This is a genomic window from Chryseobacterium turcicum, from assembly GCF_021010565.1.
GTDB lineage: Bacteria > Bacteroidota > Bacteroidia > Flavobacteriales > Weeksellaceae > Chryseobacterium > Chryseobacterium turcicum.
Window position 1 is genome coordinate 967672 of sequence record NZ_JAJNAY010000001.1, and the last position, 57671, is coordinate 1025342.

Annotated in this window: 50 protein-coding genes and 1 tRNA gene (2 of these 51 only partly in view); 13 read left to right on the forward strand and 38 right to left on the reverse strand. The window is 33.7% G+C overall.

All coding sequences use genetic code 11. From position 1 onward, the window contains the following. Window positions 1-1189, forward strand: partial view of an autotransporter outer membrane beta-barrel domain-containing protein gene (locus tag LO744_RS04505; protein ID WP_230667385.1) — the 3' portion only. 590 nt of this gene lie to the left of the window's left edge; 1189 of the gene's 1779 nt are visible here — the last part of the coding sequence; the start codon falls outside the window, past its left edge; it ends in the stop codon at window positions 1187-1189. 301 nt (window positions 1190-1490) lie between these two features. Here LO744_RS04505 and LO744_RS04510 read toward each other — a convergent pair whose 3' ends face one another. Further along, entirely contained in the window at window positions 1491-4706 is a 3216-nt protein-coding gene (locus LO744_RS04510; RefSeq protein WP_230667386.1) for a hypothetical protein, read from the reverse strand. Between the two features lie 198 nt (window positions 4707-4904). On the opposite strand from LO744_RS04510, the gene LO744_RS04515 reads away from it, so the two are divergent. Continuing rightward, the gene (locus tag LO744_RS04515; protein WP_230667387.1) at window positions 4905-5774 is read left to right on the forward strand and encodes a lamin tail domain-containing protein; all 870 of its coding nucleotides are present in this window, start codon (window positions 4905-4907) and stop codon (window positions 5772-5774) included. 170 nt (window positions 5775-5944) lie between these two features. Further along, the gene (locus LO744_RS04520; RefSeq protein ID WP_230667388.1) at window positions 5945-6808 is read left to right on the forward strand and encodes a lamin tail domain-containing protein; all 864 of its coding nucleotides are present in this window, start codon (window positions 5945-5947) and stop codon (window positions 6806-6808) included. Window positions 6809-6861: 53 nt separating this feature from the next. Here LO744_RS04520 and LO744_RS04525 read toward each other — a convergent pair whose 3' ends face one another. The 12 genes from LO744_RS04525 to folB all read right to left on the reverse strand — a co-directional run bounded on the left by LO744_RS04525 (window position 6862) and on the right by folB (window position 19289). Then, window positions 6862-9681: a gluzincin family metallopeptidase gene (locus LO744_RS04525; RefSeq protein ID WP_230667389.1), complete on the reverse strand. Its 2820-nt coding sequence runs from the start codon at window positions 9679-9681 to the stop codon at window positions 6862-6864. A gap of 148 nt (window positions 9682-9829) precedes the next feature. Next, a complete protein-coding gene (gene pyrF / locus LO744_RS04530) occupies window positions 9830-11188 on the reverse strand; it encodes an orotidine-5'-phosphate decarboxylase (protein ID WP_230667390.1) in 1359 nt (452 codons plus the stop codon). A 285-nt stretch (window positions 11189-11473) separates the two neighbouring features. Continuing rightward, entirely contained in the window at window positions 11474-11815 is a 342-nt protein-coding gene (locus LO744_RS04535) for a DUF1232 domain-containing protein (RefSeq protein ID WP_230667391.1), read from the reverse strand. A gap of 82 nt (window positions 11816-11897) precedes the next feature. After that, window positions 11898-12437 carry a TlpA family protein disulfide reductase gene (locus LO744_RS04540; protein ID WP_230667392.1) on the reverse strand — a complete coding sequence of 180 codons (540 nt, stop codon included), beginning with the start codon at window positions 12435-12437 and terminating at the stop codon, window positions 11898-11900. Window positions 12438-12447: 10 nt separating this feature from the next. After that, window positions 12448-13011 carry a thioredoxin family protein gene (locus LO744_RS04545; protein ID WP_230667393.1) on the reverse strand — a complete coding sequence of 188 codons (564 nt, stop codon included), beginning with the start codon at window positions 13009-13011 and terminating at the stop codon, window positions 12448-12450. An 18-nt stretch (window positions 13012-13029) separates the two neighbouring features. After that, window positions 13030-14100, reverse strand: a complete 1071-nt coding sequence (gene aroC, locus LO744_RS04550) for a chorismate synthase (RefSeq protein ID WP_230667394.1) — start codon at window positions 14098-14100, stop codon at window positions 13030-13032. Window positions 14101-14151: 51 nt separating this feature from the next. After that, the gene (locus LO744_RS04555; protein ID WP_230667395.1) at window positions 14152-15786 is read right to left on the reverse strand and encodes an LIC_10190 family membrane protein; all 1635 of its coding nucleotides are present in this window, start codon (window positions 15784-15786) and stop codon (window positions 14152-14154) included. A gap of 53 nt (window positions 15787-15839) precedes the next feature. Then, window positions 15840-16376 (reverse strand): glycine zipper family protein, encoded by a 537-nt coding sequence (locus LO744_RS04560; RefSeq protein WP_230667396.1) that lies wholly within the window; start codon window positions 16374-16376, stop codon window positions 15840-15842. A 489-nt stretch (window positions 16377-16865) separates the two neighbouring features. Further along, a tRNA-Cys gene (locus tag LO744_RS04565) sits at window positions 16866-16939 on the reverse strand. Window positions 16940-16988: 49 nt separating this feature from the next. Beyond that, a complete protein-coding gene (locus tag LO744_RS04570; protein ID WP_230667397.1) occupies window positions 16989-17498 on the reverse strand; it encodes an RDD family protein in 510 nt (169 codons plus the stop codon). Between the two features lie 17 nt (window positions 17499-17515). Continuing rightward, complete coding sequence (locus LO744_RS04575; RefSeq protein WP_230667398.1) at window positions 17516-18877, reverse strand: DUF4403 family protein; 1362 nt, start codon at window positions 18875-18877, stop codon at window positions 17516-17518. A gap of 25 nt (window positions 18878-18902) precedes the next feature. Next, complete coding sequence (gene folB, locus LO744_RS04580; RefSeq protein ID WP_230670486.1) at window positions 18903-19289, reverse strand: dihydroneopterin aldolase; 387 nt, start codon at window positions 19287-19289, stop codon at window positions 18903-18905. Window positions 19290-19344: 55 nt separating this feature from the next. Here folB and LO744_RS04585 point away from each other — a divergent pair, with 55 nt between their 5' ends. After that, window positions 19345-19545 carry a bacteriocin-like protein gene (locus LO744_RS04585; RefSeq protein ID WP_230667399.1) on the forward strand — a complete coding sequence of 67 codons (201 nt, stop codon included), beginning with the start codon at window positions 19345-19347 and terminating at the stop codon, window positions 19543-19545. A 64-nt stretch (window positions 19546-19609) separates the two neighbouring features. Here the strand turns inward: LO744_RS04585 and nadA are convergent, their stop codons facing one another. From nadA to LO744_RS04600, 3 genes are all read right to left on the reverse strand, one after another. Next, on the reverse strand, window positions 19610-20629 hold the full coding sequence (nadA, locus tag LO744_RS04590) for a quinolinate synthase NadA (protein WP_230667400.1): 1020 nt from the start codon (window positions 20627-20629) through the stop codon (window positions 19610-19612). A 97-nt stretch (window positions 20630-20726) separates the two neighbouring features. Then, window positions 20727-21299: a guanylate kinase gene (gmk, locus tag LO744_RS04595; protein ID WP_230667401.1), complete on the reverse strand. Its 573-nt coding sequence runs from the start codon at window positions 21297-21299 to the stop codon at window positions 20727-20729. Window positions 21300-21389: 90 nt separating this feature from the next. Then, a complete protein-coding gene (locus tag LO744_RS04600) occupies window positions 21390-22247 on the reverse strand; it encodes a YicC family protein (RefSeq protein WP_230667402.1) in 858 nt (285 codons plus the stop codon). A 309-nt stretch (window positions 22248-22556) separates the two neighbouring features. Here LO744_RS04600 and miaA point away from each other — a divergent pair, with 309 nt between their 5' ends. Further along, on the forward strand, window positions 22557-23477 hold the full coding sequence (gene miaA, locus LO744_RS04605) for a tRNA (adenosine(37)-N6)-dimethylallyltransferase MiaA (protein ID WP_230667403.1): 921 nt from the start codon (window positions 22557-22559) through the stop codon (window positions 23475-23477). A gap of 368 nt (window positions 23478-23845) precedes the next feature. Here miaA and LO744_RS04610 read toward each other — a convergent pair whose 3' ends face one another. From LO744_RS04610 to LO744_RS04625, 4 genes are all read right to left on the reverse strand, one after another. Next, a complete protein-coding gene (locus LO744_RS04610; protein ID WP_230667404.1) occupies window positions 23846-25258 on the reverse strand; it encodes an efflux transporter outer membrane subunit in 1413 nt (470 codons plus the stop codon). Between the two features lie 285 nt (window positions 25259-25543). Next, window positions 25544-28726, reverse strand: coding sequence for an efflux RND transporter permease subunit (locus LO744_RS04615; RefSeq protein WP_230667405.1), 3183 nt, complete (start codon window positions 28724-28726; stop codon window positions 25544-25546). A gap of 213 nt (window positions 28727-28939) precedes the next feature. Beyond that, window positions 28940-30100 carry an efflux RND transporter periplasmic adaptor subunit gene (locus tag LO744_RS04620; protein WP_230667406.1) on the reverse strand — a complete coding sequence of 387 codons (1161 nt, stop codon included), beginning with the start codon at window positions 30098-30100 and terminating at the stop codon, window positions 28940-28942. A gap of 346 nt (window positions 30101-30446) precedes the next feature. Next, a complete protein-coding gene (locus tag LO744_RS04625) occupies window positions 30447-31043 on the reverse strand; it encodes a TetR/AcrR family transcriptional regulator (RefSeq protein WP_230667407.1) in 597 nt (198 codons plus the stop codon). A gap of 266 nt (window positions 31044-31309) precedes the next feature. On the opposite strand from LO744_RS04625, the gene LO744_RS04630 reads away from it, so the two are divergent. Further along, on the forward strand, window positions 31310-31864 hold the full coding sequence (locus tag LO744_RS04630) for a thioredoxin family protein (protein WP_230667408.1): 555 nt from the start codon (window positions 31310-31312) through the stop codon (window positions 31862-31864). 998 nt (window positions 31865-32862) lie between these two features. Here the strand turns inward: LO744_RS04630 and LO744_RS04635 are convergent. Further along, complete coding sequence (locus LO744_RS04635; RefSeq protein WP_230667409.1) at window positions 32863-33501, reverse strand: MBL fold metallo-hydrolase; 639 nt, start codon at window positions 33499-33501, stop codon at window positions 32863-32865. A 62-nt stretch (window positions 33502-33563) separates the two neighbouring features. On the opposite strand from LO744_RS04635, the gene LO744_RS04640 reads away from it, so the two are divergent. Further along, a complete protein-coding gene (locus LO744_RS04640; RefSeq protein ID WP_230667410.1) occupies window positions 33564-34775 on the forward strand; it encodes a type IX secretion system plug protein in 1212 nt (403 codons plus the stop codon). 173 nt (window positions 34776-34948) lie between these two features. Here the strand turns inward: LO744_RS04640 and LO744_RS04645 are convergent, their stop codons facing one another. The 4 genes from LO744_RS04645 to LO744_RS04660 form a co-directional block, all read right to left on the reverse strand. Then, the gene (locus LO744_RS04645; protein WP_230667411.1) at window positions 34949-35215 is read right to left on the reverse strand and encodes a hypothetical protein; all 267 of its coding nucleotides are present in this window, start codon (window positions 35213-35215) and stop codon (window positions 34949-34951) included. Then, window positions 35215-35442, reverse strand: a complete 228-nt coding sequence (locus LO744_RS04650; protein ID WP_230667412.1) for a hypothetical protein — start codon at window positions 35440-35442, stop codon at window positions 35215-35217. The genes LO744_RS04645 and LO744_RS04650 overlap by 1 nt, the downstream gene beginning before the upstream one ends. 213 nt (window positions 35443-35655) lie before the next feature. Beyond that, window positions 35656-36678 carry a ferrochelatase gene (gene hemH / locus LO744_RS04655; protein ID WP_262908602.1) on the reverse strand — a complete coding sequence of 341 codons (1023 nt, stop codon included), beginning with the start codon at window positions 36676-36678 and terminating at the stop codon, window positions 35656-35658. A 70-nt stretch (window positions 36679-36748) separates the two neighbouring features. Beyond that, window positions 36749-37627: a NifU family protein gene (locus tag LO744_RS04660; protein WP_230667413.1), complete on the reverse strand. Its 879-nt coding sequence runs from the start codon at window positions 37625-37627 to the stop codon at window positions 36749-36751. Window positions 37628-37783: 156 nt separating this feature from the next. On the opposite strand from LO744_RS04660, the gene LO744_RS04665 reads away from it, so the two are divergent. Beyond that, complete coding sequence (locus tag LO744_RS04665; protein ID WP_230667414.1) at window positions 37784-38299, forward strand: gamma carbonic anhydrase family protein; 516 nt, start codon at window positions 37784-37786, stop codon at window positions 38297-38299. Between the two features lie 266 nt (window positions 38300-38565). Here the strand turns inward: LO744_RS04665 and LO744_RS04670 are convergent, their stop codons facing one another. Continuing rightward, window positions 38566-39009, reverse strand: coding sequence for a hypothetical protein (locus LO744_RS04670; protein ID WP_230667415.1), 444 nt, complete (start codon window positions 39007-39009; stop codon window positions 38566-38568). 64 nt (window positions 39010-39073) lie between these two features. On the opposite strand from LO744_RS04670, the gene LO744_RS04675 reads away from it, so the two are divergent. Then, complete coding sequence (locus LO744_RS04675; RefSeq protein ID WP_230667416.1) at window positions 39074-41203, forward strand: helix-turn-helix domain-containing protein; 2130 nt, start codon at window positions 39074-39076, stop codon at window positions 41201-41203. Window positions 41204-41354: 151 nt separating this feature from the next. On the opposite strand, the gene LO744_RS04680 is transcribed toward LO744_RS04675, so the two are convergent. Next, the gene (locus LO744_RS04680) at window positions 41355-41843 is read right to left on the reverse strand and encodes a DUF1877 family protein (protein WP_230667417.1); all 489 of its coding nucleotides are present in this window, start codon (window positions 41841-41843) and stop codon (window positions 41355-41357) included. Between the two features lie 240 nt (window positions 41844-42083). On the opposite strand from LO744_RS04680, the gene LO744_RS04685 reads away from it, so the two are divergent. Continuing rightward, window positions 42084-43085 (forward strand): LLM class flavin-dependent oxidoreductase, encoded by a 1002-nt coding sequence (locus LO744_RS04685; protein WP_230667418.1) that lies wholly within the window; start codon window positions 42084-42086, stop codon window positions 43083-43085. Window positions 43086-43431: 346 nt separating this feature from the next. Beyond that, window positions 43432-44553 carry a 3,4-dihydroxy-2-butanone-4-phosphate synthase gene (ribB, locus tag LO744_RS04690; RefSeq protein ID WP_230667419.1) on the forward strand — a complete coding sequence of 374 codons (1122 nt, stop codon included), beginning with the start codon at window positions 43432-43434 and terminating at the stop codon, window positions 44551-44553. A gap of 131 nt (window positions 44554-44684) precedes the next feature. Here ribB and fmt read toward each other — a convergent pair whose 3' ends face one another. The 5 genes from fmt to folK all read right to left on the reverse strand — a co-directional run bounded on the left by fmt (window position 44685) and on the right by folK (window position 50754). Continuing rightward, the gene (gene fmt, locus LO744_RS04695; RefSeq protein WP_230667420.1) at window positions 44685-45632 is read right to left on the reverse strand and encodes a methionyl-tRNA formyltransferase; all 948 of its coding nucleotides are present in this window, start codon (window positions 45630-45632) and stop codon (window positions 44685-44687) included. A gap of 90 nt (window positions 45633-45722) precedes the next feature. Beyond that, the gene (locus LO744_RS04700) at window positions 45723-47624 is read right to left on the reverse strand and encodes a RecQ family ATP-dependent DNA helicase (RefSeq protein ID WP_230667421.1); all 1902 of its coding nucleotides are present in this window, start codon (window positions 47622-47624) and stop codon (window positions 45723-45725) included. A 78-nt stretch (window positions 47625-47702) separates the two neighbouring features. Further along, window positions 47703-49151: an OmpA family protein gene (locus LO744_RS04705; protein WP_230667422.1), complete on the reverse strand. Its 1449-nt coding sequence runs from the start codon at window positions 49149-49151 to the stop codon at window positions 47703-47705. Window positions 49152-49202: 51 nt separating this feature from the next. Further along, entirely contained in the window at window positions 49203-50312 is a 1110-nt protein-coding gene (locus LO744_RS04710) for an outer membrane beta-barrel protein (RefSeq protein WP_230667423.1), read from the reverse strand. 28 nt (window positions 50313-50340) lie between these two features. Then, window positions 50341-50754: a 2-amino-4-hydroxy-6-hydroxymethyldihydropteridine diphosphokinase gene (gene folK / locus LO744_RS04715; protein WP_230667424.1), complete on the reverse strand. Its 414-nt coding sequence runs from the start codon at window positions 50752-50754 to the stop codon at window positions 50341-50343. 18 nt (window positions 50755-50772) lie between these two features. Here folK and sppA point away from each other — a divergent pair, with 18 nt between their 5' ends. Further along, window positions 50773-52527, forward strand: coding sequence for a signal peptide peptidase SppA (sppA, locus tag LO744_RS04720; protein ID WP_230667425.1), 1755 nt, complete (start codon window positions 50773-50775; stop codon window positions 52525-52527). A 73-nt stretch (window positions 52528-52600) separates the two neighbouring features. Here the strand turns inward: sppA and LO744_RS04725 are convergent, their stop codons facing one another. From LO744_RS04725 to rpmB, 5 genes are all read right to left on the reverse strand, one after another. Further along, complete coding sequence (locus LO744_RS04725; protein ID WP_230667426.1) at window positions 52601-52852, reverse strand: GlsB/YeaQ/YmgE family stress response membrane protein; 252 nt, start codon at window positions 52850-52852, stop codon at window positions 52601-52603. A gap of 55 nt (window positions 52853-52907) precedes the next feature. After that, window positions 52908-53861, reverse strand: a complete 954-nt coding sequence (gene ftsY, locus LO744_RS04730; RefSeq protein WP_230667427.1) for a signal recognition particle-docking protein FtsY — start codon at window positions 53859-53861, stop codon at window positions 52908-52910. Between the two features lie 185 nt (window positions 53862-54046). Continuing rightward, window positions 54047-54199 carry a DUF4295 domain-containing protein gene (locus tag LO744_RS04735; protein WP_089853914.1) on the reverse strand — a complete coding sequence of 51 codons (153 nt, stop codon included), beginning with the start codon at window positions 54197-54199 and terminating at the stop codon, window positions 54047-54049. 19 nt (window positions 54200-54218) lie between these two features. After that, entirely contained in the window at window positions 54219-54401 is a 183-nt protein-coding gene (rpmG, locus tag LO744_RS04740; protein ID WP_027373683.1) for a 50S ribosomal protein L33, read from the reverse strand. A 4-nt stretch (window positions 54402-54405) separates the two neighbouring features. Further along, the gene (gene rpmB / locus LO744_RS04745) at window positions 54406-54648 is read right to left on the reverse strand and encodes a 50S ribosomal protein L28 (protein ID WP_034760742.1); all 243 of its coding nucleotides are present in this window, start codon (window positions 54646-54648) and stop codon (window positions 54406-54408) included. 239 nt (window positions 54649-54887) lie between these two features. Between rpmB and LO744_RS04750 the strand changes: the two genes are divergently transcribed. Next, window positions 54888-56600, forward strand: coding sequence for a T9SS type A sorting domain-containing protein (locus LO744_RS04750; RefSeq protein WP_230667428.1), 1713 nt, complete (start codon window positions 54888-54890; stop codon window positions 56598-56600). A 301-nt stretch (window positions 56601-56901) separates the two neighbouring features. Here the strand turns inward: LO744_RS04750 and lnt are convergent, their stop codons facing one another. Beyond that, window positions 56902-57671 carry the end of an apolipoprotein N-acyltransferase gene (lnt, locus tag LO744_RS04755; protein ID WP_230667429.1) on the reverse strand. It continues 874 nt past the right edge of the window, so the window shows 770 of its 1644 coding nt (coding positions 875-1644); its start codon lies beyond the right edge, outside the window — the gene reads right to left on this strand; the stop codon is at window positions 56902-56904.

Below are 57671 nucleotides of genomic sequence, written 5' to 3' on the forward strand. Positions count from 1 at the left end.
GGTTAATTGTACACCGCCGGTGAGAGTAAATGTTCAGACTGATATTGCGACCTATACGTTGATTTGTTCTTCTGTTTCTGTACACGGTACCTATTTGAAAGGGGTGGCATTGGCATCAAGTAATAATATCACATTGAATGTAAATGTGAGCAATCCGGGATCATATATAATCACCACAACAATGTTAAATGGTGTGATTTTTACTGCAACAGGTGTATTTTCTTCTACAGGTACAAATACGGTGACATTAATGGGAAGTGGAGCGCCTACTGTAAATGCAAATTTTGATGTAACCATCACATCCAATACTTTTGCAGGTAATGCAACGTGTAATGCGCAAATACCAATCACTTTGCCTGCTATGACTTATGCTGTGATTGGTGCTGATAACGTGTATTCGTGGCATCCAAATAATATCAGAGCCAAGGCTTTTAATAGTTCGAGTTTTGGACCTTCTGGTAAAGTTAAAATGGTTTCTTTTAATAATTTATGGAACACCAATAATCCTGCTACAGCGATAACTAATTTAAATGGTACAGTAAAACCTGATGTTGTATTGTACTACTCATTTGGTTTGGCTCCTACTGCTGGATTGGCCACTGCACTGAATAATTATGTAAATGCCGGAGGGGTTTTAATCTATGGTACAGCAGATAATGATGCCAATGGAACGAATACGATACTGAACGGGATTTTTGGAGAAAGTAATGCGCAACAACAAATTGCGGGTACTGGTTCTGTGGATGATAATGTTTACCCAATCAATAGTTTGCAAAACGACCCTATTATTAATGGGCCATTTGGGAATACTGCAGGAAAATACTGGGGCGAAGATAATAGCTCTACAGGAACTATTATCGTTAAAAAGCTTCCTGCTAATTCGGTACAGGTTGCAGCTGCTAATAATCAATTTTCAAAATACACCGTAGACCCTTCCTATTCTACAGTTTGGTATAACGACACCAAGAATTTTGTGTATTTTGGTGATTCGGTAGGAGCTTCTGAAACCTCAACGAGTGAATTAGAGTATCCGAGTTTATATAATAACGGAGTTCCTTTGACTAAAAGATACGGGCAGTATCCGAATCAAGGAACTCAGGCTCAATTTGTCTATAACTCTATTCTGGAGCTGAATGCTGTAGCATTGGCAATCAGAAAAGCCGCGACAATGGGGATTAATCCTCATTAGTGAAAAATCTTACCATTTAAATTTTGAAAGAGTAATACATCATCAGTTACTCAGCTCAATATTTGTTTGCTATCAATTACGAAAAGCCTTGTTAATCAATCGATTTTCAAGGCTTTTTTATGTTTGATAAGTGAAATTGAGATTGGCAGCCTTATTTTAAATTTCATTATTTTACAACTAGCCCAGATTGCAACGGCATCCTTTTTTGTTGAAAGGAATAGGGGATGGGACAAAAAAGATAGAGTGGAAAGCTGGAAAAAGCTTCTAAAAAAAAATAGGCTTCGATGGACTTAAATAGTTTCTAAAAACTTGCTTTCACCTGCATACTCCCAATGTGGATGGTTCTTTCGCCAGAATTTCTTCCTTCGTAATTTAAATTTAACTGCAGAAAAGAGTTGATGGCTTGCTGAATAAAAACACTCCAGACCTGATTTTTTCCTGGTTTTAAACCATCAAGCATTTGGTTTCCTACAATACTGAAGCTATTTCCAGTAAAATCATTGTTGATAAATGAGAAATTTCCTCTAATTGATGTTTTCTTGCGCTCCCATTGGATGGTTCCGGTAATATCAAATGCTTTTAAGAGTTCTTCACCGTCTTTTCTCTGTTTTTCACGGTAAGCCGATGAAAATTCTGCCTGAATAGCGTCGGTGAATTTATAGGTCGCTTTTGGCTTGGTTTCAAAATTATTAAGCCTGTAATCTCTTGTTGCAAAGAGTTGTGATGAGTTTTTTAAATCGTGAATAGAGTTCTCCCAATCGATTCTGAATTCTTTATTAAACCAATATCCTACATTCACAAAATTGGAAGTCTGATTTCTTTCTTCATTACTGAAATTGGCATTCAGGAGGTTGTCATTTTGTATAAAACGGTAATTTCCGTTCCAGCCAGATTTTTCGGTAGGATTAAACTGCATCGACATCAAAATGTTCTGATTTTTTAGAATCTGATTTTCACCTTTTTCAAAAGGATTTATCACCAAAACTTTATCTTTTTTGTAGAATGAATTCTGAGAATTTAATGAAATATTAAAATTCCAGCGTTTTAAAAATTTATTTTCTGAACTGAAAACAACCGCCGGATTAACAAATAAAGCGAGCTGTAATTTATTTTTATTAGAAGGAATATACCGCACCGAATTGGTGTAAATTCTGATATATTGAGCCAAGTCAGAATATTCTGCAATCTCAAATTCGTCGAGTTGTTGCACGCCATCACCGTTGTAGTCGGTCCATTTGTAAATACCTTGTCCGTCGGTAACTTTAATGTATTGAAATTCTCTCTGCGCTTCCTGTCCGTTTCCTAATTCATAAAACGCCTGAAGACGCATTCCGTTTTTGAATAATTGCTGGTTATACAAAATATTACCCACCACAAAATCTTTATTTTGGTCTGTATCTACAATATCATCTTTATAGAAGAATTTTCTGTAGTGTAGTAAAGCGTTTAAGGTTGTTTTTTCAGTTTTAATGATTTGACTTTCTGCCATGAAACCTAAAATTCTGTTGGTGTTCTGAAGTCTGTTGTCGCGTACCGAGTCATTTTCTCTCACGTACATTTTCGCTAAAAGCTTCGTTCTTGTGCTGTCGCCTATTTTTTTCTGTACGAAAAGTTCTTTCCAACTAAAACTTGTGACATCCATCAACTGAGTGTCGTTGTATTTTTTTTCATTGTGCTCCATGCTTCCGCCTACTGCCCAGCTTCCTTTTTTGCCGGTATACTCGGTTCCTGCTCCTCCACGGATGAATTTTGTGTCTTGCAGAGTAGCATTGGTATTAAGGTAAGATAAATTTCCTTTTGTGTTGAATTTTCCTTTAATCCAGCCAAAATCAAGGTCATTTTTTGTTCCTTTATAAGAATCCTGCTCGTCAAGATAATTGATTCTGTAGTTTAAAGTAGATTTATTATTCCATTTATTAAGAAAGCTGAAAATGAAACGGTTTTGCGTTAAACCATTAAATTCTTTCGCTAAGTTGAAGTCACGGGAGAATTCTACATCATTAATACGGTCTAAAATATGAAACTGCTTTTCAATATATTGGTACTCAAAACTTGGAGTACCTTTCCAGCTGTTTTTAGTGAATGTTTTGTTTCCAAAAATCCTAGCTGCATATCCCAAATTCTGGTCAGAATCTTTTGATGAAAACAGGTTGATGTCGTAATTACTCAACGAGATATCAGTACCTATTTTACCGTCTTTCAACAAATATTCAGAGTTTAAAGTATAAACCTGAGATTTTTGTGGTGAAGGAAGTTTTCTTACCGCACGATAATCTCCTAAATTGGGGCCAACGTATTCGAAAACCCTTCCGTTATTGGTCGTTTGAGTGAGTTTGTAATCTCCAAGATTGGCTCCAAAATAAGTAAACGAAACTTGATACAAAGTTTGGGTAGCATCTGTAGAAAACTGATAATAATTTCCGTTAGGACTCAGAACAAGACTGTAAAGAATTTTGTTGACATCGTATTCTGCAACGACACCTGAAGGTGCGTACATTAAGTTTAAATCATTTCCGGCATCTGCTAAAATCTGCTCGTCTTCTTTAGATAAATTTAAAGCTAATGGAGCATTTTTATTATCATTCTCCATAAACCAGTTTAAGCCTATTTTTAATTTTTCTCTTTGATGCTCAACTTTTCCGGTAAATAAGTATCTAGAGTAATTTCTGTTGGCGTAATTGAAAGAAATGGTAATGAAATTCTGTTGGAAAATCGGTCTGAAACTGGTAAAAGTAACTTCTCCTGTATTGTAATTAATGATATAATCTTGGTTTTCTCCACGTTTCATCAAGATACCATCGATGAAAACCTGCTCTGAACCAGAAATTAGGGTAATAAACTGCTCGCCATTTTTCCCGGTTAAACGATACGGTCCCTGGTTTCCTTCAATACCCTGAAAACGAATTCTGTGAAATTCGCTTCGTGCAACACCCGCTGAAATATCTACAAAAGTTTTGTTATCAGTCCCAAGCTGAGTCTGAAACTGAATTCCCATGCTTCGACGCTGATATTTGGCAAAATAATTTTTAGAATCTACCAAATCTAAATGTCCGGCTCTAAGAATAGATTTATCCTTAATATTAAGCTGCATATAAATTTTGTCAAATTCTTCTAAAGTCTGCGTGTAACCATCTGCCTGAATCGGTAAATTGTGGTCTGAAATACTTGCTAAAACGGTAACATCTTTTGAAAGCCTACCGGAAATTTGAAGGTCCATCGAGCTTTGTACCGACTGTCCCTGATTATTACCAAAAGTAATCCCTCGAATAATTGAACCTTTTGAATTTAATTCTCCTAAAAATCTTTTAGAATCATTCTTTGCCAATACCGCTTCATCTACAATAATTCGGTTGCTGGTTTTCACAAAATCCATGGTGTCTTTTGCGAAAATATCCCGTCCGAATTTTAAAGCGAGAATACTGTCTTTTTTTATTGCTAAAATACTGTCATTCTTAGAAGAGATAGAATCTTTAGGGATATTGGGATTTTTCCATGAAAATATTTGAGCATTATTCATTGATAAGCCCATGAAAAAAAGTACGAATATCAGAATAGAATTCTGCAAGTCTTTAAAAATAATTGGTAAAAATAACTAAAAAATGTGAACCGTTTCCTCTTTAGCATTATTAACAGTAAATTAACCTTAATATTGTCTCAAAGAGAAAAATTGCCCTAATTTTGCCATGTAAATTATTAATAATTAAAAAATTAAGTTATGAAAAAAGTTTTTATTATCTTGGGTATTGCTTTTTCAGCAATTATGATTGATGCGCAAGTTTCAATGGCACAGATCTATGCAAATGGAGGGAATTCTGGAGCAACTTACAATAGAGATTTTGTAGTTCTTTTCAATAAAACTAGCTCAGCTGTTAATATGTCTGGATGGTCTATACAATATGGATCAGCAACTTCTACTGCTAGTTGGAGTGGAAAAGTAACACTTCCTGCAGGTGCAACTATTGCTCCATACTCTTACTATTTAGTTGGGCTTGCTTCTAATAATGTTAATACGGGAGCTGTTTTACCTGTTGCTGTTGATTTTGATGGAGGTTTATCTGGTAGTGGTACTGTTAACTTGGGAGGAAATGGTAAAGTTGCACTAATGAGTAACGATACCACAATCAATGGAGCGTCTCCTACTGGTGCTATTGATTTTGTTGGTATGGGTACAGCGAATGCATCAGAAGGTACTGATACTAGCGTTGTAGGATCTGCAACTAATTCTATTTTTAGACTAAATGGAGGTTGTACTGATACCAATAATAATGGAGCTGATTTTATAATTGGTGCTGTTAATCCAATTAACTCAAGTGCAGCTGTGAACAACTGTGGAACTTTAAGTATTACTGATGTAGTTTTATCTAAATCAAACTTCATAAAAAACACTTTCGTTAAAAATGACGAAATCACTTTTGGAGCAGATGCAAAAGAAGTTAAAATTTATACATTAACGGGTCAATTAGTGAAAACAGCTTCTGTAAAAGCTAACGGAACTTTAAATATTGCTGAATTAGCTGAAGGTAACTATATCGTTACAGGAACTGTAAATAATCAAGCTGTTTCTCAGAAAATTTTGAAAAACTAATTTTCGATTAATTATCACTCGAAATTAATATTGCAAACCGCTTCTAAGAAGTGGTTTTTTTTTCTTCAATATGTGATTTTGTTTTTAATAATTCAAAACATGTGGTATATGATTGTTGATATGGTATTAATTTTGTATAAATTATTATCAATCAACTAAAATATAACATTATGAAAAAAGTATTTACTTTTATCGGACTCGTTTCGATAGCTGCATTCTCTAATGCCCAGATTGTTATTAATGAAATCTATACCGGTGGCGGACTTCTTGGTGCCGCGATTACCAATGATTTCATAGAATTGAAAAATATTGGAACTTCTACTTCTTCTCTCAATGGTGCAACTCTTCAATACGCATCAGCTTCCGGAGCTTTCACTCAGTATAATAATTTACCCAGCATTACTTTAAATCCGGGGCAAACCTATTTAATTCAACAAGGCTCAGATGGATTAGGTGGATTGATTAATTTGCTTAATCCTAATCTCATAGTGACTGTTTTGCTCAATTTAGATGGATCGCCTGCGGTTGGGATAGGGATTGGTCTTGCACTTACTTCGGGTAAAGTTGCTCTCGCAAGCAATGCTACTACAGTTACAGGGCCTACAGCAACAAATGTTTTAGATTTTGTAGGGTACGGATTGGCAAATCAGCATGAAGGAAGTGGAGCAGCTCCATCACCAACGATTTTAAATTCAATCAGTAGAACGATTGGAGATACGAACAATAATTCTGTAGACTTTACTATTTCCTTACCCACTCCGCAGTCCACATCGGGAACGTTAGCGGTAAGTGATATTAGAGATACCTCCAAAAAGTCAGGATTTATTAAAAATTCATTGGTGAAAAATAATGAAATCATTTTCGAAGCGGGTGTCAGAGATGTTAAAATCTATACATTATCTGGCCAGTTAGTAAAAACAGCTTCTGTAAAAAATGGCGCATCATTAAACGTTGCTGAATTACAAAAAGGAAACTATATTGTAACTGGTTTTGTTGATAATCAACCAGTTTCTCAGAAAGTTTTGAAAGATTAATTTCTTAGAAAATATGGAATAAAAGAGTTGTCTTCAGGCAACTTTTTTTTGTTTTAATACCAACCTCTTCTTGCAGCATTAATAATGGTGCTCAGATTTAAAATCAAGGTGTATCGTATTCTTCTTCCATAATCTTTAAAGCCGGGTTCAAAACCTAATGAAGACTGCACGGGAAGATAAACTTCAAGGAAATCTGGGATTAAACGTACCTTCACACCGCTGTCCCAAATAAACTGTGTAGGATTATTTTTATTTTTATACAAACCGGCATCTGCGTAAACATGGAAGATTTTCCAGACGCTGGAGTCTACATTAAAAGATGTAATCCATTGATTAACTGTTCCTGGAATAAAAGATTTAAAGCCACCATCAGCTAAAATAAACTGTTGCGATAAAATTCCGCTTGATGCACTTTGTCCTAAAAGATTGTATGAAAACGAATAATCTGAAACCCTTGAAATTCCGTAATTAAAGGTATTGTTTCGGGTGTCGTTTCTGGCAAAATATCCGGCAAAAAGTCTCAGACTAAGCTTTTGTCTGGGTGCAAATTCCCATCTGTAAAAACCTTCTGCGGTAATCTTGTTGTAATCTTCCATTCCCTGTGTACTCAGGCTGAAACTTTTCTCGTGAATCATCTGATTATCGGTATAACCGTAACCAATTGTCCAAAGATTATATTTGTCGTAATCACGATTGGCAATCATTTTTGCATTAAGGTCGCGCTCAAAGTAAGTATAAGAAATTCCTAAACCACGGCTTACCGTACTTCTCGGATTTTTTCTAAAATTGATATTCGAGTACAATGAGCTTTTCTGATACGCTAAATCATAATCATAATGAAAATACGATCCCGAAACTCCGAAACTTAACCTCTGAATCACACTTTCAGCAGGTAGAAAAGAGTAGGAAACTGCACCAGAACCTGTCAGTTTACCCGTTCCTGTACTGAAAGACGGAGTTACTGAATAGAGGAATTTCTGATCAAAAAGTGATTGATTTTTAAAGTTAAGACCAATCAAAAATTTGTCGTAGGTGTTGGTGAAACGTACTCTTGGGTTTAGATATATTTCATTAAACTCAGGATTTGGAATATCTTTAATGAGTTTAAATTTAATTTTTTTAGCATTCGAAAACAAACCTTTGGTGTAAAGAAAGTTATCACGATAATTGGCTTCCGGAAATATATAATCGTTATTTAAAGTGATTTTATAAATATCTTGTGACGGAAGACTGACCGTTTTTAGCTTTTCATTCTCCTCAGTTTCGATCCAGTAAGAAGTTCTTTCACCGCTTTTAGTTTGGGTTTCCAGCTTTACGGGGATGGCTTCGTCTGTATTTTTTGCAATTTTGATATGCAGAGAATCATCATTGATTCTAAAATTTTTAAGCTTAAAATTAACTCTGTTTTTCTGTTTCAAAAATCCTTTTAAATATGACGTCGAAGATTCTTCTTTGGCGAGCTGATCTAGAAAGTCTTCGGGATAAACTTGCTTATCAATGTTTTTAGCAATATAATTTTTTAATAAAAGATTAAATTTTTCTTCACCCATTTTATTGGCAGAATAACTAAAAAGGCTTCCCGTTTCAAAGCTACTGATTGCCATATCATTAAAATTACTCAAAACAGCAAAAGGCTCATCGATTTTCTGATCGAGATTCTGAGACATAATGTATTGATAAGCCAAACCATATCGGTCTAGTAACTTCACCCTTGAAGCATGGAATAATTTTAAAGGTTTAACACCTAAAATACTATTTTCGGGCAGATTTCCAAGAAGTTTTGCTTCTCCATAGAATTTTTTCAGATACTGAATTTCAAGATATGATTTTAAACCATTTTTAAACCAGTGATTTTCCTGCTTATCGGTAATAATGCTTTCATCAAGGATTTTTTTAGAGATAATTCCGAAATAGTCTAAATCGGTATTTTCAGCATCTGAAAACAATTTAAACCTAAATTTCCAGAACTTAATATCGTTATTTCCAAAAAAGTCTTCTTTTGCCCTGAATTTTTCAGAAATAAAAAGTTGCTTGGGGATAAAACCGATTTTATCTTTGATAAATCTCAATTGCAACGGAAGATAAAACTCAAGATTCTGAATCTCCTGCTTGCTGATTGTATATCCGAATTTGATTTCGGTTTTAATATCTTCTGTATCGATTTTAATCGTCGGAAAATTATTTTTTGAAATAATAAATTCAGGATCTGAATCTAAATATCCTTTAAATAAATTAGGCTGAATCTGCTGAAGATTACTTTGAATAAAAGCCTGTGAGGGTGTTTCAAAATCAACAGACCAATAGGTATTGAAGTTGACAGATTCTTCGATGTCGTGATAATTTCTTTTTGAAATATTGCCCGAATCAAAATGGTCAGGAACAATAAAGAAATATTTTAACGCAATATCTTGCTCGGAAGTTCCATAACCGGTAAATTTTTTGTCTGGAAGCTGCATGGTATATTGCAGTTGCAACTTGACACTTTTTCCGGGCTCTAAATTTTCGTTTAATGAAAGAAAGAAATTTTCCTCAGAAATATTTTTGATAGAAACAGATTGATTTTCTGAATTTTTGATTTGTAATTCTAAAACTTTCCCCAGCTCTTCCTGTTTTGCAAAATGAAGGCTGTTGTTTCTATCTTCCAATTTTCGGTAAACCAGAGAAGTTCCTCTTTTGTTGTAAGCCGAAATCCAGTTTAGAAGTTTAATACTGTTTAGTGGTGTATCAGAATGATTGTGATATACAATTTCTTGCCTTACTTCAAGAGTTTTTTTATCCTGCGATAATTTTGCGTGAATGGAAATACTATCTTTTTGTGCAGAAACCTGTACAACTCCCCAAATCAAAAAAAGACCTATGCTAAACTTTTTCAATATTTTGCTAAAGCTTCAAATATAGCTTATTTTAGATGTAATCTTTATGATTTTTAGTTAAGATTTGTAAATATTCTGAGAAGTCTACAAAATAAAATTTGCTCCCATATGAATGAGAGCAAATAATGATTTATTTATTTATTTATTGTTACAATGAAGCCAAATATGCTTTCCAGCCTTCGTTTTTATAAGTAACAGCAGCTTCTGCAGGATTCTCAGATTTGTAAATTCCTCTTCCTACGATGATAAAGTCGGTGTGAAGAGTTTTGAATACATGATCAGGAGTATTGTACTGCTGACCTTTCCCATCACCTGAATCTGCTAAATTAACTCCCGGCGTAAACAGTAAAATTTCTTCAGGAAGTGCATTTTGAGAAACTCCACCAATTACATTAGGGTGAGATAAAGCGACTTTTAAGGCCTCTTCTCTGTAGCTATTGGTCGTTAAAGTTCCTTTTGAAGACATTCCGATAATGGCAACAACGCCTACATTATTGAAACAGTCTAAAGATTCAAAACCACCAATTACCTGAGACGTTACAAAATCTGCCCAATCTGTAATTTTGAAAACGCCACTTGTGAACTGTAGCTCCTGAGTATTTCCGATATCAGCAAATTTTCTGTCTTCCATCAATAAGAAATTATGCTTTGCAGCCAATTCTTTCAAAGGAACAATCGTATTTTGATAATCGAAATCTGAAATAATATCGATGTGCGTTTTTAAAGCAATAACGTGTGGACCTACTTTCTCAGCCAATTCTAATAATTCCTGAGTAGTTATTACATCTGCTGATGCAATAAGGTTTGATTCTTTTGCTAAAGCAGTTTCTAATAATTTTTTTGAAACAGAATGCTGTGCATTTTCAGATTTTTGTTGATAAGAAAGTCTTTTCTTTTCTTCAAACTGAATATGGTTTCCTTGTAAAAAACCCTGAATTCTTTTTACTTCTTCATCGCTCAATTCACCAGTTTCTTGAAGAATTGTGCAAACTTCAGAAATGTTAAATAATGTATGAACTTTGTAGCCTTTGCTTTCTAAAAGCTGTTTACCACCTTGTTCTCTGTCTAAAACAACAACGATGTCGGCAACTTTAAGGTCTTCTTGCTCTACTTCAGCAATGGTTTCTATCAAAGATTTTCCAGAAGTAATCACATCTTCTACCAAAAGACAGTTTTGTCCTTTCTGGTAAATTCCTTCAATTAATTTTTTAGTACCGTAGCTTTTTGCTTCTTTTCTTTTTATAATTAATGGAATATAGCTTTCCAAAGACATTGCAGTCGCCATTGGAAGTGCAGCATAAGGAACTCCGCAAATCAAATCAAAATTATCTAATGGAAGCATTTCCAATAAGTAATTAGCCAGGTTTTTTAAAATTTTAGGATCTGATGCTAAAGGTCTTAAGTCTACATAAAAAGGGCTTTCAATTCCGCTTTTTAAGGTAAATCTTCCAAATTTGATGATGCCCAGTTTGTAACATTCCAAAAAGAATTCTTTCTTACTTTCCATTAATTTTTTATTAGATTATGCAAATTTAAGGATTTGATGTTAAAGTTAATTGTCAATCGTGAATTTTGCTTAAAGTAGATTTGAAAAAGTCTTTATCATTAAGATTATTAGGTGTTTAAGAACTATTAAAATTGATTTAAGTATGCTGTTGATTGATTTGCCTCAGTGTATTTTGCTTGTGTTCTTAAATATTTAACCTCCTTACTATTTAAAAAATTATAATAAACATTAATTATGGGTGCTTATTCACAAAAAAAAACATCCTCAAAAGGATGTTTTAATTATTTAAACGATTTCTGCATCAATTATTTTTGTACTACTTGGGCTGTATTTCTGCTCGGCTTCCCAAATTAGAAATTTATCAACTTCCCGAATAAGCTTAGGAATTGTTAATGATAAAACTGCTAAATCATCTAAAACTCCGGCTACAATAATAAAGTCAGGGATGATATCTATAGGAGAAATAACATACAGAAGACCTAGTAGCGGTAAGATAAGGTCTATTGATTTTACAGGATATACTCCTTTTCGCCACATATTAACCATTCTGAAAATAGCGGGTATTTTTTTGAGAAAGCCTTTGTGGGCAATCGCTTCTTTTGCAAGATTGAGTTTTGAATATTTCATTTTTGTGTCTGTTTTAAAATAATTTTCAACTCTGTAAATTTCGCAAAATTTGTACCAACTCAATCTAAATTTTAGTTAAAGTTTACTTAAGAATATTATCAATAAATTGATGGATAGATTCTGCATCCCAGTCAGTTGCAGCATCTTCTTTAATCAATATTCTTCCGTTTTTATCTAACAGAAAGGTGGTAGGAAAAACTTTCGGAAGTATTTTTTCTGAGATAGGGCTTTGCGCAATATACACCGGAACGGTATAGTTATTTTCTTTCATAAACTTTCTTACCGTAGCCTCTTCATCTTTCATTGCAATTAAAACGAAATCTATATTTTCTTTTCTTTTGTCGTACAATCTTTGTATTGATGGCCATTCTTTTCTACACGGAGGACACCATGTTCCCCAAAAATTTAGAAAAACAGGTTTGTCTTTAAAGTTTTTCAGATTGGTACTCGGCACATTGATTCCCTGTAAATCTACATCATAATCTTCCGGGCTGATGTGCACTGCATTTTCTATCGTAGCAATCGGAAAAAATTGGTCCTTAAGAAAATTTCGTACTCCGGGAACTAAAAATATAACGCCTAAAACTGCGAGAATAACAACGTAAATAATCAGTTTTTTCATAATTCTTTATTTACAATAATTCTAAAATTTCCTGAATGGCATCTTTTCCTCTGTTTCTAGAATAATATACCTGCAAATCATTATAAAAACTCTCTCTAGGATATGCTTCAGGATCGGCTTTGAATTTTAATAATAGTTCATTCCCAAATTTTGGACGCGGTCCCCAAGAATTTTTCACATTAAAGTTTTCATCTAAAATGATTACTTTCGGAATAGATTCTGTTTCGTTTGTCAAAAACTGATTGATTAAACTCTTATCACTGTCTCTTAGGAAGATTTTTACTTCATTGTGACCTTCAAAGAATTTAGCTAAAGCAGGAACGGTCGCACTTGCGTCGCCACACCAAGCTTCAGAAATAATAAGAATTTTTCCGTTGAAATTTTTAGACTTTAACTCGTTGATTTGCTCTTCGTCGACAACAAATTTTTTCAAAGTTCTATCCATTCTCTGGATTCCCAACTCGTAATACATTTTATATTCTGCATCTTGTGGAGTTGGAGGATTTTCAAGTCTTTGATGAGCGATTTGAAGATATTCTTCAAAAGATATGGCTTTATCCCAGTAATTTTTCATGATTACTAAAAATTTAATTTAAAATTGATTACTATTTCGGGTTCTGTTGATTAAAAATAAATCAGCTAAAACAAATGCGGCTAAGCTTTCCACCACAGGAACTGCTCTTGGAACAACACAAGGATCGTGTCTGCCTTTTCCTTCTACAGTAACTGCATTTCCATCTTTGTCAACACTGTTTTGTGGTCTTAAAATGGTTGCTACCGGTTTGAAAGCTACTCGGAAATAAATATCCATTCCATTAGATATTCCACCCTGAATTCCACCGGAAAGGTTTGATTTTGTAGAAAAGTCGGTATTAAATTCATCATTATGTTCGCTTCCTGTCATTTTTGCACCACAAAATCCGCTTCCATATTCAAAACCTTTGCATGCGTTGATGTTGAGCATTGCTTTTGCCAATTCAGCCTGAAGTTTAGAAAAAACGGGTTCACCAATTCCTACAGGAACGTTTTTGATGACACAGGTAATGGTTCCGCCAATTGTATTGCCTTCTTTTTTGATTTCTTTAATTTTTGAAATCATTTTTTCGGCAGTTTCAGTATCGGGACAACGTACTTCATTGCTTTCGGTTTTAGAAAAATCTAAATCCTGATAAGGTTTTACACAGAAAATTTCGCCCACAGAAGAAACGTAAGCGTTGATTTCAATATCCTTTAAAAATTGTTTTGCTAAAGCTCCGGCAACGACCCAATTGATGGTTTCTCTCGCAGAAGATTTTCCGCCGCCACGATAATCTCTGATCCCAAATTTTTGATCATACGTGAAATCCGCATGACTAGGGCGATAAGAATGGGCAATGTGATCATAGTCTTTCGATTTTTGATTTTCATTTTCAATCATAAAGCCGATAGGAGTTCCGGTGGTTTTTCCTTCGAAAATTCCGGAAAGAAACTGTACGGTATCGCTTTCTTTTCGTTGGGTAACGATTGCTGATTGGCCGGGTTTTCTACGATTCAACTCATATTGAATTTTTTCAAAATCGACTTCCAGACCTGCCGGGAAATTATTGATGATTCCGCCATAAGCTGCGCCGTGACTCTCGCCAAACGTGGTTAGGCTGAGAAGATTACCTAAAGTATTGAACATAGTACAAAATTACCGTTTTTTATTCAGATAATAAAGTCTTTGGCAATCGGTTTATTGATAACTCTTTTTGATTAATTCTATTGTTTTGTCGAGTTCCTTTTTTTCTTCAGCATTAAGGTTTTTCCAGATAAATCCTTTTTTTAAATTGTTTTTATCAATAGGTTTTGGAAATATTTTTTCTTTTTGATAATCAAAAACATAATTTACTGAGATTGCAGGAACTGGCGTATCAAAATTGAAAGGGTATTTTTTTGAAACATTAAACTTTAAATCTCCAACTTTATAAGAATTGTATTGATTATATTCGTAATGAGATGGCTTTATAATCTGTTTTTTTTCAAATGGTGTCATAAATCTTCCCACCTGAAAACTTGGAATAAACTTTTGAATAAGATTGGGAAAAGAGAAAATTCCCACAACAGTAAATATCAAAAATGAGGAAATTAAAACTGTATATTTTTTATTTAAATATTTAAAAAATACAACAAAGAATATCACAAAAAATACATCAATGAAAAATCGGTATTGTGCTGAAAAAAGTAGAACTGAAGCGCTTTTTATCAATATTGAAATACAAATCAGACTAATGATTTTGTTTTTTTTAACAATAGAGAATATAATGAAACTTATTAAGCTGAAAATAAAAAAAATATTGATAATTGACTTTAATCCTTTTAATGAAAGCCAATTCTTAATATAATCAAGCCAAGAGAATTTTAAAATTTCTGCGTAAGAATATTGTTCATCATAAGTTTTTACGATGGCAAATTTTGAAGATGCTTTTAACAGTTCAGGATTAGATTTCCAAGGAATTCCTAAATCTAAAACTGCTATTGGGAAAATGGGATAGCCAAATGTCCAGATATTTTTCACAATAAATAAAAGAAAAACAACGGAGCCGAAAATAAGTTTTTTATAGTCAAATTTAATAATGAAAATGGAGTAGAGGAGAATGAAAATCGGCAGCCAGATAATGGTTGGTTTGATGGCAAAAGTGAAAACTGAAAAGGCGAATAAAAAAGAAATATTTTTGTTTCCGGATAGAATTTCGTTTAAAATAAATAGTGAAAAAATAATTACAGGCAAATCCGGGCTTGGGGATTGTGAAAAAATAAGTAAAACGGGAATGAAAATAAGTTGAATCCAGCTTTTTTTTTCTACAATATAAATTCCGTAAACAATAAGTAAAACGGCATTAAGTTTTAAAAAGGGGTCTGCAAAATTACTAAATCCGGCCTGTAGGATGTGCCAAACCGACATTTGTCCCAAAATCAAATCAAGATTAGAGATTCCTTTCACCAAACCATATTCTGTAACCCATTTTATCGTAGGAACATAATATCCGAAATGGTCTAAAATAAATGGATAAAAAGAGCTGCAAAATAAGATTACCGTTATTAAAACGCCTAAAATTATAGAATCCTTTTTTGAGAATTTATAAAAATCTAGGTAGAGCTTGTCTTTAAAAAAGTAAAAAATTCCGATTAAAATGATAGGAATTTCAACATATAAATTCAGTGGAGTGAAAAATGATAGAACAGTGAAAATTAAACCCGTTGAGAAAATTCCGGCTAAAACTTTTCCTGAAATCCCGGTAAGGCTTTTTCTAAAAATATTTTCCATCAGTTTTCCCCAACCCATAAAGGTTGTAACTAGAAAAATTGAGGAGAATAAAATTAATAGCATAAAAAAAGATTGCCTAAAAATAAGCAATCTTTAATGTTTGTGAAAATATTTAATTATTTAGGTTGTACTCGACCACTTTTTCTGTCTTGTGACCTACCTAATGTATATCCTGTTGCTCCACCGATGATACCACCAACTACGGCACCACCACCACGGTTTTTCTTATTAACAATAGCTCCCAAAGCCGCGCCACTCACTACACCAATTGCAGTCCCTTTTGCAGCTTCACTTATCCCTTTTTTCTTAGCGGTTGTTCCTTGAGATGAATAGTTGCTTGCCTGGCTTCCGTTGTTGCTAGAAGAAGACGGTGCGTCTCTGTATATTGTTTTGGTTTCTTTGATTACCTGAGGTTTTGCGGCAGCTGCTGTTTTAGCTTTTTCAACTTCCGCTATGCTATCGTTTCTTTTTTGTGTTTCGTAGGCGAATCTTTCTCTTTCAATAGCCAGTTTTTGCTTTTCTATATCAAGCTGTCTAGCCTGAAATTCTAATTTCTGTTGTTCTAAAGTTTTTTCAGCAACTTTATTATCATCCTTCTTACAGGCCGTCAATGTAAATATTGAAATCAAACCTGTTAAAACTATATTTTTCATAACTCAAATTTTCTATACGATTAAACTTTTGAAGTCTATATCCTGATAATTTCAATTATGAAGCCAAGGTTTAGTTAAGGAAGTGTTAAAGTTTTAAAATGCTTTTTGAAAAAGATAGCTCGAAGAAGCCAGTGTTTATCACGTATGGTTGATTTTTTTTAATTAAATCTCTAGTTATAGAGAAAATATTTCTTTTTTATTGTCTCTTTTGCATATATTTATAATAACTAAAAATCGACCCATGGAAATATCAGATTATCTTTCATTGCTTGAGAATTTTATATTATTAGGTTTAGTTTTGCTATTTGTCTTCTTAATTTCTATTTATTTAAGGCAGCAGAGCAGTAAGTCAGGATTTTGGTATTACAGCCAAGGCTTTCCCCATTATAAAAAGTATTTTTCAAAAAAGTAGATTTATTGTTTACTAATGGATAAGTAGTTTTAAGAAAACAAAAAAGTCCCTAAACTGGTATAGATTAGGGACTTAGTTGGAGGTGCCTAGCGGATTCGAACCGCTGTAGATGGTGTTGCAGACCACTGCCTAGCCGCTCGGCCAAAGCACCGTTTTTAGGTGCTGCAAATATAGGGAAATAATAATATTCTCCAAATTTTTTATGCAATTTCTTTTACACCAATTGCGTCAATTTCGTTCTTAGCCTGTTTTTCAGCCTCATAATTTTTGATATTGATTACTCTAGTGTCGCTCCAGTTGTCATGCCATCCATTTTCTCCTAAAAATGATAAAGCATCAAAAGGAACCAATCGTGTAATATTTCTAATAAAATAATCTCCTAAAGTAGGTTCCTTGCCATCTGTCATTATCACTTTTGTTCCGGTAATGTATTTCCCGAGACTTCTTCCTTTAGTAAAGTATTCAATTAGAAATATATAAAAGAAAAATATAATACTTGTGATAATAATATCGGCAACTCTTCCCAATTCAGCTAATTGGTCAAAGAATTTAGTGAAATAATATATTCCAAAAATTCCGTCAAGAATACCGCCGGCAAGACCTAATGCGAAAAAAATTAAGTTAAATGCAATTCTATCAACAAGAATATTAACGAACCTCATTCCCTTGGTTGCTCTGTGTCTATCAATAATTTGTAAATATTTTCTCATGATTATATGTTTTTAGTTTAAAAGCCTTTTAAAGTAAATCTTAAAGTGGCATTGATATCAATTACAGCTGTAATGCCATACTCGTTTAAAAGAATTTGATGGGGTTTTAGTTTAAAAACTTTCCCGGTCATTTTCAGTCCTTTGTAATATTCTTTATTAAACGCTTCTTCAATGCTTTTTTTTGACGATGCTTCAAGCTCGTTTGTAGGAATTCCGTATTCGTTTTCAATCATCTTTACAATTTTACCTTTAAAAAGAGAAGTTGCCAATTTTTGAAGAAGGTTTGAGGTTTTTAATTTAAACTTGGTATCCGACAGCACAATTTTTTGTTTTGTTTCATCATAAATAGGAATACCTGAAATAAAAGCCGTTCCATTTACGTAACCTTCCGTTTCAGCTTCAATCATAATACGGTTTGCCTCGCCATATACTTTTATATCCGTAATTTTTACTTTAGAGTCTCTGATATCAAATTCCTTATTTAAAAAGCTTTTCTTGGCGATATTGGTCGCTTCAGAAAATGGAATATTTGCAGTGGTCTGCAATAGAAACTGGTCTGCTAATAGAGGAATAAAATTAAAATTCATCACTGCTTTTGCAGGTTGTGAGGCCTCTGGTTTTGTTCCGGTGTAGGTTTCAGAAAAAATATCAATTCCAATATTGGTGTCAATCTGATTTCCATAAAATTTCAGCGGAGTAATATTAACGTTGATGGGAGTTATTTTCAACCATGTATTATATTCTTCAGAGATGTTGAAAGGTTGCGAAAAAGCATTCCACGCCAAAACAGCGTATTGCTGAAAGTTGAGCTGTGTAGCCATTTGCTGGTCAATGGTTTTACAGAAGTTATACTGTTGCTCTTTAAGGCTTTTTTCGACGAGTGAAGTGATAGGAATTTTAATTTTTCCGTAATCTAAAACTGGTTTTTTGACCCATTTAAAACCCATGGGTTGTGTAAAAGTGCTTACCGTCCAGTTATTTTTAAAACTTAAAGCTGTTTTAAAATACATCACCGTTTCAAAAGTCGTTTCCTGATAGGTGTAAACTCCCAAAGTACCAATGCCTTTTTCTGCCCATATTTTTAATGGAACTTCAATCACAATATTTTGATTGGCATCTCCAACCAGTCGTATTGGTCGGGTTTTCCAAACTTTTACTTTAAATTGGTCATTGTCGTTATCGGTGTAAGAATCATCCTGAAAAATCATATCCTTTACCGAAGCATTAATCATATTGCTAATCTCCGATAATGGAATGGTTACCGGCATTGTAATGCTCGATTTTATTTTAGGAAAATTGTAAATAGCATCGCCAGAAGTATTGTTTTGTCCAAAAATACCGATAGCAAGCAATAGAAATATTAGGTTGAATGTCTTCACTGTGTTTTGATTTTAAAACTGAAAATTACTCATTTTCTGTAATTCCGCCTAATAAAAAGCTTTTTTCAAGCTCTACACTTGCACCTTTCATTTCGCCTTTCATTGGGGGACTGGTTTTGGTAATTCTTAATTTGATGTATGAAATTTGATTAAATTTTTCGTTTATTTTAGTGATAATTCTTCCTGCAACATGCTCCAGCAATTTAGACTGAATTTTCATTTCTTCATGAATGATTTCATTAATATCAGCATAGCTTATGGTGTCATTTAAATCATCAGAAACTGCAGCGCCCCACAAATCAGTATGAATTTCTGCATTTAAAATATAATAGGTTCCGATAATATTTTCTTCAGGAAGAACGCCGTGGTAAGCGTAGATTTTTACATCTTCTAAAAAGATTTTACTCATGATTTTTTTATATATAAGCAAAAGTATTATATTTAATAACTAAACAAATCAAATAAATATGAAAAATCTTAAAAAATTAGCTCGAGTAGAGCTGAAGTCTATTAATGGTGGCGCAGTTTGTAATGAAAATTGTCCTTCCGGACCATACGGGCCCGGTCCTGATTTTCCACGTTCATGTGAAGCGTTTAATGCTTTGCCAAAATGTTGCCAATCTAAAGTTTTAGTACACATGGATTGTGTAGATGGTGGACTTTCATAAATGGTAAAGTCACCTTAGCAAAAAAATAAACGAGCTGCCTCATTTTTGAGACAGCTCGTTTTTATTATTTAATGCTTTTCGAAAGGTCGAGCATTGCTTCAATAGGCTTTAGTGCTCTCAATCGAAGTTCTTCTTCAATTAAAATTTCAGGAAGTTCATATTTCATACACAAATACAATTTTTCCATTGTATTTCGTTTCATATAAAAACATTCTGAACAGTTACAGCTTTCGTCAAAAACCAAAGCTGGAATTAATTCTTTGTGTGGCGCACGTTTTCTCATTTCGTGAAGAATTCCTTCTTCAGTAGCAATGATAAATTTTTGGCAATCGTCTTTTTCAACAAAATTTAAAAGAGCAGAAGTTGAACCGATGAAGTGAGCCAGTTTTAAAACTGATTCTTCACTTTCTGGGTGCGCAATCATTTTTGAATCTGGATTATCTGCCAATTGTTTTGCAATTCTTTCCATTGAGAAAGCCTCGTGTACAATGCAGCTTCCATCCCAAAGAATCATGTCACGACCGGTTTTTTTAGATAAATATCTACCTAAGTTTTTATCCGGTGCGAAAATAATTGGTCTGTCAGTCGGTAAAGCTTCAATTACGGTTTCAGCATTTGAGCTGGTTACGATAATATCACTTTCGGCCTTTGTTTCTGCGTTACAGTTGATGTAAGTTGCAATCAAAGCATTTGGATGCTGCTCACGCATTTTTCTCAAACCTTCACCTGAACATCCGTCTGCTAAAGAACATCCCGCCATAGTATCTGGAAGTACAACTTTTTTCGTTGGGTTCAGAATTTTTGCAGCTTCTGCCATGAAATGCACCCCGCAGAATACAATCATATCTGCATCTGTGTCTTTTGCCTGTCTTGCCAATTGAAGAGAATCTCCCAAGAAATCAGCAATGTCCTGAATTTCTCCCGGTTGATAATAATGCGCCAGAATAACGGCATTTTTTTCTTCTTTCAGCTGGAGAATCGCTTTTATCAGGTCTTCTCCTTGAGGAATGTCAATATCTTTTAAATCTAAAAATCCTTTTACGGGAAGTGTAGACTTAGCTTTTTCTAATGTTTCAGTGCTCATTTCAGCCTCAAATTTTTCTTTTATAGAAGTTAGTTTTTAGAGATTAGAAGTTAGTTTTAAACCAAATTGAAGGGTGCTTTTTACTAACTTCTAATCTCTAACTTCTAGTTTCTTCTATAAAACTTTTTATTAAACTTTCTATTTCTATTTTTGCTTCACTCAAATCGCTGTTAATCACGATTTTGTCAAATTCTATGGCGTAGGTAAGCTCTTCTTCAGCTTTTTCTACGCGGGTTTTTATGGTTTCGGCATCATCGGTGTTTCTTGAAATCAATCTTCGTTCCAATTCGGCAATCGAAGGTGGTTCTATGAAAATAGATAATGCTTTTTCTCCAAAATATTTTTTTAATGAAATTCCGCCTTTTACGTCTACATCAAAAATAACAACTTTCCCCTGACTCCAGATTTTTTCTACTTCAGATTTTAAGGTTCCGTAATATTTGTCGGTGTAAACCTCTTCAAATTCTACAAAAGCATCATCAGAAATTTTCTGTCTGAATTCTTCAGGCGAAATAAAGTGATAATCAATAGCATGAATTTCACTTCCTCTCGGTTGCCTCGTTGTACAAGATATAGAGAATTCCAGCTCCGGAATTGCTTCCAGAGAATGTTTTACTAATGTCGTTTTTCCGCTTCCCGATGGCGCTGAAAATATGATAACTTTATCCATTGTTTGGTTTCGGGTTTCGAGTTCTGAGTTTCGGGTTTTCAGATTCTGCCTTTAAATCTCGAATCTAAACCTGTATCACGAATCTCGTAACTATAATACGTTTAACGTTTGCTCTTTAATTTTTTCCAAATCATCTTTCATCATCACTACTAACTTCTGAATTTCAGCGTGATTGGCTTTTGACCCTAAAGTATTGATTTCTCTTCCGATTTCTTGTGAAATAAAGCCTAATTTTTTTCCATTAAAATCTTCATTTTCCATTACTTCAGAATAATATTTCAAATGTTGGGCAAGTCTTACTTTTTCCTCAGAAATATCTAATTTTTCAGTAAAATAAGCCATTTCCTGATAAAAACGAGTCTCATCAACGTTTTCAAATTCTTTTAAAGTCTTTAGATAGCGTTCTTTCACAGAATTAATTCTTACTTCTTCGTAAGGAACCACTTCAGAAAGATATTTGTCAATATTTTTGATGTTTCTTTCCAATTCTTCGTGCAGAGTTTTTCCTTCTGTTTTTCTGAATTCCTGAAATTTATCGACTGCTGTATTTACTATTTTAGCTAAAGCTTCCCATTCTCCTTCACCCAATTCGTCAGGTCTTGAAGTAATTGCATCCGGAAGTCTTACTGCCATTTTTAGGTATTCAAAATCGGGTCCGTCTGAAGCGATATTTTTAAACTCATTAATATAAGAATCGATTAAACCTCTGTTGATTTTCACATCATTAGTTTCCTCAAGATTTTCAATATTAACATAGCAATCTACCTTTCCACGGATGATTCTATCGTTCAGAATTTTTCTTACTTCAAATTCTTTTTCTTTGTAACGCAAAGGAATTTTGATATTTAAATCAAAACTCTTGCTGTTGAGTGATTTAATATCGATTGAAATTTTTTTTCCTTCAAAAACACCTTCGGCTCTACCGAAGCCGGTCATTGATAAAATCATAGTTTTTTATTGTCGTACAAAGATAAACATTTAAGTCTAAGTAGCTGTTAGCAATTAGCTTTTTGCTATTGGCTTTAAAAATTAGAATTATGAAGTTTTAAAATATATTATTAAATTATCGTTAGTATTTTTATGTTGTAGTTATCTGCACTTATTAGTAATAAGTAACAAAAAGAAAAAGTAGAAGAATTTAATTTTCAAAGAGATGAAAAAAAATACATACTCTCTTTTATACATCTAAATAATCAAAGCAAGTCTTTTATTGTTTTTGTGGTTAAAAATAAAGGCTCATTTTCGTAAATTAGCACAGTGAAAAATAAAAACTTAATTTCTGTTGTAGGACCTACCGGAATTGGAAAAACGAGATTGGCCATTGATTTGGCAAAACATTTCAGTACAGAAATCGTTTCCTGCGACTCGCGTCAGTTTTTTAAAGAAATGATTATCGGAACGGCTTCGCCATCTACAGAAGAACTGGCAGAAGCACCTCATCATTTTATTGGTAATCTTTCTGTTCAGGAATATTATTCGATTGGACAGTACGAAGAAGATGCCTTAAAAAAACTCAACGAACTTTTTGAAAAATACGATACCGTTATTTTGGTTGGCGGAAGTATGATGTATGAAAAAGCGGTGATTGAAGGTTTGAACGATTTACCGGAAGCGAATGATGAAAATCAGAATAAGCTTCAGGGAATTTTGGATGATGATGGTATTGAAAAATTGCAGGAAATGTTGAAAGAACTCGACCCCGACTATTTTTCTGTTGTGGATTTTCATAATCACAGAAGGCTTTTGCGTGCCATTGATGTGATTTGGCAGACGAATAAAAAATATTCTGAGTTGATTGCAATTTCACAAGATTCAAGAGATTTTAAAACTATTCGAATCGGAATTGAAGCTCCGAGAGATGAATTGTATGACAGAATCAATAGGAGAGTGGATGTCATGATAGAGAAAGGTTTGCTGGATGAAGCGAAAGGTTTAGAGAAATTTAAACATTTGACGGCTTTGAATACAGTTGGTTATTCTGAATTGTTTAAATATTTTGATGATGAATGGGATTTGGAATTTGCGGTTTCTGAAATCAAGAAAAACAGTCGAAGATATGCAAAACGCCAATTGACCTGGTATCGAAAAGCCGATGATATTCATTATTTGCAATTGGGATATTCTCAGGAAGATTTTGATGGCTTGATTGGGTATATTAATGGACAAACTTCGAAATAAGAGAAAGTTTTTTAACGCAAAGATTTATTTTTGCTTGAAAACATTTAAGGAGCAAAGGATTGAATCAATAAAATTTATTCTGATTAAGCTACCTTCATCAGCGACTTTGTCGCTTTTCTTTGCTCCTTAAAAATTACACATCTTTTAAATAAATCTTTGCGTTTAAAAAATCAGCATACACTTTATCATTTCGGGGGAATCTCAGCAGGAATTCTAAAATAGTTTATGCAAATATTGCTTAGATTCCACGCTACACTTCGTTTCGCTCTGAATGACAGAGTGGATAAATATTAGCATTAAAAATTTAATTTAAAATAAAAAATGCAGCCCCGAAAGACTGCATTCCATTAATAATATAATTAAATTTACTACTTCCAGCCGCCACCTAACGCTCGGTACAAATCTACAATACTGCTTAATCTCTGTCTTTTTACAGACGCAAGATTCAGTTCAGCCTGAAGAGAATTTCCCTGAGCGGTAATCACTTCTAAGTAATTTGCCATTCCACCTTTGTAAAGCATTTCAGCGCTTTTTATTCCATTTTTTAAGGTTGCAACTTGTTCTGTCGCTTTTTGTTCCTGAACTTTTAAGCTTTCATTAGAAACCAAAGCATCAGAAACTTCACCTACAGCATTTAGAACTGATTGTCGGAATGCCAATACATTTTTCTCTCTCTGAATTTTAGCAACATTTAAATCTGTTTTCAATTGTCTTTTCTGGAAAATAGGCTGAGTAATTCCTCCTAAAACAGAGCCGAACAATGAAGCAGGAATCGAAAACCAATTATCAACCTTAAATGAATTGACACCACCGTTTGCAGTGATTTTCAATGAAGGATACATATTTGCCTGGGCAATTCCAACCATTGAATTCGATTCTAATAAAACCAATTCCTGTTGACGAACATCCGGACGACGACTTACCATTGCTGCAGGAAGTCCCGCAGAAATATCTTGTGGTAAAGAAGTGTCAGACATTTCAATCGTTCTGTTTACTTTATTTGGGTTTTCACCAATCAAAATACTCAAAGCATTTTCCTGAATGGCAATATTTTGTTCAAGCTGAGTAATCAAAAGTTCTGTCGATTGCTTTTGAGCTGTTGCCTGCTGAACTCCCAATGAAGTTGTGTCTCCACTTTGCCACATTTTTTCAGTAATAGACAAGGTATTTGTACTTAATTCTAAATTTGATTTTGCAATATTCAATTGTTTATCAAGCATCAACAAATTATAATATCCTTGAGCAATTGCGGTCACAACTTGTGTCTGAATTGCTTTTGTTGCTTCATAAGTCTGCAAGTACTGCATTTTTGAAACTTCCTGTTGATTTTTTATTTTTCCCCAAATGTCTGCTTCCCAAGAAAGATTGAAGGCTGCATTGTAATCTTCAACATGACTTTGACCTAAAAATAAATTCAAGCTTTGCCCATTCATGCTGTTTTTTGAAGGTTTTGAAATCTGTGCAGAAACTCCGAAACCAACATCTGGATATTGAAGATATTTTGCCTGTTTTAGTTTTTCTTGTGAAGAAGAAACTTGTTTTAAAGCAATCTGTAAATCGTAGTTGTTTTTAATTCCTTTTTCGATTAAATTTTGCAACATCGGATCGCTGAAAAACTGTTTCCATTCTAAATTGGCAACACTTGCTGTATCGGCGGTTGCCGTATATTTAAATTGCTCAGGAAGCTCAATTTCAGGTTCCGTGTATGCCAATTTCGGCACACAAGAAACCGCACCTAATGCAATTCCGAAAGCGATGATTATATTTTTTATTCGTTTCATATTTTTTAAAATTAAATTGATTACAAAACTTTGAGGGTAAACAAAAAAGTCTTTAGTAGGAGAAAATATTCTGCTTGTTTTGAACCATTAAGGATATTTAAGGAGTTAAGTTTAATTAAGAAAAATCAAATAGATTTTTAATAAGTATTGTGCTAAAGCGAAACACTTCTTAATAATCTTAACTTCTTAATAAAAACCTTAATGGTTTAGAAAATCTTTAAAATTAAATTTGAAGAAAAATTTTATACGATTCTCATTTCTCAAAGTTTTGTTAATCATTTTTTATTAGTGAGCTGTTGCCAAAAGTTCTTCTTCTAGTTTTTGTTTTTGAAGTCTTTTTTGTTTTCTGCTTGGCATTTTTTCATGTAAATATTGGAAGATGACATACATCACCGGAATGATGAAGATTCCAAAGACTACTCCTGTAAACATTCCGCCAACGGTACTGATTCCGATTGAGTGATTTCCTTTTGCTGCTGCACCTTGCGTCCAAACCAACGGCAACATACCGATGATGAAGGCAAATGAAGTCATCAAAATTGGTCTTAAACGTAATCTTGAAGCCTGAAGTGCAGATTCAATCAATGTTTTTCCTGCTTTTCTTCGCTGAACGGCAAATTCTACAATTAGAATCGCATTTTTCGCTAACAATCCGACGAGCATGATTAAACCAACCTGAACGTAAATATTGTTATCAATTCCTGCCAATCCTGTGAAAGCAAATACTCCGAAAATTCCTGTAGGAATCGTTAAAATAACCGCAAATGGGAGTATGTAACTTTCATATTGAGCTGCCAATAAGAAATAAACAAACAAAATACTTAGCATAAATACAAAAGCTGTTTGTCCTCCGGTTTTGATTTCTTCACGGGTAATTCCTGTCCATTCATAACCGTAACCTCTTGGAAGTGATTTTTGAGCAACTTCTTCTACCGCCTTGATGGCATCTCCAGTACTGTAACCAGGTTTTGGAGTTCCATTAATGGTCACTGCGTTGAATAAATTGTTTCTTGAAACCGTTTCAGGCCCGAAAGTTCTTTTTAATGTTACCAAAGTTTTTACAGGAACCATGTCGCCAGATTTATTCTTAACATAAATTCCTTCCATAGAATTAGCGTCAGTTCTGTAAGGAATATCTGCTTGCGCCATTACTCGATAATATTTACCGAATCTGTTGAAATCTGAAACGAAGCTACTTCCGTAATAAATTTGCATCGTCTGCATCAATTCTGTAATAGAAACTCCCAGTTGATTAGCCTTATCGGTATCAACATCAATCGTATATTGAGGATTTCCTGCTGCATAGGTGGTAAAGGCAAAAGCAATTTCAGGACGTTTCATCAATTCTCCGATAAAAGCCTGAGTGGTCGTTCCTAATTGTTCAAAAGAACCATTGGTTTTATCCTGCAACATAAATTCAAACCCTGAAACGTTACCAAAACCTTGTACCGTAGGGAAGTTGAAGAAAAATGCATTGGCATCTTTCACTTGTGCTACCTTTCCTGTTAAGGCTGCTGCAATTTGGTCTGGATCTTTCATTTCGCCACGGTCTTTGTAATCTTTCAGTTTAATAAAACCTGCAGAGTAGGGCGAAGCATTGGCGTTACTGATGAAATTCATTCCATCGGCAACCCAAAGGTGGTTTTTGGCTTTTTCACCGTTGATAATTTTATCAATCTGTTCAGTAGCTCTGTGTGTTCTGTCTAATGAACTTCCCGGAGGCGTATTCACTGCATACAAAACAAATCCCTGATCTTCTGTAGGAATAAATCCTGTAGGAGCTTTATTAATTAAGAAAATACTAGCCGCAGTTATTACTGTTAAACCTCCAACAGCGAGCCATTTATTTTTAATTAAAAATTTAAGACTGTAAATATATTTTTTGGTCATGTTGTTGAAGCTTTTGTTGAAAGCATTGAAAAATCTTGCTCCAAAACCTTTTTTCTGACCATGCTCACCATGTTCTCCTTGAGGATCATTTAATAATAATGCACATAAAGCAGGACTTAAAGTCAATGCATTCACCGCAGAGATCAAAATTGCAATCACTAAAGTAAAAGCAAACTGTCTGTAGAAAACTCCTGCAGGGCCTTGCATGAAACCAACCGGAATAAATACGGCACACATGACCAATGTAATCGAAATAATCGCTCCGGAAATTTCACTCATCGAGTTTGTCGTTGCTTGTTCAACGGGCATTCCTGTTTGTTCCATTTTTGAATGGACGGCTTCTACGACGACAATTGCATCATCTACCACAATTCCGATGGCGAGTACTAATGCAAATAAGGTCAACATATTGATACTGAAACCAAATACTTGAAGGAAAAAGAATGTACCGATAATTGCTACTGGAACGGCAATCGCAGGAATTAAAGTCGATCTAAAATCTTGAAGGAAGATATATACTACAATAAATACCAAAATAAATGCAATGATTAATGTCTCTACAACCTGATGAATCGATGCATCCAAAAAGTCTTTAGAATTGTACATGATAATGGGCTTCACGCCTTTTGGAAGTGTTGTTGAAAACTGATCTACCTGCTTTTCAATTTCAGTTAAAATTTCGTTGGCATTTGAACCAGCAGTTTGTAAAATGGCAAAACCTGCAACCGGTTTTCCGTCAACTCTGTTCGCTGCAGTGTACGTATATGAACCAAATTCTACTCTTGCAACATCTTTTAATCTTAAAAATGAACCGTCACTATTCGATTTGATGACAATGTTTTCGTAGTCTTCGTTTTTATTTAATTTACCTTTATATTTTAAAATATATTCGTAAGTTTCCTTACTTCCTTGTCCTAAACGACCCGGAGCTGCTTCTAAATTGTGATCTTTTACGGCTGCTAAAACTTCCTGTGGAGAAAGATTATTTGCAGCCAAACGATCGGGCTTCAGCCAAAGTCTCATCGAGTAATCTCTGGTTCCAAAAACCTGAGCCTGTGCAACACCCGGAATACGCTGTATTTGCGGGATAACGTTTATTTTTAAATAATTCTGCAAGAAAAGCTCATCGTATTGTTTCGGGTCGTCACTTGAAAGTCCCATAAACATAATCATACTGTTTTGAACTTTCTGAGTCGAAATTCCAGCCTGTACAACTTCCTGTGGAAGCTGACTCATTGCTTTTGAAACACGGTTTTGAACGTTTACAGCAGCATTATCGGGATCTGAACCTTGTTTGAAAAATACACTCAAAGTCATTGATCCGTCGTTACTCGAGTTTGAAGTCATGTAGGTCATATTCTCAACACCATTTACCGCTTCCTCAATAGGAACTGCAACGGAACGGGCAACAACTTCTGCATTTGCACCTGGATAAAATGCCGTCACCTGAACACTTGGTGGCGCAATATCGGGAAATAGCGTAATCGGAAGGTTGAAAACCGACATCGCTCCCAACAGCAAAAGTATGATGGAGATAACCGTAGAAAGTACCGGTCTATCTATAAATTGTTTTAACATAAGAAGTTTATTTTTTAATGTTGTTTAAACGATGGCTTTCACCACAAAAGACACAAAAGCTTCTGCTGAGTTTAAAGATTAACAGCAACTATTTTAAAGCTCACAAGAATGAAAATCAAAGATTTTCTGAAACTTATGTGTTCTTACTATGTTTAATGATTTAAACTAAATTTTTAAAGTCTTTTGTGACTTTTGTGGTTGGAAATTTGAGTATTACAACGGTCTTGCTTTCAAAAGACTGTCAGAAGAAATCGTTTTTGGTTGAATTATAACGCCATCTTTCAATGCTCCAAGGCCTGTGTAAACGATTTTTTCACCTGCAGAAAGTCCTTCAGAAATAAAGTAATAACTGTCTGTTTTTCCTGAAATTGTTATAGGTTTGCTGGTTACTTTTTTATCATTACCAACGACGTAAACGTAAGTTTTATCCTGTATTTCAAAGGTTGACTCTTGCGGAATAACAAGCGTGTTAGCAAATAATTGCGGCATACGAACTCGTCCTGTATTTCCTGTTCTCAAAGCTCCGTTTTCATTGGGAAAAACAGCACGAACACTGATTGCACCTGTAGTTTTATCAAACTGCCCGTCAACGATGCTCATTTTACCTTTTTCAGGATACGTACTGTTGTCGGCAATCACCAAATCTACCATTGGCATATTCTTTAGTTTCTCGTTTAATGTTGCTCCGGGATATTTTTTCTGGAAACCAATAAAATCAAGCTCACTTAAAGAAAAGTACGCGTAAATCTCGCTGATGTCTGATAATAATGTCAACGGACTTGGATCTGTTCTTGAAATAAGACTTCCTTTTTTGTAAGGAATTCTTCCAATGTAACCACTTACAGGAGCTGTAATTGTTGTAAATCCTACATTGATTTTGGCACCACCAACTGAAGCTCTCGCTTGTGAGGCTGCTGCTACTGCTGCTGCGTAATTGGCTTTTGCAGTTCTCAGTTGTACATCAGAAACTACTTTTGCAGAGACAAGAGGTTCTAGTCTGTCGACCTCCACTTTTGCTTTCTGAATGTTGGCATTGGCAACCTGTAAATTGGCATTGGCCATATTCATCTGCTCTCCGTAAGCTCTAGAATCTATTTTAAACAAAGCTTGTCCGGCTCTTACATAAGCACCTTCTTCCACATAAATTTTATCTAAATATCCGTCAACCTGAGAACGAATTTCTACATTGTTTTTTCCTTCTAAAGCGGTTGGGAATTCCTGATAAACGGTTGCAGGAGAAGTGATAACGGTATATATGGGTAATTCCGGAGCGGGTGGGGCAGCATTAGTACCTTCTGCTGCTTTTGTGCAATTTTGTAAAAGAATGATACTCGATATAAGTATGATAATTCTTGCTTTTGCAGTTGTTTTCATTTTAAGTTTTATTTTTTTAATGAAGTGTTAATTTAAGTAATGTTGTTTTTATTTTAAATCATGTTATATTTTCTAACGGTGTTAATTGAGAAGTCAAAAAAATAACCTGATTTTAACTGACGTTTTAGATGGTCATTTCCATGATTATAATTTAGAAGTTAAGTTTTGGTTTGAGTGTTTATTGATGTTATTTTTCTTAACAGTGTTAATGAGAAGAAAAAAAGATGGCAAGAAATAATGTAAAAAAATCGTATTTCATTTTTAAAGTTTTTTGTTTTAATTTAAATTATGTTAATTATTCCGTGTTACTTTTCCTAACAGTGTTAATTTTTAGTTCAAAAAAAATTTACAAAGATTTAATAAAAGCCGAAAGAGTTTCGTCTAAAGTTGTTTTATTCATCGTTGAAGGAATATCGTCATTTCTCATCATCATGATTGAAATTAATCCATGAACTGCCGAAAACAAGGCGTGAGAAGAGTGGCATGCATTATCCTGATTAGAACCTTTTTTCTTAATAATCTCAAAAGTACAGTCGAAAATCATATCCTGAAAAGAAGAAAACTCTTCTTTCATTAAACCTTTTCCGCTGCATTGCATTCCCAGACCAAACATTAATTGGTAGTATTCTTTATTATTAAATGCAAAATTCCAATACGCATCTACAATGGCGGTCAATTGATCTTCCGGAGACTCATGTTTTTTTTGAGCCTTCAGTAAATCGATTTGCAAGCAATGAAATCCGTTGATAGAAATCTCGTATAAAATCGCTTCTTTGTTTTCGAAATGATCGTAAACCACTGGCGCACTGTACTCGATAGCGTCGGCTATTTTACGAATAGAAAGTGATGCCCAACCGTCAGTTTTAGCCAAAGTGAATGCAGCCTGCAAAATATTTGCACGGATAGATTCTTTTTCTCTTTGACGACGTTCATGTAAACCCATGATTTTATTTTACTAACAGTGTTAGCAAAACTACAAACATTTCAGCATACCAACCAAATGAATTTTGATATTTAATTTTTAAGATAAGGCTTAGAAATGCAATTATAATTTGCTGTATGCTGGAAGAATGGGAGTTGGTGATTATTTGGAGTAGTTGTTTTTTAATTATTGTAAAAATTAATGAAGTAAATAGTCTGCTTCAATTAAATTATTGTTTGAGCAACTACTAAAAGAAATCTTTATCTTTGTAGACAAATAAAAAAGATATGAATACTCCGTCAAATATGTTAGCATTAGGAACAAAAGCTCCTTTTTTTGAGCTTCCAAACCCTTCAAAAAGTAATGAAGTGCAGTCATTAGATGACTTGAAAGGCGAAAAAGGTACATTGGTTATCTTTATGTGTAATCATTGTCCGTTTGTGTTGCACATTATCGATAAGCTGACAGAGTTGTACGAAGATTATAATGAGGCAGGAATTGAATTTATTGCAATCAATTCTAATAATGTAGAAAAATATCCTGCAGATTCTCCGGAAAAAATGATTGAATTTCAGATTGAAAGAAAATTTGATTTTCCTTATTTATATGACGAAAGTCAGGCTATCGCAAAAGCTTATGATGCAGCTTGTACGCCGGATTTTTTCTTCTTTGATGATAAATTAGATCTTGTTTACAGAGGTCAGATGGATGATTCAAGACCTGGAAATCACAAGGAGGTAACGGGAGAGGATTTAATTATTGCGTTTGAAAACCTTTTAATTGGTGAGCCTCAGGAAGAAATGCAGAGACCGAGTATGGGTTGTAATATTAAATGGAAATAATTTTAAGTTGATCATTTCAGATTAATTTTTCTTAGAAATATAAAAAGCTATCCTTTCGTGGATAGCTTTTTTTGTTTAATTGTTGATAATCAGTGTTTTTGTGAGTTATCCACAATTTTATCCACAGACTTTCCACAGTTTTTTAGCGTGAAAATTTTCTTTTTTATCAACTTGCTGAAAATCTTTAATTTGTAAATTTTAGAAAAAAAATTAAAATATATTATTTTTCTAATTTTCATTGAGGAATTTAATTTTATCTAATTGATAAAGAGTGTGTTATTGATTGTGTTTTATTTTATCCACAAACTTATCCACAGGGTTATCCACAATTTGTTGTTGATAAATGCTATTAAAATTGGTTTTTTGATTTTAATATCGTCTTCAGTTTCTAGATTGTTTTATGGTGTTAAGGGGTTTAATCAACTCATATAACGTTTTAAGTAGTTTTGTTTTATCTGATAATCAGGGTGTTTTTGAGTTATCCACAATTTTATCCACAGACTTTCAACAACTTTTTTAGCGTGAAAATTTTCTTTTTTGTCAACTTTCTGAAAATCTTGAATTTATAAATTTTTCTAAGAAATAGACTTTGTTATTTTTTTTCTAAATTCAATGAAGGGGTTTAGTTTTATCTAGTTGATGGTTAGTCTGTTATTGGTTGATTTTAATTTTATCCACAAAGTTATCCACAGGTTTATCCACAATTTATTGTTGATAAATGCTATTAAAATTTGGTTTTAATTTTAATATGGTCTTTGGCTTTTACATTGTTTAATTGTATTAGAGGCATTTAATCAACTCATAAAACGTCTTATAAATATATTTCAGATTTTATTAAAATAAGTAATATTGTTAAAGCTAGAATTACAGCGGTAATTCTAGCATATTTCTCTCCTGCGTTATTAGTGATTCTTATTGTTACAGTATTAATTTACAAGCTACGGAAATGTAGTTTGATTTTGTTTATCGCGCTTTTCAGCTTTATGTAGTCAGTGTTTTTACTTCAAAAACGGATTATATTGCTTTTCAAAACCAATCGTTGTAGGATTTCCATGTCCTGAAAAAACCTGCGTTTCATCATCTAAAACAAAGAGTTTCGTTTTAATTCCTTCAATCAATTGATTATAATTTCCTTTGTAAAGATCTGTTCTTCCTATGCTTCCTTCAAATAACACATCGCCGGAAATCATAAATTTTTGAGTTTCGTTATGATAAACAACACTTCCAGGAGAATGCCCCGGAACATGATAGATTTTAAATTTTTCTCCGTCAAAATCTAGTTCATCACCATCATTTACATACTCGGTTTCAACCTTTACCGTAGGAACCTGAAAGCCAAATCTTGCACCGCTTGCCTGAAGCATATCTAAAACTTCCTGGTCTTCCTGATGCATAGTCACAGGAACTTTGAATGTATCAAAAGCCCATTGTAAACCTAAAACATGATCAATATGAGCGTGTGTTAAAAGTATTTTTTCAATTTTTAAACCGTTTTCAGTGATGAAATTTGAAATTGCATGAGTTTCCTGCTCATTCATATTTCCTGGATCTATCAGCCAAGCATTTTTATTTTCATTAAAAAGAATATAAGTATTTTCACTTGCAAAATTGAATACGAAAGCCTGTATTTGAAACATATTTCTGAATATTTTTTTATCAAAAATACAATATTCTTCAGAGATTCGTTATCTTCGTCATAATGAAAACGTTGCAGATATTTTTACTCAGTTTAGGTTCGCTAGCTTTTGGGCAGAACATTCAAAGTATTCAATTGTTTAATCCTCAAACCAATGACGAGACGCCGGTAATCACAATGGGTCAGCAATTCGTATTGAGTTTTGATGATTTAACCAATTCAAGTGAATTGTACCGTTATACAATCAAACATTTCGATAGAAATTGGGAAGATGACAATCTTTTTTTTAGTGAAATTGCCAATGGCTCGATGAATGCGTTGCTCGACCAGTTTCAGTATTCTTTTAATACACTTCAGGCGTACACTCATTATACTTTAAATTTTCCCAATGAGAAAATACAGCCGAAAATTTCAGGTAATTTTGAATTGATTGTTTATAAAAGTTCGGTAGATCAGCCACTTTTTAAAAGAAGATTTTCTATCGTGGAAGATAATGTGAATTTAGCGTTGAATATATCTAGAATTGCAGATGCTAAAAACCCGAATATCAATCAAAGGGTAGAAGTACAGGCGGTTGCAAAAGCAGGAGATTTAACTTCAAATGTGAATTCTATGTCGCTTATGGTGATGCAGAATAATAATCCCAATATGAAGATTACCAATCAGAAACCGAGCGCAACGATGGGGAATCAATTACTTTTTCAACAGTTGAATCTTGCTTTTCCTGGGAATAATGAGTTTTATTATTTTGATAATAAAAATATGAGAATTGCAGCAGATATGGTGCGTGAAACAGGAATTGTAGATGGAGTTAATCAAACCTATCTTCATCCGGTTTGGGCGTATCCTTTAAATTATCAATACCAACCAGATGTAAACGGAGCTTGGTATTACCGTAGAAATGATTTGGGATTAGAAAGAGATGCTGCTCGTGAAGCGGATTATGCTTGGGTGCATTTTTCTTTAGATTCCGATTTAATGGATAAGGAATTATACATTGTAGGTGGATTCAATGATTTTAAAGCGACCAAAGAATTTCAAATGCATTACGATGAAGCCGCTAAAAAATATATTGCAAAGATTTATATGAAGCAAGGTTTTTACAACTACATTTTAGCAACCAAAGAAGCAAATGGTTCTTTGAATTTAGGTGAAATTAACGGTAATTTCTGGCAGACAGAAAATCTTTATCAGGCATTTTTATATTACAAACCTTTCGGTAGAAATTATGATGGTTTAGCCGGATACGGAGAATTCAGAACTCCGGTTAGATAGCGTTCTAAGAGTTTACTTTCTTAAATTTAGATTATAATCTTTAAAATACAAAACCTTCCAAACTTGCACATTTGGAAGGTTTTTTTTGAAAGTGTTTAATGTCTTGCGAAGACATCAATAGAAAAATTAAACTATATAATAATGTCAAAAAAAGTTCTACACTAAAGGCATTCTTAATTATTATCTTTAAAAATTGCCGCTATAAAAAGATTATCACCGTCTTCGAATATATAATGAATCTGCACAGGGAAATTTTCGGGTTTGTAAACCTGGAGTTCTCTGTTTTTAATATCTAATTTTTCGTAATCGCACAAAATATTATTAATTGATTCTTTTAATTCATTCAAAAAATATCTGTCTTTATTTTTTTCTTCAGCATTAAAAACTCGCATCAGCATTCTAATGTCATTTTTTGCAATCGATGACAGTAAAACTTTCATTATGCGGAGATTTTTTCTAAGTCAGAAATATTCTCAAAGAAATCAAGCTTCGTAGACGGGTTTTCTGAGTGAAATTGCATTCTGCTAAAAACTTCATCCAACTGAAATTGTAGAACATTAGATTTTACAGTCTTTTCTAAGTTATCCACAATCTTAATGAACGCTTCTGCAAGTTCCGGAGTGAAATTTTCAACCTTTCTTTTTAAGATTTCTATACTTGTGCTCATTATTTCTTAAAATTTAAATAAGACCCTATGTTTTGATAGAGTAAATGTATGAAAAAATATTAAAATATAAAACCAACCCCTATTTAAATTTAATTAATTTGAAAAAAATATGTTTTTAATTTTATTTTGTTATTTTTTTTAGGGGGTGTATTAAAAATAAACAAAAAAAGACATCTGATTTCTCAAATGTCTCTTGTATTTTTTAAATAATATTTAAACTAAATAAAACTCATTCAGTTTTTCTTCGCAAAGTATCTTCACGACATCAATCCAGCGGTCTTCGTCATTCAGACATGGGATGTAATGGAAGTTTTCTCCGCCGCCATGCTCAAACTGATGTTTTCCTTCTACAGAAATTTCTTCCAAGGTTTCCAGGCAGTCGGAAACGAAAGCCGGGCAAACAATAGCCAGATTTTTAACTCCTTTTTTACCGATTGTTTCCAGAGTTTCATCGGTGTAAGGTTCCATCCATTTGTCTTTTCCTAATCTTGATTGGAAGGTTACCATCACTTTTTCTTTTGGTAAGCCTAATTTTTTAATCACCGAGTTGGTAACATCAAAACATTGATGGCGATAACAAAACTGATGACTCGGATTATTTTCACGAGAACAGCAATCGTTCAGATTACATGTATTCGTAGGGTCGGTCTTATAAATATGTCTTTCCGGAACGCCGTGATAAGAAAACTGTAATGCATCAAAATTTTCAGGAAGTTTTTCTCTGATGCTTTCTGCTAGACAGTCGATGTAAATTTCTCTGTTGTAAAAAGGCTGAATATAATTGATTTTAATTCCGGGAAATTTCTTTTTTCTTACTTCTTCTGCTTTTTCAATCACCGTTTCCGTTGTACTCATCGCATATTGCGGGTACAAAGGGAAAAGAACGATTTCCGAAACGCCTTGGTCAACTAATTTTTGAATTCCAGCTTCAATGCTTGGTTGTGCATATCGCATTCCGATTTCTACCGGAACATCAACCAGCTTTTGAAGTTTTTTCTGAATTTTCTGAGTAATGACAATTAATGGGGAACCTTCGTCTGTCCAAACTGTTTTGTAAGCTTCGGCAGATTTTGCGGGTCTTGTATTTAAAATAATTCCCTGCACCAAAAGCGCACGGAAAAACCATCGGTAATCAATCACCTTTTCGTCCATCAAGAATTCATCAAGATATTCTCTTACATCGGGTACAGCAGTAGATTTTGGTGAACCGAGATTGACTAATAATATTCCTTTCATAAATATAAGTAATGAGTAATTGGTAATGAGTAATGCATTACTGATTGTACATTACTCATTACTAATATTTTTATCCGTTTACAGCTTCTACATGTTCAACTAAATCGGGAACGAATTGTTTTAAAATATTTTCGATTCCTCCTTTTAAGGTAGCTGTTGAACTTGGGCAGCCTGAACAAGCACCTTGTAGCAACATCTTTGCCGTTTTGTTTGCAGCATCATATTCCAATAAAGAAATTTTTCCACCGTCGTTTTCTACAGCAGGAGCTACATATTCATTTAGAATGTCAGAAATTTTTTGCTCATCCTCGGTATAATCTCTGTTGATGATTTTTTCTACAGGGTTTTCATGCTTTTGAGACTCAATATTTGAGATTACACCACCACTTTGAAGGTATTCTGCAATATAACCACGCACAGCCATCATTACCTGATGCCATTCTACGGAATTATCTCTCGTAACCGCTACAAAATTATCTGAGATGAAAACTTCTTTCGCAAAATCAAATTCCGTGAAAATAGCCTGTGCTAAAGGAACGCCTTCCGCTTCGTTTTTAGATTTTACCTCTACAAAACCATCCATCAGCATTTTGCTAGAAACAAATTTCATTGCATTAGGATTCGGAGTCATTTCAGCATAAATCTCAATCATTTCTTTTTTCTTCTGCAGATAAATTCTTGGGTTAGCCAAAAGTTCGTCTTCAATTACGTTTTTAAGGCTTTCAGCAACATGTTCCCATTCTACAGTATCTTGTTTTGCTACCGCTACAAAATTAGCTGTAATAAAAATTCTTTCAACAAAAGGATAATTAAAAAGCTCTTGTGCCAAAGGAATTTCTGATATATCTGAATCTCTATCCAACTCTAAAGACCCCGGAATCAAATTGTAATCAGCTACAAATTTTATCACTTTCGGGTTTTCTGTTGGTTCTATAAGTATCGTACGCATTTTTTCGTTAAATTTGAGAATACAAAAATACGGATTTAGAACTTAGAAGCCCGACGTTGGAAGTTAGATTTTTGCTATCACTGTAATTTACAATTTGTGATTTCATTAATTTGATTTTCAAAATGAGCTCATTATCAAATTTTCAAATTAATTCAAATGGCACTTATAAAAGAACTTTTAGGAAAAACACCGCAAATTGGTGAAAATGCTTTTTTAGCAGAAACGGCAACAATTATCGGAAATGTCACGATGGGGAGAGATTGCAGTATTTGGTATAATGCGGTAATCAGAGGAGATGTGCATTACATCAAAATGGGCAATAAAGTAAATGTACAAGATAATGCGATGTTGCATTGTACGTATGAAAAGTTTCCTTTAGAAATCGGTAATAATGTTTCAATTGGTCACAACGCAATTGTTCACGGTTGTAGGATTCACGACAATGTTTTGATAGGGATGGGTTCTATCGTTATGGATGATTGCACAATTGAGCAAAATTCTATTGTTGGAGCAGGTTCTGTCGTTACGCAAGGAACGCATATTAAATCTGGTGAAGTTTGGGGCGGTGTTCCGGCTAGAAAGATTAAAGATATTTCGGCAGCTCTTCTGGAAGGTGAAGTCAATAGAATTGCAGATAATTACGTGAAATATTCTTCTTGGTATAAAGATTAGGATTTATTTGATTAATAGAAATAAGCTTTAGCTCGTTTTAAATTAAAAAAAATCAATGGCTTTAGTCAAAATCTAATAAAGGTCTGAAATTATTTAGTTTTCAGACCTTTATTTTAAATTCTGCGGAATAATTAATGTTGTATTTTATGAAGATAAGCGTCAGGTTGTAAGTCTTTTATCTATTTTCTTTCATCTACTTATTTCTATATTATTAAATTGTTGAATTTCAATCTGTCAACTAAAAACTAACAACCATCAACTCCTTATTAATAAACCAAAACCGCTTTTTCACCCTGACATTTCACGCCGGTAGGTTCTGCTGCCATCATGCAATCTGAAGTAATGCCATATTTTTTATTAAATTCTGACATGCTTTGTGTATAACTTTCTATTTTTTTAAGAATGGAAGCTTCCAGTTTTTTGGGATAAGCAATGTATGAAACCGGTCCGCCACACGCTTTAGCTCCCATCGGTGCAAACGTCCATTCAGAAGCTGTTGTGCATTTTTCTTTTGCGATTTCAGATTCTATCATACTTTTTAGTTTATCTAGATTGGCTTCATCATACTTTTTACTGCTTTCATCTGCGGGTCTTTCCGAAATATCTTTTGGTAAATTTGAGTTGTCACCAGAATTCGAAGAGGCACAAGAAGCTATTGTAAATGCACTAAATAATGCAATAGCGAAGTATTTTATAAAAGAGTTTTTCATAATTTATTTTTTTTAAGCGAATCAAAGTTTATGCCTATCCACATTTTCCGTAATTTTGCACGCGATGAACAATCATTTTTTTGACTTAATTGAATATACCAGCCGAAGCGTTTTTCTTACAGGAAAAGCAGGGACGGGTAAGACCACATTTCTAAACGAATTTGTAAAGAAAACGAAAAAAAAGCACATTGTTGTAGCACCTACCGGGATTGCTGCCATCAATGCAGGCGGAGTCACCATCCACTCGATGTTTGGGTTGCCTTTGCGTACGTTTTTGCCAACAGCAGACCGCATCGACAGTAGTATTGCCAATAATATTACTGACCTTCAGCAGCATTTCAGATACCGAAAAGATAAGCTTAAACTTTTAAGAGAAGTTGAGGTTTTAATTATTGATGAGGTTTCGATGCTTCGTGCCGATGTTTTAGATATGATGGATTTTTCTTTGAGATTTATCCGTAGAAATAACCAGCGTTTTGGGGGTGTTCAGATGTTGTTTATCGGAGATTTGTATCAGCTTCCGCCGGTGGTGAGAGATGAGCATGTCTTAAAAATGTTTTACAATTCGCCTTTCTTTTTCGATAGTTTGGCGATTAAAGATATCCCTCTTTTAACGATTGAGTTAACAAAAGTTTACCGTCAAACCGATGAAGAATTTTTGGGAATTTTGAATGCTATTCGGGATGGTGATGTTGCCAATATCGATTTTAATCATTTGAATGAAAGATATGACCCTGGTTTTGAAGCCGGAGAAGAACCTTACGTTTATCTCTGTTCGCACAACAAAATGGCAGACGATATCAATCAGGAAAAGCTGAAAGATATAAAAGTAAGTCCTAATACTTACGAAGCTAAACTTTTTGGTGAGTTTAAAGAAAATCAATATCCAAATGAGCAGTTTTTAGAATTGAAAATTGGTGCTCAAATTATGTTTATCAGAAATGATATTACGGGAGAAAAGAAATATTTCAACGGTAAATTGGGTGAAATTTCTTCTCTGGACGATAATGAAATCAAAGTAATTCTTGAAGGAAGTGAGCGTGAAATTACCGTAAAAAGAGAAGTCTGGGAACAGAAAAAATATTCTCTAGACACTGATAAAAATATTAAAGAAGAAGTTTTAGGAAGTTTTGAACAGTTTCCTATAAAATTGGCTTGGGCGGTTACGATTCATAAAAGTCAGGGTTTAACGTTTGATAAAGTGATAATTGATGCCGGAAAAAGTTTTACGGCGGGCCAGGTTTATGTGGCTTTGTCACGTTGTCGAACGTTGGAAGGAATTGTTTTAAAATCAAAAATTACTCCCGAAGTTATTTTTAAAGACAACCGTATTCTGAAATTTCAGGGTGAAACGCAGGCAAATGATAATGTAGAAAGTATTTTAAATCAAGAAAAATACGATTACAGCATCAGAAAAGTACTTCGTACAGTCGATTGTCAATGGTTTTTGAAAGAAGTAGAGCAGTGGAATAATATTTCGATTGTTAATAAAAGTATTGACCGTAAAAAAGCAAGTCAATTGTATCTTCAATTAAAACGCGATGTTTTAAATTTAGGGAAGATTTTCGAAAAGCTGGAGCGTATTATTTTCCAGAAAGTTAATTTATTTATTGAAAAGAAAGAAGATTGGTCAGAAATTGAAAATAAATCAAAAGGTGCTGTCAATTTCTTTTTTACAGAAATCAGAGATAAAGTTTTTAATCCTTTGAAGGATTTTTATGCTGAAATAAAAGGTGCAAAAGGATTAAAACAATACAATGAAGAATTGAAAGATTGGCTGGAAGATATTGAGGAATACTTGAATAGCCTAAAGGAAATTCATTTGTTGGAAACCAAACTTCTGGATGAAAAAAATGACAAAGAAATCAGCATGAAAATTGCAAAAGTTCCGTCTCAGGTTTTAACTTTCCAATTGTTTGAACAAGGGAAAACTATTGCAGAAGTCGCTTTGGAAAGAGGTTTGGTAAAAGAAACGGTCATTGGTCATTTGGCAAAATTTGCCGAACAAGGGTTATTGGATATTTCAAGAGTCATTACTTCAGATAAAATAAAAGCGTTTCAGGAAATGTTTCACAGAGAACCAAAAGAAACATTAAATGAATGGAAAACAGCACTACCAAATAATTTTGAGTTTAATGAAATCAGGATTTTGATTAATCATTTTACGCATCAGAAGGAGAAAAATAATAGTTAAAATAAGAGGATTCGGTAAAAACTGAATCCTTTTTCATCAAAATAAATGGTTTGTCCAGATTTTGAAAATTCTACAAAACCAATCCGTGATGACCTTTAGATTTGTTTTCGAGATACATTATTTTTGATTGCATGGCTGTTTTTTAATTGTTTTAGGGAAATAATATCTGAATAAGTTTAGATTTTAAAGTATAAGCTTTATTTACAGCATTTTTCAATTCATTAAATTCAATAAAAATACCTTCAATATTAAAAATTAATTCCATATTATATCCCTCTTCTGTTGAAATATCTTTCTTAAAACCCTCATTGTCTAAAGAAATAATCAAAGCCTCTAAATTAATATTTTGCAGTTCTTTAAATAATTCATAAACCTCTTCTTTAGAAAAAACTTTTGTGTATTCGTTTGTTTCAGGACTTCGATGGTACTCTCTAAGCTTTAAAAAATGTTTATTAGAAGATAATTGATAAAGCAGAAAATAAAGCGGATCCCATGTTTTTACATAAGTAGTAAAAGATTCTATTTTATTTGAATACTGATTAATAATATCCTCAATTGAAATTTTTGTATTCATATTTTCCTCAACTTCTTTAACTATATTCTCATCTGAAACAACACTATAACTTACAATTATTCCCATTTTAATAAAAATTATAATTAAAAACTTATTTCGAATTCTAAAATACAAATTAAAAACTTAGCCCATCGTTTTTTAATGCCTAACTATTTATAGTTTTTCACACAACACACCAATTAATTCCATCAATTACAAAAAGTAACTAATGCGATTTATTAGCTTTAACTTTGCGTTTTCAAATTAATTAGAAATGAAATTGCCGAAGGAGATAATCATCACCTTTGAAAAAATAAACAAATCAATATGAAACATTTTGATATATCCGTGCTTGATTTGGCTCCTGTAAAACAAGGGAAAACCATTCACGATACTTTTCAGGACAGTTTGTCTTTAGCGAATTTTACTGAAAATTTAGATTATAAAAGATTTTGGCTTGCCGAACATCACAATATGGAAAATATTGCCAGCTCCGCAACTTCAGTTCTGATTGGCTTTATCGCCAACGGAACAAAAAAAATAAGAGTAGGCTCTGGCGGAATTATGCTTCCCAATCACAGTTCGCTCGTTATTGCTGAACAATTTGGTACTTTAGAATCACTTTTTCCCGGAAGAATCGACCTTGGTTTGGGAAGAGCTCCCGGAACAGATGGTTTAACGGCTCAAGCTTTAGGAAGAAATCCTGCGAGTATCAACGAACAATTTCCGAGACAGATTTTAGAATTGCAGAAATATTTTTCTAAGGAAAATTCTAATGCGTTGGTGCGTGCAATTCCCGGCGAAGGATTGGATATTCCGATGTATATTCTCGGTTCGAGTACAGACAGTGCTTGGTTGGCCGCAGAATTGGGATTGCCTTATGCTTTTGCCGGACATTTTGCTCCCGAACAAATGGATATGGCTTTTAAAATTTATAGAGAGCATTTCGAGCCTTCAAAATATTTAGATAAACCTTTTGTTTTGGCTTGCGTGAACGGAATTGCTGCGGAAACTTCCGAAGAAGCACATTTTCTTTCTACAACATTGTTTCAGGCATTTATCAATATTATAAGAAACGACAGAAAACCTTTTCCTGCGCCTATTGAAGATATGGATACAGTTTGGTCAGCCATGGAAAAATCGATGGTTTTACAGAAATTGAAATTTAGTTTTATTGGGAATCAGGAAGAAATTGCTGAACAGATTAAAAACTTTCAGGAAAAATATCAGGTGGATGAGTTGATGATTAACTCTCATATTTATGACCATCAGAAAAGATTAGAGTCTTACGAAATTATCCGAAAGGCTACAGATTCATTGTTTAATTAACACATTAGTCACAGAGAGTTTTTTTAGTTTTGAAAATATTTTAGAACACATGAGATGAAAATCAAAGATTTTTAAAATGGTTTGTTTTCGAGATATTGATATTGGATATAGTGAAAATTTCTCCTATGAGATTTTGTTAAAGTCATATGAGAAATGAAAGAAAATCTTTGATTTTCGAAACTTATGTGCTCTAAAATATTTTCAACGTTAGTCATTAAATCTTATATGACTTATGTGTTAAAATGGTTTGCGACTTTTGAGGTTAATTTAAACAGTAAAACAAACCATTCATATTAATTGTTGATGCTTATTTTATTAAGTATCTTTGCAAAAATTTAAAGTAAAAATGTCAGATATTAAATTAAATACTATTCCAGAGGCGATTGAAGACCTTAAAAATGGTAAAATAATCATAGTAGTAGATGATGAAGACAGAGAAAATGAAGGTGATTTTCTTTGTGCTGCTGAATTAACGACCCCTGCATTAATTAATTTTATGGCAGTCCACGGAAGAGGATTGATTTGTATGCCACTTCCTGAGAAAAGATGTGATGAATTAGGTCTTGATGTGATGGTAAGCCGTAGCAGCGACCCTAAAGAGACTGCTTTTACCGTTTCTGTTGACCTTTTGGGTGACGGAACTTCTACAGGAATTTCTGCAGGAGACAGAGCGAAAACTATTTTAGCTTTGATGGATGAGAAATCTAAACCAACAGATTTTATGCGTCCGGGTCATATTTTCCCGCTTCGTGCAAGAAAAGGAGGCGTGTTGAAAAGAGCAGGTCACACTGAAGCTGCCATTGATTTAACTGGCTTGGCTGGTTTAAAAGAAGGTGGCGTAATCTGTGAGATTATGAACGAAGACGGTTCTATGTCTCGTTTGCCAGACCTACATGTTTTTGCTCAGAAGCATGATATGAAAATTGTATCTATTGAAGATTTGATTCATTATCAGCTTAAAAAAGGAAATCTTATCGAAAGAATTGAGGAAAGAAAAGTGCAAACTGCTTATGGTGAGTTCGATTTCTGTGCTTTCAGAGAGACTTCTAATGACCAGATTCACTTTGCTCTAACAAAAGGGTCTTGGACGGTAGATGAGCCTGTTTTGGTAAGAGTACAGTCTTCTGATTCTTATTTTGATGTTTTAACGAGATTGAATAACGGTGAAAAGCCATTATTAGAAAAAGTAACATCAATGGTGAATGAAGCTGGAAAGGGAGCAATTATTTTCATTAATAATGTTTCTAATTCTGAAAATACCTTGAGAAAACTACAGCAGTTTTTAAATTATCAGGATGGTCAACAAAAGCATCCTACAGCTGCTTTCAACTATAGAGATTACGGAATAGGAACTCAGATTCTGAAGAATTTAGGAATTAATAAGTTTAAAGTAATCACTCAAAACCCTAGCGTAAAACCTCAAGTTGGTGGTTATGATGTTGAGGTGACAGAGATGGTTCAGCTTTAAAAGTGAAATGTGAATGGTTAATGGTTAATTTTGCTTCGCAAGTGAATTTTTAAGATTCTAAAATTGACAAATGAAGTAGATTGATTGCAAAGAAAATTCACAATTGATATATAAAAAATGGCTTGATTTACTCAAGCCATTTTTATTTCGTCGAAATTCCTAAATCCGTTTAGGAAATCTTTGATATTCATTCTTTTTTTTCCTTCCAGCTGTAATTCTAAAGGATAATAAATGCCGTCTTTGGTATAGATTTTAAAATCATTTTTAGAAATTTCTAAACTTCCGACAGGTTTTTCATGGTCTGAAAGTTCAAATTTACCGCCAAATATTTTTAAACCTTTTTCTTCTTCTCCAATTTTTATAGTGGTGAAAGCTGCAGGATAGGGCGACATTCCTAAAATAAATTGATGTACTTCTTTTGAAGTTTTAGCCCAGTCGATTCTGGTGTCTTCTTTAAATATTTTAAACGCATTTTTTGGATGTTCTACTTCCGGCTGAGGTTTTTCTATAATTGAATTTTCGGCTAATTCATCTAAAGTTTTCACTACTAGTTTTGAACCCATTTCCATTAACCTATCGTGAAGATGTCCTGCATTTTCATCTTCCAAAACCGGAATTTCTTCCTGTAACAAAATATTTCCTTCGTCAATTTTTTCGTTGATAAAAAACGTAGTTGCACCTGTTTTTTCTTCGCCATTAATCACTGCATAATTGATTGGAGCAGCTCCTCTATAGTCTGGAAGTAATGAAGCGTGAAGGTTGAAAGTTCCCATTTTAGGCATTTCAAACAAAACTTTAGGCATCATTCTGAAAGCTACGACCACAAAAATATCGGCGTCAAGTTTTCTTAATTCTTCTAAAAATTCTGGATTTCTTAATTTTTCGGGCTGAAAAACGGGAAGATTATTTTCTACAGCAAAAACCTTTACAGGAGACTGATTGATTTTCTGTCCGCGTCCGCTTGCTTTATCGGCAACGGTGACAACGCCTACAATTTCATGATGAGATTGATGAATAGCTTCCAACGCAGTCTTTGCAAACTCCGGAGTGCCTAAAAAAACGACTTTCAATGATTTCATGATGCAAAGATAAAACTCTTGAGTTATAAGTGAGAAATTAAGAGTTATGAATTTTTAGAATGCAATTACTTATTACCAATTATTCATTATTTATGTCAATGCGTAGGTTCTAAAATTCAGCATCTTTACTTTTCCTGAATCCAGTAAGTAAATTAAATTTTCTAAAATATTTTCTTTGGTATGAAATTGCAGCTGTATCGAAATTTCTTCGATGGTTGCTGGCTTTTTATTTAAAACTTTGATGATTTCTAAAGAAACATTTTTTCCGAAAATCGATTGTTTATTTTTTTCGCAAACCGTACATTGTCCGCAGGTTTTGGTGTTTTTTTCGCCGAAATAGGAGAGTATCAATTTCATTTTGCAATATTGATTGTCCTCGATGAAAAATTTCATTTCTTCCCACTTCTGGATTTTGTTTTTCTGAATATGTTCGAAGAGTTTCCAGTAGATTCCGTTGATGGTTCTTTCGTCGCGTGGTTTTAAAAATTTCACACTGGCTAAAGCTCCGTCAATATATTCAAGATAGTTTTTTTGCTGCAGTTCTTTCAGTCGCTCTTTAATCAGATGAATGCTTACGCCTATTTTATTGCTTACATTCTGCTCGCTAAACATCACTTTGTGTGTAGTAATCCCAGAAATGCTGCGCAAAAGAAGTTCGATAAAATAAGCATCTTTCTGTGGAAGCTGGTTTATTTCATCGGGTTTAATGAGAAGCTCGATAGAAGATAAACTTTTATTACTGTTGTGAAAAATAATTTCCTGAGTATGAAGGAAATTTAAAACATTTTTGATTTTTGCATTTGAAAGTTTCGTGAAACTTTGGATTCCTGAGGTATTTAATTGAAAAACCTTTTCGGGAAGTTCAAATTCAGCCACCTGAAATTTAGAATACAGATAAGAAATGATTTTTAGAAACTCAGCTTTATTGGGAATCTGATTTTTTAGAATCTGGTCGAAATTTGAAATTTCCTGCTTATTCCAAAGCATAAAGGCATAACTTTTTTTGCCGTCTCTTCCTGCACGACCGATTTCCTGATAATAGTTTTCAATCGACTGAGAAGGGGAGAAGTGAATGACGAAACGCACATTGTCTTTGTCAATCCCCATCCCAAAAGCATTGGTTGAGATTAATACATTTTGATTACTGTTGTTCCAAAAATTCTGTCTTTCATTTTTTTCTTTTGTTGACAATCCAGCATGGAAATAATCTACATTTTGAATTTTGTGTCGGTGAAGAAATTCGGTGAGTAATTCTGCGTCTTTTCGGGTTCTCACATAGATGATTCCTGATTCTTTAGCATATTTCAGAATATTAAAAACCTTTTGAAATTTATCTGAAATCTCTTCTGAGAATATTTTAATATTATCTCTGCTGAAACTTTTCTGAAATATTTTCGGATTTTTGAGCTCTAGCTTAGTTTTAATTTCTTCTAAAACTTTAGGTGTCGCTGTCGCTGTCAATGCAAGGCACGTAATTTCAGGATTATTTTTTCTAAAATCTTTAATGTTTTGATAGCTTGGTCTGAAATCTTGCCCCCATTCTGAAATACAGTGTGCTTCATCCACCGCAATAAAAGATAACTGAATCTCCTCAATCTGTTGAAGAAATATTTTGTTGGTTAATCTTTCGGGCGAAACATAGAGTAGTTTTGTTAAACCATCTTTGCATCTGTTGTAAATAACTTCAGCATCAAACTCATCCAATTCTGAGCTGAGATACTCTGCTTCAATACCTCTGAATTTTAATTGATTTACCTGGTCTTTCATCAATGCTAATAATGGTGAAATGACAAGACAGGTTCCTTCCTGTAATAAAGCAGGAAGTTGGTAACATAATGATTTTCCGGCACCGGTGGGAAGTAGAACTAACGTGTCATTTCTGTTGATAACAGAATCAATAATCTGTTCTTGTGCATCTCTAAAATGGTCATAGCCCCAAAAATGCTTAAGAGTTGATTTTTTAAGTTCATTAAAATACTGCGGAAGAATCATAAGGTAAATGTAAGAAAAGTATTGAGACAAAAAAAGCCACGCAATGCATGGCTTTAATTTATAATAAGATTTTTTTTATTATTTAGCTTCGAAGTATACTCTTCTGTTTGCTCTGTTTTTCCATTCAGGGCATTTTTCAGCAGGGTCACATTCTGGGTATTTTAGGTCTTTTTCACCTCTACCTACAGCATTGATTTTGTCTTTACCCACACCATTTTTGATAAGGTAATTTTTCACACTGTTTGCTCTTCTTTCAGATAATTTTTGGTTATACTCATCTGTACCTTTTGTATCAGTAGCTCCAATTACAGTATATGTTGCATTTGAAGAGTTGATATAGTTAACGGCGTTGTTAAGAATAGGAGTGTTGTTAGGTAAAATTCTGTCTGAATTAAAATCAAACTCAATTCCTTCCATATTGGTAGTTATTTCTTTTACCGGTCCACTTGGTTCAGTAGGAGCTAAAGGACAACCTTGGTTTTCTACTGGTCCAGGAACTGTTACACACTTATCGTAAAGATCGATTACTCCATCTAAATCTGCATCAAGAGCTACACCAGCACCATCAACTCTTGCACCAGCAGGAGTATCAAGCTGTCTGTCCCAATCGTCACAAACTCCGTCATTATCAGCATCTCCTTTTTTACACACTTCAATATCTTGGTTTTTATTTGCCAAAACATCTAGTTTGTAATAAATTTCCTGCAATGGATCGTGCCACATTAGGTGAGATTCATGTTTTCCTAATTTTAAAGATAAACCAACGGTTGCGTTGAAGAAATTGTCAGAAACCTGTTCTTCTCTTTGGTTAATAGCACTATATTGTGCACCACCACCATCAAACTCATCAGAACCTGAGTAAACATACATTAGTCTTGTTTCAATGTCTAATCTTCTGTTTACTTTAAATTTAACCCCCGCTCCAGCTTGGCCGAAAAGTGAATTAAGTTTAAAAGGTTTTACTTCAGACACTAAGCTTTGTCCGGTTGCATCTTTTTGATATGCTCTAAAGGCTAAAGCACCAACACCTGCATATCCGTGTATTGCCCATCTGTAAGTAGACTTGTTATCAACCCTTCTTAAAAGGTTTGAGAAATTGATGTCTCCTAGTAATGAGATTGCGTCGTATTGTGTTCTTGCACCTACTGCATTTGCGTCAGGAGCAGAGTCTTTTGTATTAAACCAACCTTGTCTTGTTTCTCCTCTGTCATATTGTACCTTAAGACCGAAAGCATGAGTAATTGCTTTATCGATACTTACATATGCAGAGTAACCGAAAAGATTTTTACCGTTACCGTTTTTAATGGAAGTTAAATCTGCTGATTGTATCAAAGGTACACCTGCTCCAAATGACACCGCCCAATCATTAAATCTTTTAGATTTTTGAGTGAAAGGTGAAATATTGGCAGAACCAGAAGAAAATGTATTTGGATATTCGTCGGTAGAAACTACGGCTATTGAATCTTGTGCATAGCTTACTGTGGGAACAGCTAGTGCTAAGGCAACAATTGCTAAACTTAATTTCATAGTATGTATTTTTATTTATTTAGTTAATTAAATGAGTTTTTTACTGTATGCTTAGTTGATAGGGCAACCATTATTGTCTGGTGACCCAGGAACGGTAACACATTTGTCGTATAAATCGATGACACCGTCAAGATCCATATCCAATGCTACACCAGCACCATCTACTCTCGCTCCTGCAGGAGTATTCAATTCTCTGTCCCAGTCATCACAAACACCATCGTTGTCATTGTCTCCTTTTTCGCATACCACAAGCTCATTTGCCGTGTTGTCTAGTACATTTGTTCTATAATAAACTTCTTGTAAAGGATCGTGCCAAGCTAAATGAGACAATTGCTTACCTAATTTAAACGATACCCCTAAATTAACAGTTAGCATATTGTCTGATCTTTTGTCGTTGATCATATTATATTTAGAAACGGCACTGGTTATTTCATAATCTGCAGGACCTGCCCATCCACCGCCATCGAATTCATCATCACCACTGATAATGTACATTGCTCTGGCTTCGATATCGATCAATTTTGAAACATTATATTTTAAACCTGCACCCACTTGATAGTAAAATGAACTAAGATCCATTTTTTGATCTATAAATAAAGGTACTCTTTTAGGTGAATTACTCCATCTAAATTCGTCATTATCATGTAAAGAAGTATTGAAACTCATGAAACCAATTCCTCCATACCCATGTAATGCCCATCTGTAATGGGAGTAATTGTCAACTCTTCTTAAAAGATTAGAGAAATTAACATCTCCTATTAGAGCAATTTGATCGTATTTTGTCTTTGCTTCTCCTACACCGGCTGTTTTTCCACGAGGGCCTAGCTGTACTCCTTTTTGATTAGTTTCTCCTTTTTGGTAAGCAAGGCTTAGCCCAAAAGTGTGCGAGATTTGTTTGTCTAAGCTTACATAGCTGTTGTATCCCAAGTTTATCTTTTTACCATAAAAAGAAGTAAGATCTGAGGTAGCCATAAAAGCGGCACCTCCACCTACGGAAACGGACCAATCTCTGAATCTTCTTGCTTTGTTGTCAAATTTTTGAACATTTGCAGAACCAGAAGAAAACGTATTGGGGTATGCGTTTGGTGAGTTTATGGAAATACTGTCTTGAGCATAAGTAGCAATAGGCAAAGTGGCCAATAATAATAAACCTAATTTCATACAATATGTTTTATGTGTTTGTATTTTTTTAAATAAAATCTTTTAATAATATCTTAGAAAATTCTCTTTTAAAAAGATGTTTGTTATGAGGGATTTCTAATCTTTCTGATAAAAATTTTAACTCATCATACTTCACAATATCAATATCAATAATTCTGTCTGTATAAACTTTAGAGAGAGTAGAATCAGTAAGTCGACCCATCTCAATCTCTATTTTTTTCACATAATCAAGCAGTTGAATAGGTGATAGGTGAGTAGATATTATTATTGCAATATTACAAAAAATATTAGAACTGACAAATTCTACGGGTTCTGATGTTAAATATTCACTTTTTTTTAATATGGAACTGGCTTCGCTTATTTTGAGTAAAGCCGTGTCGATATTATTTTTTTGATTACCAATGTTACTTCCTAGTAACAAAACCACCTTATGTTGCGACATATAGAAAAAAGATTATTTATGAAGAGTTTCTTTAAAAATGTATTAGCAAATATAGTGGCTATAGTCATATTATGCTTCGTGTTTTTCTTCTTTTTTATTATCATGATAGTTGTCGGCTCTATGAGTGGTGAGAAATCTGTTGATGTAAAAAAGAATTCTGTTTTAACAATCAATCTGAAGACCTCTATTATTGATAGTCCCACAGAAGAAGAGCAGAGTATTTTTAATATCAAAAATAAAAATACAAACATCCTTATTTATGATGCTGTAGAAGCTATTCATAAAGCTAAAGATGATGATAATATTAAAGGAATAAGTATAGAGACTGATCATATTAGTGCAGGAACTACTCAGATTGATGATTTGAGAAATGCTATTGAAGACTTTAAAAAGAGCGGGAAATTTGTTTATGCATATGGAAATTCTGTTTCTCAGTCTTCATATTATCTAGGTTCTGTTGCAGATCAATATTATCTTAATCCATCTGGAGGTATTGAGCTTAAAGGATTGGCTACTGAAGTTACCTTTTTCAAAGATTTTGCCGAAAAATATGGTATTGGGATTGAAGTAATCCGTCACGGAAAGTTCAAATCTGCGGTAGAGCCGTTTTTAAGAAATGATATCTCGCCAGAAAATCAGGAGCAGTTGAGTACCTTATTAAATGATATTTGGGGAAATACTTCATCAAAAATGGCTGCTTCAAGAAAAATGAAAGCTGAGGAATTCAAAACTGTAGTAGATAGTTTATATGGAATGATTCCAGATTTAACGGTAAAATATAAATTGGCTGATCAACTGATTCAGAAAACTGAGTATGATCAAATTATCAAAACAAAGTTGAGTATTGCTGATAAAGATAAACTTAACAAAGTTTCGCTTCAAAAATATATCGCTTCATTTAATGATAACGATAGCTCAGGTGAAAAAGTAGCGGTTTTATATGCATCAGGTTCTATTAATAATGGAGATGGATACAACGATATTTATTCTGAAAAATATATTAAATACATCAAAGATCTTCAGGAAGATGACAACGTGAAAGCTGTTGTTTTAAGAATTAATTCTCCGGGAGGAAGTGCCAATGCTTCTGACGAGATTTTATTCGAGCTTCAACAATTAAAAAAGAAGAAGCCTCTTGTAGTATCTTTTGGTGATTATGCGGCTTCAGGTGGTTATTATATTGCAATGGGGGCTGATAAAATTTATTCTGAACCGAATACCTTAACAGGGTCTATCGGAGTTTTCGGAGTATTGCCTTACTTTAAAGATATTGCCAATAAAAACGGAGTGCGTTCTGATATTGTTGCTACCAATGCCAATTCTGCTTATTATTCTTCATTGCACGGTCTTACGCCTTATGGAGTAAACTTAATGACGAGAAGTGTAGAAGGTACGTACAAAAGATTTGTTCATTTTGTGACTCAAAACAGAAAGAAAACTTTCGAGCAGATTGATAATGTTGGTGGTGGAAGAGTTTGGAGTGGAGTTCGTGCAAAAGAAATAGGTTTGGTAGACGAATTAGGAACTTTAAATGATGCTGTGAAATTTGCGGCACAGAAAGCAAACTTAAAATCTTACAATGTTGCTTCGTATCCTAAAAAGATGACGGCTTTTCAGCAGATTTTTGAAGATATGAATGAAGATGATATTTCTGCAAGAGTGATTAAAAATAAAATTGGTAAAGCCAACTATGAAATTTTAGAACAGCTTACCAGTGAGAAATTAAAATCTGAGGTAAAAATGGAAATGCCTTACAGAATCAAAATCGACTAAATTATATTGTTCATAAAAAATCCCGATTTGAAATTTTCAAATCGGGATTTTGCTTTTTAAATAAAACTATGTTTTATTTTCTGGTAGCCATTCGATAGATTGCTAGAAGTAAAACAGATCCTCCAATAGCAACAAGAAAACTAGAAAAGTTAAATCCTGTTACGTCTACTCCGAAAATCATAGAACCAAGCCATCCTCCCAGCATAGCTCCTAAAATGCCAATAATTATTGTTATAATCCATCCTCCAGGGTCTTTTCCAGGGTGTAAAGCTTTTGCAATTGCACCTGCAATAAGTCCGAAGATAATCCATGTTAAAATTCCCATGATTTTAATTTTTTAATGTTAATAAATTTGAATGATTTGTTTTCAAAAAAAGAATTTATCTCTTCTTGAAGAACGAATCTACAAACTCTGTACCATTAAAAAGTTGAAGGTCTTGCATTTTTTCTCCAACACCTATATATTTTACCGGAATCTGAAATTGATCTGAAATACCAATAACAACCCCGCCTTTTGCTGTTCCGTCTAATTTTGTTACGGCTAAAGCATTCACTTCAGTAGCTGCTGTAAACTGTTTTGCCTGTTCAAAAGCATTTTGACCTGTAGAACCATCAAGAACCAACAAAATCTCGTGAGGAGCATCAGGAATTACTTTCTGCATCACTCTCTTGATTTTAGAAAGCTCATTCATCAGGTTTATTTTATTGTGAAGTCTTCCTGCGGTGTCTATAATTACGACATCGGCATCTTGAGCAACTGCACTTTGTACAGTATCAAAAGCCACAGAAGCAGGATCTGAACCCATTTCCTGTTTTACAATCGTAACACCCACTCTTTCACTCCAAATGACAAGCTGATCTACAGCGGCAGCTCTGAAAGTATCTGCAGCTCCTAACACTACTTTTTTACCTTCAGATTTAAACTGATGTGCCAATTTTCCGATGGTGGTAGTTTTTCCTACACCATTTACACCGACAACCATGATAACGTATGGTTTTTTACTCGTATCAATGTTTCCACTTCCTGCATGAGGGTTTTCCAAAAGAAGTCCAGAGATCTCTTCACGTAGAATTTCGTCTAATTCGTTTACGCCGACATATTTGTCTCTGGCAACACGTTCTTCAATTCTCTCAATGATTTTAATGGTTGTAGAAGCGCCAACATCAGAAGCAATCAATATTTCTTCTAGATTATCTAGAACTTCATCATCTACTTTGCTTTTGCCGACTACGGCTTTAGTCATTTTTTCAAAGAAACCCTGATTAGATTTTTCCAAACCTTTATCTAAAGTTTCTTTTTCTTCTTTTTTGAAAATATTTTTAAACCAACTCATTGTATGAATTCTGGAATTTTATTGATTAATCTTGCAGGCTGGGTGATGGAAGTGGGATGTTTGCAATTCTACAGTTTAGGTATGAGTGCTACATTTAGCTTCTGGCTTCCAGCTTAGAAGAACAAAGATAACAAAAAAACTACCCAAAATATGAGTAGTTTTTGTATTGTAAATAAAGTTCTGAATTATTTTTTCAAATAACCTTCAACTTCGTCTGCATTCATTACTTTTTCTTCGAAAACGTAAGCTCCTGATTTAGAAGACTTCACCATTTTCACGACTTTAGTCATTTTCTTAGACTGTCCGCTTTGTAGGGTTGCTACTACTTTCTTTGCCATGGTAAATTATATTTATAAATTACTTGATTTCTTTGTGAAGGGTAGATCTCTTAAGAACCGGATTGTATTTTTTCAATTCCAATCTTTCTGTAGTGTTCTTTTTATTTTTTGTAGAAATGTATCTAGACATTCCTGGCATACCGCTTTCTTTGTGCTCTGTACATTCAAGTATTACTTGAACTCTATTTCCTTTTTTTGCCATGATTTTAGTTCTTTTTAATCAATCCTTCTCTGATGCCTCTTTCGATAGCCTCTTCGATTCCAATCTTGTTAATGATTCTCAATCCATGAGCTGAAACTTTAAGCGTAACGTGCTTGTCTTGCTCTGGAAGGTAAAATTTCTTTTCCAATAAGTTAATTTCAAAACGACGCTTCGTTTTGTTATTAGCGTGGGAAACGTTGTTACCAACCATTGCACGCTTTCCTGTTATCTGGCAAATTCTTGACATATCTCGATGTTCTTATTTGTATAATATTTGAGGTTGCAAAATAACGAAGATTTTTTTAGATAGACAAGTCTTTGTGTAAATTTTATAATAAATATTTATCATTTTTAATGACTTACCAATTCATTTACATTCTTTAAAGTCTCTCAGATGCGGGCATGTGATAAATATCAGTCTCCATTTTATACCTGAAATAATATTTGATAGTATCTTTGTTTTTAATTAATCTAAATAAAAATAAAATGAAAAGATTATTTATTTTTGCCTTTCTTCTTCCCATGATGTTCCAGGCTCAAACTTTTTCTGAAGTTCCCAGCAACATCAAAAATTTCTATTACGGGTCTAGTGATATTGGAGATTTTAACAATGACGGAAAGCCGGATGTAATATATAATGGAGCGATAGATACTGATGCTGATGGTTCTGCTGATCTTACCTTCAATGAGGTTTATACCAATAATAACGGTGTTTTTTCAGAGTATGGATATTTAGGGATTGATGCTACTCATTTAGGAGATATTAAATTTATAGATTATAATAATGATGGCTTACTCGATATTGTTTCTACAGGATTGAGTTATCAAGATATTGTTAATTATAAGCATTATCGTTTTTTGAATAACGGAACAGGTTTTTCTAAAGTGGAAGATACTGCCGGAAAAACTTTTGGTTCAATAGAAGTTTTTGATTTAAATCACGACGGTAAACAAGATTATGCAATCAACGGACCTCAATATGTGAATGGAACTGGTTTTGTTTATGATTTAAGCCTTTATGAAAACTCAGGAAACGGTTTTCAATTGACTCAATCTTGGCTTCCCGGAACTCAAAACGGAAGTTTTAAAGTTTTAGACCTGAATAATGACCAATTGTTGGATGTCGTCATTTTTGGATATGATAAAAATACAGATCCGGTTTTTAAAACGTATCTCAATTCAAGTACAGGACTTCACGAATCTCAAACTCTTTTACCTTTAGCGAGCGGGAAATTGGCTTATGCAGATTTCAATGCAGATGGGTTTTTAGATTTGGTGGCGATTGGTCAGGATGGAAACTATGATGAATATCTTGGTGTCTTTATGAATGACGGAACCGGTCAGTTTATCACTCAGGAAATTTCCGGAGAAGGGCTTTCTGCTTCAAGTGTAGATGTAGGTGACCTTAATAATGATGGGTATTACGATTTTGTAGTCATTGGTGATGATAAAAATAATGACGGATTGGTGAATGTTTTTCTTTACAATCCGGCTTCTCAATCTTTTACAAAAGCGAGCAATACTTCTTTATATAATTTAGGCGGATCAGGAAATATAAAGCTCTTCGATTATGACGGAAACAATCATTTGGATGTTTTAATGACCGGTTTCGATTGGGCAGATCCAGACTTAAATTCATTCACCAAATTGTATAAAAATACATCTACCGAAATCAATTTAAAACCAACGGCTCCAACCAACTTGAATGTAAGTAAAACAGGAAATACATTCAATTTTACATGGAATGGTGCTGCAGACGATAAAACTCCTGCGAATGCTTTACAGTATGAAATTAAAGTAGGAACAAGTCCGGGAGCGCAAGATGTCGCAAAATATATTGTGACCACACCTTCCTGGTTTTTAACGCTTGATTCATCTATTCAAAATGTGTATTGGAATGTAAGGTCAATCGATGCTTCAAAAGTTTATTCTGATCCGTCTGTGGAAAATACATTAAACGTAACTGATTTCTCTTCAAAAACTCAATTGTCAATATATCCAAATCCGGCATCTGAAAAAGTTTTTATTAAAGGCGAAAAAGCCTCTGCAATAGAAATGTACTCAATGGAAGGTAAAAAACTCAATGTACAACTCAACAGTGATCAATCTATCATTGTTTCGGATTTTCCAAAAGGAATGTACATCCTGAAAATTAAAATTAAAGACAACTGGATAACCCAAAAACTAATCATCAAGTAAATAGTAGTTTGATTTTGATTTTAAACTTAAATTAAACAGAGAAAACCAGCCTTTTGGCTGGTTTTTGTATATAAAATAGTTTAGTACAGGACATTTTTTTAACTGCAAAAGTGACAAAAGATTTTATAGTGGATAAGTCATCCAAAAGCTAACAAACAAGTGATAAAGTTTTAAAAAAACATTTTGTAAACTTTTGAATTTCTCTTTTTCCAATCATTTTTTTGATGCTTTTGCGGTTAAAAAGAGATTTTAAGTTTTTGTCATGTACTAAAATAAAATAGAGTCAGATTATCTTGGAGATTTATTTTCCGTTTTCTTTCTTCATTTTATTCTGAACTGTTTTAATCAAAAAATAAAACAGCAAAAATCCTAAAGCAAAAATCGAAACTCGCGAAAGGAAATCTCCCGCTCTTACATAGAAAGTTTCACCTTCATAAAGATTCACTTTAGCAAAAAGCGCAGTCTGATCGCCATAAAAAGTATCTTCTAAAATTTCACCTTTTGCATTAATATGTGCCGAAATTCCACTGTTTGCAGATCGTACAATTTCTCTTCGGGTTTCAATCGCTCTTAGTTTTGCATAAGAAAGCAATTGTTTGTGACCTTGGGTGACGCCCCACCAAGAATCATTCGTCATAATTCCGAGGAAATTGGCTCCCTTTTTTACATAATCGGTTACAAATTCACCATAAATACTTTCGTAACAGATAATTGGGGCAATTTTTCCTTTATTGTAAGGGTTTGAAAAAGCAACACGTTCTTTATCGGTTCCCAGCGAAACAACGCTTCCTCCCAAATCAAGCATTACATCGCCCAAAATTGGTTTTAAAACATTGACATACGGGAAAATTTCAGCTCCAGGAACGAGTTTTCCTTTATGATAAACTTCCACTTTTTGATTCGGAATAATCTGCACTGCCGAATTGTAGCTTTCTACCCAAACTCTGTCATTGATAGGGTAGGCGTCTTTTGGTAAATTATTTTTATCTAAAAAATATTTGTGAGAAGAAATTCCTGTTGTAAAAACAGACCCTGGATGTTTAGCAAGAAAAGCTTTTACATTGTTGAGCA

Excerpts from the sequence above, each read along its gene's own strand:
- LO744_RS04510 (WP_230667386.1), bottom strand. The coding sequence starts at position 4,706 with ATGAATAATGCTCAAATATTTTCATGGAAAAATCCCAATATCCCTAAA.
- LO744_RS04515 (WP_230667387.1), top strand. The coding sequence starts at position 4,905 with ATGAAAAAAGTTTTTATTATCTTGGGTATTGCTTTTTCAGCAATTATG.
- LO744_RS04520 (WP_230667388.1), top strand. The coding sequence starts at position 5,945 with ATGAAAAAAGTATTTACTTTTATCGGACTCGTTTCGATAGCTGCATTC.
- pyrF (WP_230667390.1), bottom strand. The coding sequence starts at position 11,188 with ATGGAAAGTAAGAAAGAATTCTTTTTGGAATGTTACAAACTGGGCATC.
- LO744_RS04535 (WP_230667391.1), bottom strand. The coding sequence starts at position 11,815 with ATGAAATATTCAAAACTCAATCTTGCAAAAGAAGCGATTGCCCACAAA.
- LO744_RS04540 (WP_230667392.1), bottom strand. The coding sequence starts at position 12,437 with ATGAAAAAACTGATTATTTACGTTGTTATTCTCGCAGTTTTAGGCGTT.
- LO744_RS04545 (WP_230667393.1), bottom strand. The coding sequence starts at position 13,011 with ATGAAAAATTACTGGGATAAAGCCATATCTTTTGAAGAATATCTTCAA.
- aroC (WP_230667394.1), bottom strand. The coding sequence starts at position 14,100 with ATGTTCAATACTTTAGGTAATCTTCTCAGCCTAACCACGTTTGGCGAG.
- LO744_RS04555 (WP_230667395.1), bottom strand. The coding sequence starts at position 15,786 with ATGCTATTAATTTTATTCTCCTCAATTTTTCTAGTTACAACCTTTATG.
- LO744_RS04560 (WP_230667396.1), bottom strand. The coding sequence starts at position 16,376 with ATGAAAAATATAGTTTTAACAGGTTTGATTTCAATATTTACATTGACG.
- LO744_RS04570 (WP_230667397.1), bottom strand. The coding sequence starts at position 17,498 with ATGAGAAAATATTTACAAATTATTGATAGACACAGAGCAACCAAGGGA.
- LO744_RS04585 (WP_230667399.1), top strand. The coding sequence starts at position 19,345 with ATGAAAAATCTTAAAAAATTAGCTCGAGTAGAGCTGAAGTCTATTAAT.
- nadA (WP_230667400.1), bottom strand. The coding sequence starts at position 20,629 with ATGAGCACTGAAACATTAGAAAAAGCTAAGTCTACACTTCCCGTAAAA.
- gmk (WP_230667401.1), bottom strand. The coding sequence starts at position 21,299 with ATGGATAAAGTTATCATATTTTCAGCGCCATCGGGAAGCGGAAAAACG.
- LO744_RS04600 (WP_230667402.1), bottom strand. The coding sequence starts at position 22,247 with ATGATTTTATCAATGACCGGCTTCGGTAGAGCCGAAGGTGTTTTTGAA.
- LO744_RS04610 (WP_230667404.1), bottom strand. The coding sequence starts at position 25,258 with ATGAAACGAATAAAAAATATAATCATCGCTTTCGGAATTGCATTAGGT.
- LO744_RS04615 (WP_230667405.1), bottom strand. The coding sequence starts at position 28,726 with ATGTTAAAACAATTTATAGATAGACCGGTACTTTCTACGGTTATCTCC.
- LO744_RS04620 (WP_230667406.1), bottom strand. The coding sequence starts at position 30,100 with ATGAAAACAACTGCAAAAGCAAGAATTATCATACTTATATCGAGTATC.
- LO744_RS04625 (WP_230667407.1), bottom strand. The coding sequence starts at position 31,043 with ATGGGTTTACATGAACGTCGTCAAAGAGAAAAAGAATCTATCCGTGCA.
- LO744_RS04630 (WP_230667408.1), top strand. The coding sequence starts at position 31,310 with ATGAATACTCCGTCAAATATGTTAGCATTAGGAACAAAAGCTCCTTTT.
- LO744_RS04635 (WP_230667409.1), bottom strand. The coding sequence starts at position 33,501 with ATGTTTCAAATACAGGCTTTCGTATTCAATTTTGCAAGTGAAAATACT.
- LO744_RS04640 (WP_230667410.1), top strand. The coding sequence starts at position 33,564 with ATGAAAACGTTGCAGATATTTTTACTCAGTTTAGGTTCGCTAGCTTTT.
- LO744_RS04645 (WP_230667411.1), bottom strand. The coding sequence starts at position 35,215 with ATGAAAGTTTTACTGTCATCGATTGCAAAAAATGACATTAGAATGCTG.
- LO744_RS04650 (WP_230667412.1), bottom strand. The coding sequence starts at position 35,442 with ATGAGCACAAGTATAGAAATCTTAAAAAGAAAGGTTGAAAATTTCACT.
- hemH (WP_262908602.1), bottom strand. The coding sequence starts at position 36,678 with ATGAAAGGAATATTATTAGTCAATCTCGGTTCACCAAAATCTACTGCT.
- LO744_RS04660 (WP_230667413.1), bottom strand. The coding sequence starts at position 37,627 with ATGCGTACGATACTTATAGAACCAACAGAAAACCCGAAAGTGATAAAA.
- LO744_RS04665 (WP_230667414.1), top strand. The coding sequence starts at position 37,784 with ATGGCACTTATAAAAGAACTTTTAGGAAAAACACCGCAAATTGGTGAA.
- LO744_RS04670 (WP_230667415.1), bottom strand. The coding sequence starts at position 39,009 with ATGAAAAACTCTTTTATAAAATACTTCGCTATTGCATTATTTAGTGCA.
- LO744_RS04675 (WP_230667416.1), top strand. The coding sequence starts at position 39,074 with ATGAACAATCATTTTTTTGACTTAATTGAATATACCAGCCGAAGCGTT.
- LO744_RS04680 (WP_230667417.1), bottom strand. The coding sequence starts at position 41,843 with ATGGGAATAATTGTAAGTTATAGTGTTGTTTCAGATGAGAATATAGTT.
- LO744_RS04685 (WP_230667418.1), top strand. The coding sequence starts at position 42,084 with ATGAAACATTTTGATATATCCGTGCTTGATTTGGCTCCTGTAAAACAA.
- ribB (WP_230667419.1), top strand. The coding sequence starts at position 43,432 with ATGTCAGATATTAAATTAAATACTATTCCAGAGGCGATTGAAGACCTT.
- fmt (WP_230667420.1), bottom strand. The coding sequence starts at position 45,632 with ATGAAATCATTGAAAGTCGTTTTTTTAGGCACTCCGGAGTTTGCAAAG.
- LO744_RS04700 (WP_230667421.1), bottom strand. The coding sequence starts at position 47,624 with ATGATTCTTCCGCAGTATTTTAATGAACTTAAAAAATCAACTCTTAAG.
- LO744_RS04705 (WP_230667422.1), bottom strand. The coding sequence starts at position 49,151 with ATGAAATTAAGTTTAGCAATTGTTGCCTTAGCACTAGCTGTTCCCACA.
- LO744_RS04710 (WP_230667423.1), bottom strand. The coding sequence starts at position 50,312 with ATGAAATTAGGTTTATTATTATTGGCCACTTTGCCTATTGCTACTTAT.
- folK (WP_230667424.1), bottom strand. The coding sequence starts at position 50,754 with ATGTCGCAACATAAGGTGGTTTTGTTACTAGGAAGTAACATTGGTAAT.
- sppA (WP_230667425.1), top strand. The coding sequence starts at position 50,773 with ATGAAGAGTTTCTTTAAAAATGTATTAGCAAATATAGTGGCTATAGTC.
- LO744_RS04725 (WP_230667426.1), bottom strand. The coding sequence starts at position 52,852 with ATGGGAATTTTAACATGGATTATCTTCGGACTTATTGCAGGTGCAATT.
- ftsY (WP_230667427.1), bottom strand. The coding sequence starts at position 53,861 with ATGAGTTGGTTTAAAAATATTTTCAAAAAAGAAGAAAAAGAAACTTTA.
- LO744_RS04735 (WP_089853914.1), bottom strand. The coding sequence starts at position 54,199 with ATGGCAAAGAAAGTAGTAGCAACCCTACAAAGCGGACAGTCTAAGAAA.
- rpmG (WP_027373683.1), bottom strand. The coding sequence starts at position 54,401 with ATGGCAAAAAAAGGAAATAGAGTTCAAGTAATACTTGAATGTACAGAG.
- rpmB (WP_034760742.1), bottom strand. The coding sequence starts at position 54,648 with ATGTCAAGAATTTGCCAGATAACAGGAAAGCGTGCAATGGTTGGTAAC.
- LO744_RS04750 (WP_230667428.1), top strand. The coding sequence starts at position 54,888 with ATGAAAAGATTATTTATTTTTGCCTTTCTTCTTCCCATGATGTTCCAG.